The sequence below is a fragment of the Serratia sp. 2723 genome (genome assembly GCF_050434425.1).
Classification (GTDB): Bacteria; Pseudomonadota; Gammaproteobacteria; order Enterobacterales; family Enterobacteriaceae; genus Chania.
The window spans coordinates 1-57,671 of sequence record NZ_JBNDIN010000016.1 but is presented as its reverse complement, the minus strand read 5'-3'; the positions used below and the strand labels follow the sequence as shown (position 1 = coordinate 57,671).

Below are 57,671 nucleotides of genomic sequence, written 5' to 3'. Positions count from 1 at the left end.
TTTGCTTAAACGCATAGATGACAATATTGGCCCTGTGCCAAAGAAATAAGGTAGGTTGACCCCGGCCAGTGCCCTATCGGTGCTGGCCGGGTTAATCTCTGGCGAAAATAGCCGAGTTAGAGCTCACGGGTTTTAATCGGACAGGCCGTCACTCAATAATAGTTAACCGTAAACGTCACTTTGCCGTTCGCCTTGCCTGGCGTAGGGTTCGCTGCGGTTTGAATATAGCGGGCGGCCAAGGGCACCTGAATCGTCGTGCTGCCATCTTTCGGCAACGTCATAACCTGTTCTGTGGAAAAATTAAACGGTGTCGGCGTCTGGCTGCTTAATCCCCAACCAAGCTGGATACCCACACCGCTTGCTGCTCCGGATACCGTCGAATCGATAGCCATCACCCCATTGGCAGCATCAATGGCATCGCCGACTGGCGCTAATCTCACACCAATCGTGTTATTGAGTGAGGTCGTGGAGGTACTTTTTCCCGTATTGTAATCCATTAACAACGGTGCATTAGTCGAATTATAAAAGCCGTAAAATTTGGGGCAATTGGTCAAAGCAATTGAGGCATCTTTCCAGGGGGTTGTCGAATTTAGCGCCCTAAAATGCTCACCTATTTCATAGGTGCCTAAATTAACCGAGACATCGGGCGTGGTGCAGGTTTGTGCCGACACCGTGATGTTTCCTTGAAAACTGACATTCCAATAATATATCGGCAACCCACTGATTGCGGCAGCATTTGTGTGGCTGGTACCCGAATGGTCCAAACCATACTGCATAGTAGGAAAATTGGCGCCACTGATGCTGTAACTCCCCGGTGTAAGAGGGCCTGTTTTAACCAGTGCGACCGAGAAATTCTTGTCTGAACCTATCAACATATTCCGGAGCGAATAACCTGATTCAAGCAGCTTCTGATTTTCAGCCCTTCTCGGGGCGGTTGTTACAGGATTAGTGCTGATATCACTTAAAAAAATGGCCACACCGATACCGGGTATACCAGTCTGATAGACCCCATCTGTAAAAGGTCCGACAGGTAGGCTCGCGAGAGGTTGTGGAGTCGTTTTCAGGCTCGCTGATATACTGGTATACAGATATTTTCCAACATCAGAGGCCGGCCATTTTACCTCAGCGTAGCCATCTTTCATTCTTAGCGTTGCCCGATAAAACACCGTTCCTACAGGTGCGTCTACACCAGCCGAAATTACCGGCGGAGACAAAGGAACGGCTACAGTCTGAATACCGGTTGGTAAGGTAAAAGTCACAATAGCCCAACTTGTAGGGCTGAAAATGGGTAACAAGATCCCAGCCAGTAAACCTAGCACTCTATTTATTGATAACGTCACAGGTAACTCCCCTCTTTCTGGCCATCCATCCAGGTCTGGCCAGAAAGGAAAATAGTGGTCATGATGAGCGGCCAACCCGGGTTAACCGCTGATATCACGTCGTTTTTTCCAGTTTCAAACGCTGGGAACCGGCAGTTGCCGTCGCCGTGCAAGGAGAGTTGAATTGCTGTATCTGCTCCTGCTTCTGGTTCTTGGCTACAGGCATCAGCACATAGCTGACCGTGCATTGCATCTCGCTGCCCTCGCCCCATTTCACGCGCAGTTGACCTTTGTCTTGCGCCACGCGCGCATACAGCTGCCCGCCCTGGCCGACTGAGCCTACGCTGTTGCCCTTACCGTCAAAGATATCGGCGCCGAACGGTACCGGTTCCCCTTGATAGGTGGCGTTCACCAGGATAGGCGTACCCTGCTTGGCGTTGTATTTCAGCTTCACCACCGCTCCGGAGTAAGGCGCGACCTTCTGGCTGGTGTTGTCCAATTCCACGTCGGCCGCCGTCCCTTTCGGATCGATACTGATTTCATTCATCTGGTACGGGTTCAGGTAAGGCACTATCGCGTAACCCCGTGAATCGATACTCACGCCGGGATACGAGGAAACCTTGGCGCCTTCAGCCCCTTTGGCTTCTACCAGCGCAAAGGTATCCGACGTGTACGGCGTAAAGGTCACGCCCCCAGTGTGCGCAATCACCGTCCCGTTCATCCCGGCAGAGGCGCTTTGATAACCTTTGCCGGTGCTGTATGTACCGCTCAACGCCGTAGCCGGGGTACGATAGCTACCATTCAGCGATCCGCTGCTGCCCTGGCCCTGATTGGCATTCATCGCCGTCACGCCATAGCTGAACTGGCTCTCTGCCCCGGCACTGCCGGATACCGTCGCCTGCTGACCATAACGGCCACTACTGTCATGGGACAGATCCATACGTAGCTGCAGTGTATGTGTCTGGTCGTTGCTTCCCAGCGGCAGGCTGAAACTCAACAGATAGTTGGTTTGCGCCGTACCCAGGCTGGAGAAGCTGCGGTTAACGCTCAGGCCGTAAGACAGGTCCTTGTAGCGATTGTTGTAACCCATCTGGTACTGCTTCTCGCTGCCGTCTTTATTCCAGTAGTTCTGCAAGGAACCGCTGATATACAGCTGGCCCCAGTTTTCTGGCAGACCTTGCCCGGCGGTGACCGTCAGGCGATTTTTGGCACGAGAAATCGAGTCCGGCGAATAGCCTTGCGCCACCGCATCACGGGTTTGCATCGCGGTCATAAAATCCATGTAACCATTGGTGGAAAAGCGGTATGCCGCCAACGACAGGTTACTGTTGGTTTCACTGATCAATTTGCTGTAGCTCACCTGATAGCTTTGCCCGCTTAGGCTGCTGCCTGAGCGATGTCGGCCATCAATATCGGAGCTGTCGCCCAAATGAGTACGAGCCTGGGTGGCATCAAATGCCAGGGCACCGATCGGTGTGCCCACGGCGGCTCCCAGTTGCAGTGCGTAATAATCCTGGCTGGCCTGCAGGCCACCATAGCCGGTGACGGTGTTGGTCAAGCCAAGCTGATAGGTCGCCTGGTACAGCGCCGGTTTGTCACGCAGGTTATCGCTGCGCACCTCACCCGCAGTGATCGAATAACGCGATGAGCCTGGCCGTAACAGTTGGGCCACCGAGGCATAAGGCACACTGAAGGTCTGCTCGGTGCCGTCGGACTCACGCACGGTAACGTCCAGATTGCCGCCGTAGCCGGTCGGGTACAGATCGTTGATCAGGAACTCGCCCGGCGTGACGGTGGTTTCATACAGCACCTGACCGCCCTGACGCACGGTGACACGGGCGTTGGTACGAGCGATACCACGGATATCCGGCGCGTAACCGCGCTGGGACTCCGGCAGCATCCGCTCGTCGCTGGCCAGCTGTATACCGGTAAACGGCACGGTATCGAACAGTTGCCCGATGGTATTCGATTGTCCCATCAGGACACGCGCTTTCAACGCCGGGATGTCACGCTGCAAATAGGTATTAAGGTTGCTGTACTGGCTCTCGCCGTTATCCATCCGGCTATAGGAACCGTTGTGGCGCAAATACCAGGCTCCGACGTTAGCCCCGGCATTCACCCCGGTAAACAGTGAGTTATAGCTGGTGCCATGGGATTCGCTGGTATAGCCATTGACGTTATAGCCAAGCAATAATGCCGGTACGCCGCTGTCCCACAACTCCGGGCTGACTGTGCCACGGGCGGTGTTGAGCATGTAAACCTGAGGAACCATAATATCCAGGCGTTGTTCATTACTGTCATAATTCACCTGAGCTTCCGGCAAACGCTGCTGGAGATCGAAACAGACATCCCCTTTGTCCAGTGAGCTTAAAAAGTCCGCTGGTAGCTTGGCGTAATCAAACGCAATGTTTTTAATCAGTTCGCGGGTCAGGCAGGGATAAACGCTTTTATCTGCCCGCGCCTTGAATTCAATATCGGTATTACTGACCGGTTGATTATTAATATATAAAGCCGTTTTATACACCCCAGGCAAGCCAGAGGAACCATTGGCGAAGCGACTCAGATCAACCGACTTCTCATCATCCACATTCAAGAAAGAGGCATCAAACTCAAGATTTTTGGCGATGTCCTGTGGTGCAGAAACCGTGTTCTCAGCATTAACGTTAGCCGCAAAAAAAGTTGATATAATTGCTATCGCCAGTGGAGATAACTGGCCACGCAGGCCACATTGTAAAGATTTAGACATAGATATCCCTTCAAGAACTGATTCCTGAATAGCGGTCAACAAATTAATGCGAGAGTGTTTTATATAGCGAGGACGTTATTTTATCACTGCATCAAAAGTATTAACCGCGCCATAATCATTAACGAAACTCCCTGTAACCTTACTACCTGTACTGCCTGCCAAGTTCAATGTCATGCTGCTACGAGGGGCCACCATCGCATGGTCAAGTTTTTTACCATTCACCGACAGATTGACCAAAGAGACATAATAAGGCGTCGGGTTACTGGCCTGTATCCGGTTACCCTGACTGTTCCAGGTTAGCGCTTTAGCCGCTTCATTGGCGTTACCTTGCAGACCTGCTGGGCGATAGAACAGCTTGATGCGCGAGCGGAAGGCCATCTGCAAGCGGTTCTCAGTCACTTTAGCCTGGGTTTTGGCCGGAACCTCCAGCACGTTCAGCCAGAACACCGATTCTTTATCCATCGGCAGCGAACCACCGGCGTAACTGATACGCAACGTCTGGCCTTTGCCTGATTCCACACGGTTCATCGGCGGTGTCAGGACAAACGGCACCTTGATCGCCGCCGGTTTGGCGTCGATGTCACCGTTATCGATCCAGCTTTGCAACAACACCGGTGATGGACCTCCGTTGCTGATCTTTACGCTGACTTCTTTGGCATCGGAAGGATAAATCACCCGCGTACCACTAATCACCACGCTGGCCAAGCTACTGACGCTGAACAAGGCTGCGGCGGCAAAAGTACCAACTTGCAGCACTTTAGTAGAAAGAAACTTCATCATAAACTCCGGAAAGCCGACAGATGGGAGGGGAACCCCCTCCCGCAGTCCATTACTGGTACTGAATAGAATAAATAACGTTGCTGACAACAATACCCGCAGTGGTTGGTGCCTCTGCGTAGTAACGAACGATGTATGGCAGCGTGGTGCTACCACCGGTAACATCTTTATAGGTCATCGCGCCAACCTGCTCCTGGCTACCGGCTTTGATCACGGCCTGAGTCGGGCTTGAAGCGTCAAGCAATTGCAGACTGACGTTGGTAGCACCACCGGTCATGTTAATCAGGCGGCCGGTCACGGCATCAACCGAGGCACCTGCCTGGAAGAAGGCAGAGGCAGTCTCCAAGGTACCAGAACAGTTGCTCAGGGCCATCACGAAGCCGGTATCACCTGCCGTTTTAGTGGCGCTTTGCAATTGGCTGGTGCTTACTGTTGGCAGAATCACGGTCGCGTCCGCATCCTGGCCATCAACCACAACGTCACAGGTATTTGCAGTCAGTTCACCTTTAAAAGTGATGGTACCGGTAGAAGCAGCCTGAGCCAGACCAACAGTACCGAAAACAGCGATCAGTGATGCAACGATTGTTAACTTTTTCATATATATTCCTACTTACCTTGTATTATGAATACCATTTTAATATCCATTAAAATGGCCTGGTGGATACCCATGGGGATAGATATAGCTAGACTATTCCAGCATTTACATTTACAACAACTTACTTAATAAATAGCGAAGAGACTCGGTGGTTATCGACGGAATAGCCAATACCATGAATGTTCGCTATAAAGTCTTCTGGGAGATCAAGTGACGCCAATTTTTTACGTAATTCATTTATTGCATGCCATAAACGCTGACTGGATGAAGATAAATTAATCTCATCCCAAACGTTTTTCATTATGTCATTTTTATAGATGACGGCATCCCGGCTGTTCGCCAGTAAATAAATCAGCAATCGGGTCTGGATCTCGTTTAAAGAGATAACCTTGAAAAACAGGGTGCGCTCCGCAGCTCCGTCCGAATAATAAAGGAGCCTGCGATTGGCAATTTCGAACTGAATGTCATCATCAATTAGGAATCCATAAAGTCTATTTTCCATATGCATCTCAGGCTATTATTTTGGTTTAATAACAAAAATAACAAACCTCCCTTAGGTGAGACATTATAGAAGCAATTTCCACTATGGCAACCGCGCCAAGATGATCACATTGCCATTTATAAAAGCCTCACTACAGCGTTAAATTCTGACTAACTCAACTCAATCAGCACTTAACGCTAGCTGATACGAATCATCCTGGTGTTTTTTATATCTCATTACTTCACCTCGTTTGAGTAGTCATAAATGTCAAAGATTTTCATCCCACAACATTAATAACTAGCCATTAAATTTTACTCATTAGCATTCAATCTATTACCTACGAACCCAACATTAGGATTTATCTGTCACACCGGCATATAAAAGCCCCTACCGATGAAGCCATCCTTTATCTCCGTAAGATGAAGCCGCTTTTATTTCGCCCACCTTACTGATGGGGTAAATACTAGAGCATAAGTGGGATTTTTCTCACTGAAGTAGTTTTAACCTTTAAAAAAAACAAAAAATACATATAATTCAATTGGTTAATAAAAAATACTTAATCATGACAGACCATTCTAAATTGCTCTTAAATGACAGTGGTTCTCATTTGAGATTTATTATTAAAATGTTGTTTTTTAAATAAATATGAATTGTTACTGATTTTTGATGCCGCTAGAAATGGTTAAACTATACTTTAAACAAGCCGAACACTCAGACAATAAAAAGTTAACACACTGAAATGAAAAATAAAATTATTATTAATGATGCAGTACTGTACCTCCCCGAAGAGCACTGCCTGCGCCCACTGCGCGTTCGGGGCAAAGAAACCGTGTTAAACATTCCCGCCAGCCGTTGCCTGCAATTAATGCTGCAACGCCCCGGCGAGGTGATCAGCCAAAGCGACTTTTTTAATGAGGTATGGCAAAAAAATGGCCAGTATGTCACTGCCAATACTCTTTATCAGAATATCTCATTAGTAAGAAAAGGGATGCGGGAGGCCGGACTAAGCAAAAATATCATCAGAACGGTTCCCAAAATCGGGGTGGTTTTTTCCGGTAGCATTGAAATACAGCCAGAAGAGAGCGCCAACGACATTGTGCAGCAAAACAATAAACCAGAGCCTCTCCCCGTCGAAAGCCCGCTGGCCAAAATACCGCCACCAAAACGCACCGTTTTTAATCAGACAAAGCTATTGCGCTATGGCCTGCATGCGACGTTCATCATTGCTATGCTGCTGCTGTTGGCCAGCAATCAGTCGCAAAGTGCGCGCTTTTTTAACACCCACAATAGAGTTGCCAAGATCAATCAATGTTCGGTCTATATAGATAGAAACGATCTGGAAACCAATGTGGCTGGCTACAAGGAGTATTTAACCGTTAACAATGTGATCTGCCATCCAGATGAGTTTGTCTACATTACCCGAACCCCGGCGAACCACAGCACTCTGGTATTATTTTGCGATACCACAGCACAAGGCGATCTGAGATGTTCTTCTCGCTTTAAAATCGATAATAAACATAGTCCTCTTGCTGACCTACGGCCAGCAGAGAGCCAATAGCGGTTTGGCGATAAAAGTGTGCTAACAACGAACGGCGGCGGCGTGGCTGCATTCATCATGCGTGACCGGTAGATTGCAAGAGACACGACAAGCGGGTTCCCTGACGAATGATTATTATTAGGGGGCTTGCAGCCCCCTTTCCCTCTCCAGCCATGTTTTACTGCCAACTTCAGCCTCAGGCCAGTGCTTTAGCCTTAAGCTGCTGGTATTCGCTTTCGGTGATCACACCATCATCCAACAGTTTTTTGGCGTCAGAAATTTGCTCGGCTGGCGATTTGCCTGCAACCTCACGGATATACTCATTGGTGGCAGACACAGATTTCTGCACCTGCGCACGATGCCGCTCGGCCATGCCTTTGCCACGGGCAATCAGGTAGACCAGGGACGTTAACAACGGGATGAACAGCAGGAACACAATCCATACCGCCTTATAAAAGCCGCTCAGTTGGTGATCGCGGAACAGATCTGAGACGACCTGGAACAGAATAAACAGATAGGCAATAAAGAAGAAGAACGAGAACGTAGTAACCAGGATATCCCAGAGGGTAAGTAGGTGATAAGTCATTAGCGCTCCTTATGGTCTGGCACCGCCAGAATAAAACGACCTTCAATCAGAGATGCGGCTTTAGCACCATAAGTATATGTCGGACTTTCATTTTTTCCATGCTGGGCGGGAAAAATACGGGAAGGGAGGGTATCTGTATGGGTAAGGCACGGGCCCCTCACCCTAACCCTCTCCCACAGGGAGAGGGAACCGATCGAGTGGGCTGAAAATGCGGCGATGTACCTTGGATGGGGCGTTCAAGTTTACTGAGATGATTTCTTTACTTCCAAAGAGTAGGGATAACAGCTCCCTCTCCCTGTGAAAGGGGCCGATCGAGTTTGTTGAGATTATCGCTTTTCTTACAAACGAGCAGGGGCTGACAGCTCCCTCTCCCTGTGGGAGAGGGTTGGGGTGAGGGTTATGCGTTACGCCAATGGCCATGCAGGATGACATCGTCGACAATTTCCTGCACGGTCAGTTTTGCCTCAATGTCGTTAAAAAAATCACTGGTCACGATCTCAGTCTTATCATTCAGCCCAGCAATCACCGTCAGTTGGCTAGCTGGGTAGACCTCATGGACGCGAGTTTGCAGTTCGTCCAGCAATGCCTCACGGGCTTTCCCAGACAGGTTGTCGAACATATTGTTATCAACTTTTATTTGAATATTCATATTGGCAACCTCTAGCTATGGATGTGGGATTATCCTATAGGCTCGATGTACAATTTTTGGCTAGCACCGGCTCATTGCGCCACACATCAATTTTTTATTCTGAAAATCGTGAAATTCATTACACATCACACTATAAAGAAACCCAATATTCATTGTATTAGCGGAAAAAAGTCAACTTATAAACTGCATTATCAATGCTATTTAAACAGTGCATTTTCCCTCCCCCGTAAATGCTGGATATTGTCGGTCGTCACCTGTAACATCTCATTAAACATTGAATAGGAATTTTCCTACAAAATTACTTCTAAATGAATGCTTCGCAAACTTTTATTGCACTCTTTGGAGCTAAAAACGGTAGGTGAAAATTTCACTCGATTTAATCCTGACTCTGGCGTTTTTTAAGCGAAAATATAGGAGTTTTCTTTGGTACAGCGTAAATTTCTCACTCTAACAGAAGTCCGCAACCTGATGAGTGCTGCCAGAAAGACACAGACTGGTGTACGAGATAGCTGCCTGATCTTACTGGCTTTCCGCCATGGATTACGTATCAGCGAGCTGCTGCGCCTGCGCTTTCGCGATCTTGAAATGGCCGAAGGACGGATAAATATACGCCGGCTTAAAAATGGATTCTCTACCGTCCATCCTCTGATGAATGACGAATGCGAGGCAATTATGGAATGGAAACAGCTCAGGGCCCAATGGAAACCAGGTGCAGACCCGGATATTATCTTTATTTCTCAGCGAGGAACCCAGTTATCGCGTGGCCAAGCCTGGCGCATTATCCGCCAGGCTGGCGAACTGGCGGGTACGGTCATCAATACGCATCCCCATATGCTACGCCATGCCTGCGGCTATGAACTGGCGGAAAGAGGTGCCGATACCCGCCTGATCCAGGACTATCTGGGGCACCGAAATATTCGCCATACCGTCCGCTATACAGCCAGTAATGCAGCACGATTCGCTGGCATATGGGAAGCGGATAAACGAAAAAACGGCTAAATCCGCCAGAACAACCTTACTTTTAGTGCATTATGCAGCAAACCAGTCTCTACCACCGCCGGAGATCGCTGATTACAGCGATCTCCAAATCTGGCAGTCACCGATATAGGTCTATTGATTAAAACAGGCATAGAGCTCTACTTCACTCTCAATGCCAAGCTTTCCCATCATGTTGCGTTTATGTGCACTCACGGTCTTGACGCTGCGGGAAATCTTCTTCGCTATCTGCGAGATACTGAAGCCCTCCTGCAATAAGCTATAAACCTTTATTTCCGAGCGGGAAAAAGGTCTGGTATCGGCGTTGAACAGACTCATCTCCTGCTCACTACGTAGAGACGGACTGATAACAATCTTGCCAGCCAGAACCCGATCGACCTGATGAACCAGCCGACGAATATCTTCAGATAAAGCAATATAGGATGCCCCTGGCAGATAACCTGAGCAATCCAACACCTGTTTTCCTGGCACATCGGTCATAATCAGTAGCGGTTTGTCCTGCCTGACCGATTGAACAAATGACAGCAACTTCGCCCCCATAGTCATATTTTCATTCAGGCCATAGAGCTCAGTGACGATCAGATCGGCATCAGAGAGATCATCATCAAATACCAAATCATAGATAGAGTGCGCCGGTACGATCTCAGCGTCGGGCAGTTTGCGCCTGAATAACTGATACAAGCCATGCCAGGTAACAATGCAGGGATGCATAATCATTATTTTTTTCATCGCGGATCACCACTCAGTCCGTTTATCTTGGTTAAATAAACCAGCCTACCCGCCAGCAGGTAGAGCTCCTCATTGGTTGTCATCTGTAACTTTCTAATGATCGATTTCTTTTGCGTGCTGATGGTACGTACATCTTTGCCGGTCACATTGGCGATGGCCGTGGCACTGCGCCCACGCAGTAAGTCCAGCGCAATTAATCTTTCCTGCTTACCCAATAAAGCCGCATTTTTGCGCGCTTTGTCAGTCTGATCGCTGCCTAGACATTGGGTGATTTGATAAAGGTTAACCGGATCGATCAATACCGTATCCACGCCGAAAGCGTGGAGAAGTTGCACCATCCAGGCCATATCATGCTGCAACCAGATCACCGAGTTGGTTTTAAGGTGATAACTGGCAATATCTGACAAAAAGGATAATAACGACAGATAGTCAGTGCCACGAGATAATGAGCTAAACAAGATCACATCAGGTTTAAATTCATAAATTTTCTTTTTGGCATCGGTCAATTTGCTGACCCGGCAAAAACTTAACTCCGTGCTGCCCGCGTCACCCAGTAACCGTTGCAACCCGATCCAATTGATCCTGGATGGCTCAACGACCAGAATTCGTTTGCGGCCTTCCGCTGTCGCATGCTCGGATTGCCGATGATTTGCCTGCTGCATTTTTCCTCCTTAATAACCGTGTTTAATGCCGTCCCCCAAGTTTGAGGTCGCGTTCAACAGCACATTCAAGGATACAAAAAGGTCACCCCCACCACGGCTTTGACATTACCCGCCACTACCTGACCGGTAGTGCGTGCATAGTTGGCGGTCAAACCTAAACTGACTGAAGAGCTGCCGACGATACCCAGCGCGACATTCCTGTTGGTGGCAATAACGCCATTGCGGTTGGCAAGCTGAATACCAATCCCCTGAGCCACCGGCGCAGAGGCGGTGTTGGCAAAAATCGTGGATGCGGCATCCGTGGTTGGCCCGGTCAGGTAATAGGCCAGGTTTTGGTTCTTGGCGCAACGTACCGTCAACGGTATCGACACGGTTCCCGGATATTCTGGCAGATTCACCGTAACGTCGCGGGAAGAGACATCACAGCCACCGGTAGGGATCACCACGTTATTGCTGGCATAGATGTTCCAAATATACGCGTGCGATTCCCCCACGTTATTCGTTTGATGCATATTTAAAACCGCAATCAAAGAACCACTGGTTATAGCCACTCCACCTGCAGTGCTGATAGGCGTGAGATAAAGCACGGCGGGCCATGGCGTCATAGTGGTGGTTCTATAGGTAACGGTCTTGGTTTCAGCGGTAGTTGGGAATGGGTAAGAGGTGCCGTCATAAACAAAACTACCGGTGAAACTTGCCAATACGCCACCATAGGCCGAGCCTCTTTGCAGAGACACGTAGTCTATTCTGTTTTCTGGATGATCATTACGACAGGATATCTGGCGGGACAGATCAACAATCAGGTTTTGGCCTACCCCAATCTGCGGAGTCAAATCAACAAACACGTTGGCAGAGCCGCCGCCGATAGGGATGGTCGCCCCGGCCGCCGTTCGGCAAGCAAATGCATGGGCATTGGATGAATAACCAATCAATAGCGCTGCTGCACCGAGATATTTCAGAAATACGCGGATTAAGTCTTTCATATGTTCTTCATCATCAGGAATAGGTGTAAGTCACGTTGATCAGGGATTGAATCGAACCCTGTGTCGCATTGCCGCCAGGCGTGATGGCCCTCACCTGCAAAACCAGGCTGGCGGCCAGCGATGCGTCATTCACCGCCACGACTTTGGTACTGCCATTGGGCAGATTCCCCCCGCTGCTATCGGCCAGTTGCAACGCAATATTGCGGGCCGCGCCCTGATTGGCGTAATAGTTCCGGGTGCTATCGGCCATGCCGGAAAAGGTCGCGGTTACCTTTGAGGTCCCCACCGGGCAGTTGGTGAGGTTCAATGTCACCGAGTGCCATGGCGAAGTCGCACCTGCCGCCAGCAGGTTGAAAGTGTACAAATCACCCAGCTCTACCGTAGTGGACACGGTGGATACCGTGCAGGGTTTTGCCACCACCTTGCCATTGATGGTGATGTTGACATCTGCCGCATGCGCCAGGGGGAGTACCATCATCAGTAACCACCCCGCGATCGGAACCAGCTTGCTCATGTTCATAGCCCTTTTCTCCGGTTACTGAAATTCCAGGGTGAAGTTTGCCGTCGCTCTGACCTGCCCGGCAGTCACCGGGGCACGGGTCGCCATCAGACGCGCATAGAAATACAGCGTATTGGATTGACCAGCGGTGATGTTTGACCAGTGCAGCCCGCTCGAGACCTCATTGAGAGCAATAGCGTTGCCGTTGTTATCGAGGATCTGTATACCCATGCCAGCTGCCGCACCAGCCCCGCCGTCGATTTTCAGCAAAGTCAGGTTGTCGCTGTCTGCCCCGCCGGTGAACCCCGTTTTCACTGCGATCGCCGAACCACCGCATTTATCGAGCACGATGCTGAACGGCACCATCGGCGTCGTCGCCCCAACCCGATGTAACTGCTTGGCCGCATTACTCATCAGATCCACCACAAAACTTTGCGAACCCGGTGCGATGGAGCAGGCATTGTCTTTAACATAGCCGTTAATGGCGATGGTACTGTCCGCGGCCTGCGTTACCCTGGCGCTAAACAGCGCCAGCAGACACAGACTATAAAGTTGTATTCTCATTGCTCGCCTCTCCCGCCCGGCGTCATCGGCATGCTGCCGTTAGATAGCTAAGTGCCCGCTGCTGACTTTCCGGCGGCAGTTGGTAACTCGCCACACACTGCTCGCCTGCACCCTCGCCCCATTTGGCTTTCACCTCGCCACTTGGCGGCAGCCCGGTCAGATATACCTGCCCACCATCGGCAACAATGCTGCCAGAGCGGCCATTATCGAAGGACACCACCGACCCGAATGGCAACGGTTGTCCGTTATAGGTCAGCGTCATCAGGACCTTCAGCCCGATATGGGTTTTAAAATCGGCCAGCACCACCGCGCCGTGATTCGGCACCACGCTGACTACTGCGTCATCCAACTCGACGTTGTTTGCCAGCGTATTGGGGTTCAGTGCCACACGGTTTTCCCGGTAATCCATGGCAAACGGCAGTACGGCATACCCCCGCCAGTCGGTACGTATCCCGCTCTGGTTTTCCACCGACACGTTACCCGCCCCTGGCGCTTTGACCAGGATCAGGGTATCGTTCAGCGGTTGGCTCAGGGTGATGCCATTTTCATGAGCCAGCACACCGCCGCTCAGTCCGTAATACAGTTGGCTGGTACCGCTGCTGCGGCTGTAACCCACGTTGGCGTTGCCAGAAGCTCCTCGATAGTTCAGCGATGTGTTACCCATCCCGCCTGAAGTGCCCGTTCCGCCTCCGGCGTAACCGGCCTGCACGTTGTAACTCAAGTTGTTATCCTCCAGTAACGTGCCATACACCCCAGCCTGATTGGTCATCCTGCCGCTCAGATCGTCAGACATGCTGTAGCTGACGCTGGAGCGGTTGAAAGCGGACTGGCTGTCGGAACGCAGCCAATGGCTGAACGGGATGCTGATGTTGAAGGCCAGCATATTGTCACGTCCGTCCTGCCAGGCATTCTTGGTCAGGCTGTAGCTGAGGGTGTAAGTGATATCCTCCAGCGTGCCACTGTAACCAGCCTGCAGTTGTTCATCCGCCTTACCTACCCCCCAATAAGTCTGGTGGCTACCGGTCAGATAAAAGGTGCCATTGTCCCCAACCTGCTGAGTCACCGTCATTTGCAACCGCCCACGCTTGTTGTGGGCCAGATTGTAGTAATCGGTGAGTTTCGGAATGAGCTCGACAATACCTTCATCGGTTGCCGCCTTGTAGCCACTCATCTGGCGCCAGGTCGTGTCACCCAGCGCGTAATAGCCGCTGGTGGAATAGCGGTAACCGAGCAGTTGCAGGTTGGTTCCCCACTCGTTTAATGCCTTGTTATAAAGGAAACGCAGCGACTGCCCCTGATGGGTGCTGTCATCCGGCAAGGTGGCGCGGGCCTGGGTGATGTCAAACGACACCGCGCCGAAAATGCCCAGGTTTTTAGCCACCCCAAGGTTGAACGCACGATAGCGATCGGCAAGCTGAGTACCGCCAGACAGTGTCCAGCCGTCGGCCAACCCCCACATCAGGGTGCCCTGGCCAAAGGTGGGCTTTTCTTGCTGATCGTTGCCGCTGCGATACTGCCCCACCATCACCGTATATCTCACCTGCCCTTGGCGCAGCAGCCCAGGAACCGACGTATAGGGCACGGTAAAGACCTGGGCCGTGCCGTCGGCTTCCTGAATGCTGACCTGCAAATCACCACCGTTGCCAGATCCAGACAGATCGTCGATGGTAAATGGACCTGGAGGCACCGTGGTTTGGTACACCTCGAACCCATTCTGCTTGACCGTGACCCTGGCGGTGCCGCGGGCAATTCCACGGATCACGGGAGCAAACCCCCGCAGGCTGTCTGGCAACATGTTGTCATCCGTCGCCACCTGTACGCCGCGGAAGTTCACGCCGTCGAAAACGTCCCCTGAGGTATAGCCGTCACCCAACGTCAGGCGACTGCGCAGCAGCGCAATGTCCCGCTGCAAATAGGTATTGACGTGCTGCCAGCGGTTTTGATTAGCGCTCGAACCACCGCCGCTGGTGTAGCTCCAGGTAGTATTATCCCGCAGCCGCCAGGCCCCCAGATTCACGCCGCTTTGTAAGTTAAGGAAGGCGTAATTGCTGTTGCTCGACTGGCTGTTACGGACATTACTGCCGGTGAAGCTGTAATTGAGCAGCCCGGCAGTGATGCCGTTTTGCCACTGGTCAGGCGGGATATAACCACGGGCAGAGTTGCCCATGTAAGCCTGAGGAACACTGATAGACAGGCGCTGCCGCCCAACGTCAAAATCAGTGGAGGCTTCCTTGATCAGCGAGGTTAATGGTACGCAGGCTTCCGATGCCAAGATGGCCATTCCCGGGACCGCCCGGGTATTGACACCCATGGTGGCCAGTTGGCTACGAGTCAGACATGGCACCAAGGCCTTGTTATCGGCATCGGCCCGGAAAGAGACATCCCGGGTCGACATAAACCCGTCATTCATATAAATGTCGACGCGATAGATACCCGCAGGTGCCTCAAGTCCCTTTTCGAACCCAGACAGATCGGCCACCTTCGCCGGATCGTCAGCCAGAAAACGAGGGTTGAAGTAATTTTCCGCTCGAGCCGATGCATCGCCACATAGCGCCCACAGCATCACGGCCAAAGGCGTTAAAGTCAGCTTTAAGATGGGGGCACCCTGGTGGTTATCGTTTATCACTCTGCGACTTTCCGTGCCGTTTTTCAGGTATAGCATGATCCCTCCGGTTCGATACAGGTCGCCCGGCTGCCTGATTTATCTGGTTATAACTTGATGAAGTGGATAGCGGCTCTATGCCTTACTGCATCACACCCTTGAATACCGGCGTTTGGGCACCGTAATCGTTGATCGTCCGATAGGAAATCGTGCTGCCTGCATCAGCGGGGAGCGGCACATTGGCCGACCCCATAGGCGACACCATGGTGTTTGCCAACTGCCGAGTACCAGCGTTCAACTCGCTCAACGTGATGAAATAGGGGGTAGGATTGACGATCGTCAGCTCTTTGCCGCTACGTTTAAAGCGCAGTTGCTCCGGTGCCTTGTCTGGCGCAATACTGAGCCCATTGGGGCGATAAAACAGTTTGATACGGCTGGTTATAGCCAATTGCAGGGTGTTCTCATCCTGGCGTGATTTGTCCAGAGAGGGGATCGCTTTGACGTTAACCCAGAACAGGCTCTCCCGATCCTTCGGCAAGCTTTGATTTGTCGCATCAATAATGCGCAGCGTGTTCTCTTTTTTTCCCTGCATCAAATACAAGGGTGGCGTAATAATCAGCCGACCCTCTTTTTGACCATCGGCGCTTTCTACCCAGGATTGGATCAGATAGGTACTTTTCTCATCGTTATTGCTGACTCCCAGAGTCACCTGCTTTTGATCGGCAGGATAGATCACCCGGGTCGCACCCAGACCTACTCCGGCATTTGCCACGCCCACATGCCCCGCCGCCAACAGCAGCAGCACGGACATTACTTTTCCAACCATCGAAATTGTTCTCACATTTACCTCGTCCATCAGGATCTGACTTCCATAACACTGCGCGGCCAGGCATTCGCAGCGCTATTGCTTTTCATCTTGCGGCCAAAGCCTACTGATAAGTCAGTGCGAACCATGCCTGAGCGTTAGCCAAACCATTGTTCACCGGCTGTCCGGTGGCGCGGTATTTCGCTACGAAATGCAGGATCACCGGCCCCTCTTGCAACGGCACCCAGTACCGCGGCGCAGTATTGAGTGGAATAAATCGGCCTCTGTCGTCAAACAATGCTACGGCGACGCCAGAGGCGACACCCGGCCCGTCACCAACAGAAAGCACCTGCGGATTATTGCGGTCTGCCATACCATGGAACATCACTCCCACGTTACGGCTGACCGCGGTAGTACAGTTCTGCAGATGTAAATCAAAGGGGACTGGATCGGCCTCATCGCCAGGCATACGAAACCGGTCGGTGGTGATATTCCCCATCGATACCGTCAAGTTGCGATCTCCGGTTTCCACCGAACAGGTTTCAGCGATCACTTCCCCCTGAAAGCGCATCAGGCCACCGAGAGGTTGTTCCTCCCAACGATCGTCAGCAACGGCCTTCCCCGCCAACAGCAGGGTTAGCAGGAGTCCCGCTCCCATTCTCCACATCGCACGCTCCTTGCCTCCGGTAGCTGAAAATCAGGCCTCCCTGGCCTGCAATAATCATCCTTGATAAGCTAATTCAGCTTACTGATACTGCACCTTGAAGGTCGCATCAGCGTTGGCAATACCGGCAGTGGCTACGCCGGTCGCAATATAACGAGCCTGGAATGGAACAATAACGGTGCCATCAGAGAGCGTAGTAGCCGCACTGAAGGTCGCGCCATCAACCGCTAACGCAGTACCGGTGCGATCCAGGATCTGAACGCCGACGTTGGTTGCGTTACCTGCCGCAGAGCCTTGCAGGGCCAGCGCGGTAGGATAGGTAGCGTTAACCGCTGTGCCGCTGAAAGCGACAGCTGCCTGGGTAGCAACGGTAGAATCACAATCATTCAGTTGGATGTTGAACCCGGTAGCGGAGCTAACATCACCAGCGGTAGCCAGTGAAGTCGTTTTAACCTGCCCCAATTGCACTGTCTGGCCAATAGAACCGGCATCCACGGCACAAGCCGCATTAACAACTTCCCCTTTAAAGTGGATAGGGCCACCGTTGACGGTAGTAACCGTTGCCGCATTAGCGACGCCAGCCAGAGAAAGAACTGCGGCAATACCAACAACCAGTGATTTGATTTTCATACTATTTTCCTTTGAACACATTATGTTTCATAACCATGAAAAAGTGTGGAGGTCGATTCCCCTGACGGGCAACCGCACAGACTTCATTTCTACTCACGGCCGGACCTCCCTATTCCGTTCAGTTTTCGCCAGCAACATGAGACATTTGGGGCTATTTTGTCGCACCCTATAAAAAAACGGTAAATACATTAATATTGAATTAATCATCTATATTTATTTTTGAAATTGAAAAATAAGAAATTAAATGCTTTGTCATTGTCAGGGAAATGTGAATTTAGGTGATCTTGGGTTTTGCAACAGCGGGTTGGCGTAATGGCCAAAATTTAGGGGATGGAGACAGAGATTTGCGGAGGTAAAAATATAACCTTACTTTTCATAAAGATAACGACAAAATAAGGAATTTTCTAACACAAGGCATTGCAAAATCTTACCTTTCGTTTAAGAATTAGGAACAGTTTAGCCCCAATTGTTTCATCTTTCGCCTGATTGTTTACCAATAAATCCTTTATAACCAATCCATTACGATCCCACATTCCGACAAAGCGTGCCGCGTTGCTGGCGGTATAACGTACAGTATGCCTGATGTTACGATGCCCCAGATAATCCTGGATCAAGCGGGTATCGGTGCCCCTTTCCGCCAGTTCATAGCCGCAGGCATGGCGCAGCATATGGGGATGCGTATGGGTAGCGGTGCCCGCCAGTTCCCCAGCCTGACGGATAATGCGCCAGGCCTGACCGCGCGATAGCTGCGTGCCACGCTGGGAGATAAAAACAATCTGTGGATCCACGGCAGGCTTCCACTGTGCCCTGACCTGGTTCCACTCCATAATCGCCTTGCATTCATCACTCATCAGAGGATGAACGGTAGAGAATCCATTCTTAAGCCGGCGTATATTTATCCGCCCTTCAATCATTTCCAGGTCATGATAACGCAAGTTCAACAACTCGCTGATACGAAACCCGTGGCGGAAGGCAAGCAGGATCAGGCAACTGTCCCGTACCCCGGTCTGTTTATTCCGGGCAGCACTCATCAGGTTGTTAACTTCGGTGAGAGTGAGAAATTTACGTTGTGCCACAAAAAGCTCCTATTGCAATTATGCTGGATATTACTCGCTCAAGAATTAATAAAATCTGTCGCAGACAGATTGCTTAAAGCATAGCCTATTGTGATGAATGATTACCAAATAAAAATAGATTTACTCACCCAGGCTGAAAAAACTAAAAACACAACAAGACTATAGAAATGTAATGGATTATTTTCCACACACCAAAAAAATAAGATTTATCCCACCAAGAGCGCATTTTGTAAGCAAAGCCAGAGCTGGCCTACCACTGCCAGCCAAAGCGAGGTTTTCTCCTACTCACCCAGCTAGACAAAAATGAACTAAATAGAATTTTAAATTTTGTAATGAGATGAAAATACCGCCGCTCTATTTCGCTAATCAATTGTTCATCATGTTATTTTTATCCGGCCAGAATGTCACAGTAGCCCTGGAGCTAATACATTCGCTAATTACATTTACCCGGCTTATTGATTGGGAAGTTCAGAAAAGGGAAGGCAGACAGGCAGTAATAAAACCCGTTCGCTAGACGATCGTGGAACAGGCAGGAAAGGCTGAAGGCGTCAGCCCGCCAAAAGCGGGTTGATCTTTTTCATCGTGGGGCAGCGTTAAAGGATATCCATATTGATAATTGCCGAGCCATGAAATACTCCCCCCGCCAGTTCACCGTTAACCTTCAACACCGAGGAGATGGGTACAGCGACCGATAGGTTGGCAGTCATCCTTTCAAGGCTACCGACATTGGCTGGCTGGTCACGCACAAACAGATCTGCCGTCAGTGAACCATCCGTACGCAGCCTGATTCCGGTCGCGGTGGATAAGCCGCTCACCGTCACTTTGATCGTCACGTCTGCGTCACACCTCACTAACAGATTTTCGGTTTTTTTCAGTCCGGGAGCTGCATCGGCCTCAATATCACCATAGGCGATCTCAACCGGGCCACCTATCGCAGAACATTTTGGTATCACTGGCACGCTGGGTACTATCCCGGTCCCGCCAGGCCCACAGTTCTGGCGTGTCAGTGCAGTGTTACCGCCTCTGTCTGCCTCATACTTCCAGATGCAAAGCCCTTTATCGGCGGGCAAAGTCAGTAGTCTTCCGCTAAAGGAGTTCAAAGCCGCCGCATACTGGGTATCGGTCACTTGGGCACCGGTAACAATAGTGGTACCACTGCCCACTGGGGGAGAGCCCTGAGTATAGGAAGCAAAGAACAGGCGGCATTCTTTAAGGCGGGGCACCGAGCACATACCATGATTAAACGTTGCCTGCTTATAGCTCGCCTTTTCAATTAATATCTGTCCATTCTGGTTGCTCCAGACAACATCCTCATTCTCCCCCAAGGCAAAGGCGGGGTGGGACAGGAAAAGCAATAGCAGGCCGATAATCACGGCGTTTTTTTTAAGCAATTCAATCTCCATCAACTCCATCTTTGTTCCTTATTACTCTGCGCTGTTGCTGATTAGCCCCTTCACAAAGGCCAAGCGGCGTCAGCGCTTAGTCATAGGTCGATGCAAAGATCATGTTGGTACTGAAAGTGCCACGGTTAATGGTTCTTTCGGTAATCGCTTCCAGCTCACCTTGCACATAGGCCATCATGCGCAGATAGGCATCCCCTGCCGCTAACGGGTGGCGATAGGCTGGCATCCTCAGGGTAGAACGTTAAAGGATATCCATATTAATCACTGCCGAGCCATGAAATGCCCCCCCCGCCAGATTGCCGTTAACCTTCAGTACCGAAGAGATGGGTACGGCCATCGTTTGGTTGGCAGCGATCTTTTCAAGGGTGCCGACATTGGCTGGCTGGTCACGCACAAACAAATCCGCCGCCAGCGAGCCATCCGCACGTAGCCGGATACCGGTAGAAGTCGTGTAGCCACTCACCGTCACCTTGACCGTGGCGCTGGAATTGCATTTAATGTACAAGTCCGAGCTTTTTTTCAATCCTGGCACGCTATCGGCCTGAATATCCCCATAGCTGATGTCTACCGAAGTGCCAGTCAGTGAACAGGCGGGGCCTGGTGGTGGCTGAGGTTTCCAGGCGTCACCGGTTCCATTGCTAAACTCGAGAGAAACGTTCAGAGACGGACCATCAGGAGGACGTTTGCCATTTTCTCTACCCAGTCCGAAGAAATACTGATCATCGCCTTGCAAGGTATACGTGATAGGGAGTAGCGTTGCCAAAAGGTCACCACAGTAGCCACTTGCCACCCCCTTACCTGACGCAATCCAGCGTTGGTACATCCCCGTAGAAGTACCCAATATAGCGTAAAAGTTAATTGTAGTGCCGGCTTTACACGTGGTGTAGCTACCGAGCCCATCAGGCTGGGCACTAATGGTCAATTGCTTTGGCCCCGACCAGCTTACGTCTATCCCTTGGGCGTAACCGACTACGGGCATCAGCAGGCCGATAATCACGGTGGTTTTTTTAAGCAGTGCTGTCCCTATTAACTTCATCTCTGTTCCTTATTGCTCCACGCTGTTGCTGATTAGCCCCTTCACCGAGGCCAAACGGCGTCAGCCCTTAGTCATAGGTCAATGCAAAGGTCATGCTGGCACTGAAAGGGCCGCGGTTAATGGTTTTGTTGGTAATCGCATCTGGCTCGCCTTGCACATAGGCCATCATGCGCAGATAGTTGTCCCCTGCCGCTAACGGGTAACGATGAGCGCCTAACTTGTTCAATGGCAAAGGAGAGCCATTTTCTAACTCAATACCAATACCGATGCCCGATGCCTGGCTGGAGGCATCCAGCGCCAGTAATCCCGTCAATGCGGGATTTTCCACTCCGGTAAACATGACCTGCACCGAGCTGCCCAACGTCAGGTCGCAGTTGCTCAAGTGCAGTTTGAACTCCTTACTGGTGGTTTTTTCGTTGTAATACAACTGCTTGTCGATAACCGTGCCAAAGTCCAGTTGAACAGTTTCCTCACCCGGGGGGATAATGCAAGGTTCCGCCACCAGCGTGCCGTGTAAGCGCATGTTTGCCGCCTGAACGCCCTGGCTCAGAGCAAGCAGAGCGACGGTGGCGCATAGATATCTCAGTATTTGCCGCATATCAGCTCCTTATTGGTAATCCGCAAGCAGCGTCGCCGTGACTTCAAACGTGTCTTCTGTCAGCTCGGTGCCCGGTTTTTTAACCGGTACAGCTTCTAGCAACGGTGGATTGAGCGGGTCAACAGCGATAGGCGTACCGAGCTCAAACGGCTGGCCGTTCTGGTACAGCTTGATGCCCAGATTGGCAATGTTGGTCTGCAGCGTTGCTGTCTCAAAGGCAGCGACCGGGCCGTTCAGCGTCAGCACCATGCTCCAGGCAGGCCCCGCCGTACAGTCCAGCACGTAATCAACTTTCCGGCGGTGCTTCACCCCATCAACGCTATTGACGCCGATCCTGTCAAAAGGCACATCGATGTCTTTGTCGTTGTTCACCAGACAAGGGGGCGGCTCAATCAACGTACCGCTAAAGCTCATATTTTCTGCCGCTTGCGACGGGCTTATGGCCAGCAGAGCAAACGATAGCAATAGTGACATCCCTGCAACCGATCTCATTCCTTTCTCCCGTTTCACTGGTAGTCGACCACCATCGTGGCTGCCGACGTAAAGTAGCCAGCGGTGAGGGTGGTCCCTGGACGCTTCACTAAAGTGGCAAACAGCTTTGGCTGATCCGGCAACGTGAAATTTAGCCAGCTATTCACTGGCATTGCCTGGTTGTCACTCGATAAGGCAATCCCCAGATCGCCTTTCGAGGTTTGCAGAGCGCCGGCAAAACCGGCGTCCATGCCCTGGATCTGCATTTTTAACGCGTTGGTATTGCCTGCCGAGCATTCCAACGTGTAAGGCACCGGTTGGCGGTAGTTGATACCATCAACCCGGGTCGTCATCACCTCATTGGTAAAATCTACCGTGATGGTTTGATCCCCGTTAATCACGCAGGGCGGCGGCAGTAAAATATTGCCCGTGATAGTCAGGTTGGTCGTCTCAGCAACGGCTGATGACATGCCCAAAACCAGTATCAAGCCTACAAATCCCGTCGACGTTTTCCACGGCATAGTTCACCTCCGTTGCGCGTAGGCTATGAGTTACGTTTGCCAGGTTCTGCCTGACAGGTATCGCCAGCACAGCGGAAAATAAGTTCTGGGCGACCGCCGAAGTCATTCACGTAGGTCAGCACCGGCGCGCTGCCTAAAGCACTGGCGCTGGCACTTAGCGGTGCATTGGATTTAGGGGGGACCATCACCGGAACAAACCCTTTGGCACCCTGGCCACCTTTAGTGGTGCTAGCCTCAATAATGGTGATGTAATACGGCGTCGGGTTGTTCACCACATAGCGATCGCCCTGACGTGTCAGCGTCATTTGTTCCTGCCATGGCGTACTCATCTGCTCCTTGGTCGGTTCAATCGCCTGTGGGCGATAGAACAGTTTAATGCGGGTTTGCAGCGCAATTTGCAGCGTGTTCGGCTTGTCACTGCGCGGTGGGATTTCACGCAGGTTGAAATAAAACAGCGATTCACGATCCTGCGGTAATTGTTGTAAAGCGGGCAACCCCTGAACTTTCACCTGGCTTTTAGCCGCGGGCTCAATACGCTGAACCGGAGGCAGAACGATCAGCGGGCTGGTGATCTTATTACCCTGCTCATCCTCAATCCACCCCTGGGCCAGATAAGGCAGGTGCTTGTTTTCATTGCTGACGCTCATGCTGACAGACTTGCTGGAAGCGTTATAAATCACCCGGGTACGATCCAGGGCAATCGCCGCATTGGCCTGTGAGGTAAAGATGGCCAGCAGCAATGCGCCAGCGGTTAATAAATGTGTTGTCGTTAATTTCATCAGTCTTTTTCCGTTCAACTTCTGTTTTCCGTTACCGGGTTATCCCCAGCGGCGATTGGCCGGCAAGGCAGCAGTAAATTCTGTGTTCCGTTCTGTGGGATATGCATTGGCAGCGTTATTTCGCACTGGGTGATGCCATTCCAATTGGTGGTCATCCTGGCTCCAGGCTGAATACCGCTCAGGTATACGCTGCCGTCATCGTTGACAATACCAACGTCCCGTTTCTTGCTATTTTGTACCGTGGCACCGAAAGGCGGTGATGACCCATCAACCAGACGAATCACCGCCATCGCTTTTTCACCGGCAACCACTTCAAACCGGCGCAAACCAATCGCCCCTTCGGTCAATGTCGCCTGCTGCACCGAACTGATCGCTTCGGTCTTGTCGTCCAGCGCGTTCAGATCGATGCTGACCTGGCTGCGGTAGTAGCTGTTGAGATCGGACACCACTGCTTTACCAAAGCGGTTGGATAAGGTGGTGGCACCATAGCCACGCACGGGAACGCCTGCGACCCCGTCGGTATCCAATAAAATGCGCGTTCCGCCAGGCATGCCAATCCTATGCATGGCCACACCCTCCCCTGTCGCCGTCACCCCACCTTGCAGCATCAGGCCCAGAGAACTGGAGCGCCCAGATTGATAACCCGCGTTGGCACTCACCTGCGCGTCGTTGCCCAAGTGGGTGTAGTAACCGCTGGCAACCGCGCCTTGGCGAGCACTGCCTGCACTGATCTGATAGGAGTCGGCGTCATTCACACGGCCGAAATAGCCCACCTGGTGGGTATTATCATTGCGATCCCATGACCCGCTGTAAGTGAGGGAACTGGAGTAACCCCAGGGAATGGTGAGCGCCAGATACACGCCGTCGTCGTTGGTGCCGTTAAATTTGTTACGATAGGCCGTCAACGAGAGGTTAAGATCCTTGAACTTGCCCAGATCGAAGTATCTCGCCAGCGACAGGTTATAATGATCGTTGGCACTGTCATTCCAATAGGTCTGGTGGCTGTAATTGAGAAAAGTGCTCAGGCCCAGATCGACAAATTGCTTATTGAACGTAACGGTATACATCTCCTTGCTGCTCTGGGTGCGGGTACCGCTAGTCCGAGCGTCCAAAAATTCGCTCATGTTCATGAAGTTGCGTTCAGAGAAGCGGTAGCCGGCAAAAGTCACCTGGCTGTCATAATCGTCAAACCGTTTGGAATAACTGAGGCGGTAAGAATTACCAAACAGCGATCCCTCCTGCGGCAAATTAGCACGGGACTGCGTGACATCGAACGACAGTGCACCCAGCATCATCAGATCGCGGCCAACCCCCAGCGCCAACGCGTTATAGTCGTCGCTCCCCACGCCACCACCGTACAGTGACCAGCCGTTACTGACCCCCCAGGAGAATTCGCCGGTGGAGAACAGTTGCCCGGTGACGTTGTGCTTCAAATCGGTCGGACGCCCTGCCGCGAGCTTATAGCGCAACGAACCTGGACGGGTCAGATAAGGGATGCTGGCGGTGTTCACAGAGAACTCCTGCACGCTGCCATCCTGCTCCTCAACGCGAACCTGCAGTTGGCCGGAAACCGCGTCATTCAAATCCTGAATACGGTACGGGCCTGGAGCGACCTGAGTTTCATACAACACGCGGCCCTGTTGGCTAATGGTCACCTTGGCATTGCTTTTGGCGACGCCAGTCACTTCCGGGGCATAGCCGCGTAAGTTAGGTGGCAGCATGTTGTCATCGGTATTCAGCGTAACGCCGGTGAAACGGAAACTGTCGAAAATATCGGAATCGAGAAAATTCTCCCCCAAAGTCAGGCGGGCAAGTAGCTTGGGTAAGGCGCGATAAGCGTAATACCGGCTCCAATCCAGGCTATTTTCGCTGTTGCTGCCAGACTGATTCTTCATCTGCAACTGCCAATCGGCGCGCAGACGCCAAGGGCCAAAGTTGGCCCCGGTGGTCCCATTACCACTCAGGCTATAGGCCTGACCCTGGTGCTTCTGGCGCGTGGTCAGGAAATTCAGGTTATAGTCAAACAACGCACCAGCAATGCCGTTATCCCAACGGGAAGGCGGATCCCAATCCTCGGAGCTGTATTCAAGATAGGCTTGTGGCACGGTAAGTTGCAGGGACGAAGTCGCCAAATCGCCCTGTACCGTCAATCCTGGGATGCTTTGCAGATCGAGACATTGCCGATCGTCTTCCCAGACAATATCCTTGAGCACGCTGTCTCTCAGGCCAAACAGCTCGATCAGTTCAGGCGTCAGGCAAGGTACACTGCTTTTAGGGTCTGCTTTAGATGGCGCGAAGGTGATTGAATGCTCCGCTATTTGCTGCCGGTTGAGAAACACCGCCATAGTGTAAGCCCCTGGCATGATATAACCGCCACGGGAGAAATGACTGAGATCGAGATTTTCCCGATCTTTAATATCCAATACATCGGTATTGAACTGGATATCATCTGCGGCATGAGTAAGATAAACCGGGCTTCCCAGCGATAAAGCAATACAGACCCACAATCCGCGCAGCCGGAAAGTAGAGTTCGCAACAGGTTTGGCCATCGATAAAATTCCGTTTATCAGTAATAATCCATCTTGAAACGCACGGTGGAACGATACTCACCGGCTCGCAGTATCTGGTGATTCGGCAACAGATTTATGGTGTATTGCAGCAGCTTATCTCCTGAGCTTAACTCTGCCAGGGGCATAGCGACGCCAGGTATTACGATGTTGCCTGATTGGTCTTTGATCTGTAGCCCAATGCCTTGGGCCTCGCCTTCAATACCCAGTAAAGCGCCATCCTTCAAACCATCAAAGGTAACGCGGAATGCCTGCCAATCGGGCATGGAGGGATCGAAGCGTGGCAGGGTGCAGTTAATTAAACGGATGACAAAAGGTCTAGCGATACCCTGCCCATCCTGAGCAATCTGTGACGCAGGAACGGTGATCATCTCAATAATTTGCTGACGGCTGTTCATCTCAATGGCGCAGGCAGTTTCAATAATGCTGCCCTCCATGACGACACGGCCCCGTCCCATAAACGTATCCGCTGTTGCGGTTACGCAAAACAGAGCGCTGAGCAGGCAGCTCGCCACGATATATTCCATTTTGTTCACGCCGTTAATTCCCTTCGACACCATGACATTAAGAATAAACATGCGGGTTTCCCCGCATGTGTGACCGCTTGACCGGTTAAAACTTACTGATAAGCCAGGGTAAAGGTAGTGGTGGTGCTGAAGTCACCTGGGACGATTTCTGCAGGAGTTTTACCGTCTACACCCATGTCGCCCTGCAGGTAAGCAGAGAAGTTCAGGATGTTGGTTTGATCCTGGATGAGCTGTGGAGCAGTTGGTTGACCCGCTTTGATCAGCGTGCCGCTACCGTCGGTGATAGCCAGGCTAGCGCCTTTAGCAGTACCGGTGATACCAAACAGCTCAGCGTTACCCGCAGAACCTGGACCAGTGAAGGTAGCTGTTACCTTGGTAAGGGCAGTTGCATCACAGTTTTCCAGGTGGATGTAGAAGTTTTCAGGGATAGATGTATTACCCCCTTCCAGTGTAGATTTAGAGATCTCACCCATTGGGATACGCTGGTTGTCATCGCCTGGGGCGATAGAGCAAGGTGCATCAATGATGGAACCGTAGAATTCGATTGTGCCATGGCCCGCGTCCGTCGATACCGCATTGGCAGCAGAAACAAAACCCAAAGCGATTGCGGCAACCATGAATTTGTTCAGTTTCATATTTCTATTCCTTTATTAAATAAATTGATATAAACAACTAATAACCATCCATGTCAAACATGGTCTGGGCACTGCAAAACATGAAGCGCTCGCCCATTATCCAATGGGGACGAGCTTCATTTTTATACTTCGGTCACTCAAGGTAAGTTATAACGGTCAGCCTTCTACACTGGTGCCGTAATAGACCCGCAAGGTCTTATATAAACCTATCTTATTGGTGCAACCAATTTTCTTCATAACGGACACGCGATGACTGCTGACCGTTTTAATATTAATCCCTAAAATCGCACCGATCATTTTTGGCGTATAACCGCGAAAAAGATAATAACAAATCCGTTTTTCTCTGTTGCTTAACGCAGCCAGTGTCCCTTTCGGGATAAACCTGTCGCGCTTTGCCCATGTCGTATTCGGCGAATCGGCAATCTGTGCCAATAGTGCATTAGAGCACTCATTGGTCGCGATAAAAACAACCCGATCTCTGTAGCGTTGCTCAATGCTTAGCGACAATATATTCAATAACGCAGTACTGGCGATCACCACCATCAACGTTCGGCTTTTCTTTTCACGCATCATCTCACTAATCAGTAATGCACTGCGAGCCGAACCATCCGATATCGTATGCTCGAAGGCAATATGACCGTGTTGCTGCTGTAAGTTAAGCAAGCTACATCTGATACCCTGTAAAAAGTAGCTATTGTTGCTGGAGATATGGAACGAGATTTCACTAATATCATCAGTATGATAATCAAAATCATATCCGCTCACACTGTGCCCGTCATCCATAACACGACTAAACTTATCGCCAAATCCATATCGGCTATCGTACATCTGCTTCCCGCCACTATCGCTGAAAAGTTGGATGCATGTTAGCGACAGACTCCCCAATACCATAATCAATTTATATCAATCCATGAAATTTCATTTAAGTCATATAAAAAAATCAATAAAATCATTGGATTGCAAAAAATTTAGCTTAAGATCAATAAACCTTAAGAAGATACCTAGAGCGGTATATTTGAACATTAATCGACATTAATCAATTTACTAATCAGAAAATTCTTGGTAAGTTTTATAGCACAGGATTAGGAACAGGCTGGATCCTAGCGGTTAAACGGTGGCGCTTTAACAACCAACAAGAAAAATCTTATTTAATAAATTGAATGCCAACCGTTAATATTTGTTTTAATAACGCTCGTGATTTTTAACAAGGAAGTAAAAGGAATGTCTAGTAACTGTAACGGTTATTATTATCTCATCGGTGACAGCGTTGAGTTTTGGCCAGAGGAAAACTTGCTTTACTCTCGAGTCAACGGTGAGAAAATCACGCTATTTATCGCAGCCTCACGCTGCTTTCAACTGTTATTAAGCCAACAAGGTGAACTGGTTCCGCAGCGGGATCTGTTTGAAGCCGGATGGCAAAAAAATGGTTTAGAGGTATCTAACAATACCTTTTACCAAAACATCCTTATGTTACGTAAAGGGTTAAAGCTTGCTGGATATGAACAAGCAGTGATAAAAACAGTACCCCGCCAGGGTCTTACCGTTCCTTCAATGGTTCCGGTAGAAAAAATAACACCGCATATGATGAGTACAGACTCAACCGAAGAAATCCCTGTTGAGGAAGAAAACCAACTGCCAATAGCTGGCGAAGTGGATAAAAAAGTATCCTCTCGATCTCGCCATGTATGGGCAATGTTGCTTAGCCTCTCTTTTTGTATCGGTATTGCCCTGTTTGTTGCATGGCATAACTCAGAGGAAAAGAATTTCTTCTCTAATTTTAACTTCGTAGGGAATATAGAGCAGTGTTCGGTCTATCTCCACGAGAGCCAGACATCGTTGCAGTCCTACATGCAATTTATTGCGCAGCACAACTTCACCTGCGAAAAGCAGGAAGTTGTCTATTTTACCGCCAACCCACTGGTTCCACGCGCCTCAGTCATTCGCTGCGAGTGGCCATTTTCTTCAGGTGTTAAGAATATCTGTATTTCTGAATATTATCTGGAGTGGCAGCATAATGAATAAGCCCCGACTGTTCGGCGTATTTACACTACTCTCTTTGCTGTTCCTGCTGCTCGCGCTGGGGGCATGCCACTTCTATAGCCAATATCAGCAAACACATTATAGCTGCGAAGCCATGCTACTGGTTCACAAAGATGATGTAGAACTGGCCCTCGCGGTCAACTTTATCTTCCAAGGTAATAAAGGTATTGCCACTCTGAAGGGAACCCTTAAGCAGGGCAACAAGACCACAAGCATCAGCAGGAAGAATTATTTTAATTTCAATAACATAAAACACATTTATCACCTAAAATCAATCTCGGCGGTGACCACACCGGCTGACAACAGTAACACCGAAGATATCGCCCGTTACCTCCCGCTCTTTTACCTGCAGCAGGGGCTGAAATTCGACTTCTCCGCTTACCCGGCATCTAAAGAAGGGTATGTTTTTTCTACCGGTCAGGTGCCATCATTTTACTGTGCGCGTAGCTGAAATGTTGCGATACGGAGATAGGTAACCAGCAAAGGGCAGTTTGACGTTAACGGGTTTCGCTTTGTTGAGGCCACACTTTAACGCTGGGCTCGCCCTCTCCCAAAAAATGAGGGAGCTAGACCGGTGCTGAAGCCAGGCATAGGAGTCAATCTGTGACATGCCATGCCCCCATCCATCAGGATGGGGGCATGGCGTTCGCCCTCAAAAACCATCAAACATAAAGTCCTGCGCGGCCTTGATGATCCCACGTAGCTTATCCAGACGACACACTTCCTCACCCAATAGTGACCTGCCAGCGTCAGAGTGACGTTCTGTTTGCGAGTTTTTGCTGCTACAGATTTTTGATGTTGAATTGATTGAGATGCAGGGTGAGCGAGCCTTGATTGACTATAGCCTTGTTGTAGGCTACCCAGTTGCTGATTTTAACTTTTTGTTTTGCTGCGGGATACCGCTACAAGTTCAGGAATGTGGTGATCTGATCCTGATTGCAAGCTGAATTTCGCTTTATTCAACAAAGCCATGGTAAATGTAAAACCCCTGTATTTCATTCCATGAGCGTAATAGTGACATAATTACTCTTCAATCTGCCTCCCCGCAACATAATTAAATCGGTACACACCCACTTAATTCAGATAATTTCCATAATTTTTTATTATATTATAGCCTGCAAACGCTCCCACCCCCACCGCCACCTAAAAAAATACAAAAATAAAGAATAAAAAACAAAAACAACACATAAAAACAGAATAAAAACCCATTAAAACAAAAATTAATAAAATTAAAAACTAATATTTTTACAACAAAAAGCCAAAAATTAAATAATTATAGAAACAAATCAATCGCTTAAAATAAAACCATGCGCAATATCAACATTTTGACAACCATCGCATATTTTGAAATTATTGAAAACGAACGTAAGGGTGAGTCACCTTCTGAAGTAAATAGCCTCTAGTGAGCGCTAAAGTAAATAAGCTCGACCCCATCAATCGATATACATCCAGTTATTTCTGAGCAGAAATAACTGTAAGTATGTCAAGCATTAACTCGTTTTTAATAAGCCACATCATATCTAAAGGAATAGCACTCATGCGTAAATCAATCTTCACCCTGGCTCCGGCTGCATTGGTTTTACTGGCCGTAGCTGGCAATACCCAAGCGTCAACTAACAGCCAATTAACCGTAACGGCCAACGTGGTTGCTGCCACCTGTGACATTTCACTGTCTACCAACAGCCTGGATCTGGGTAACTTTTCACCAAAGCAATTTACCGGAGTATTGACCCCTATCGCTTCCAGCCAGAAACAATTCACCGTGGGCCTGAACAACTGTGAAGCCCCTGTTGCGGCTGCCGATACTGCCAACCTGGTCGTTACCGGCCAAACGCTGGCTGCCAACCCAAATGTCTTCAACTCCACCGGTACCAATACCGGCATCATGCTGAGCGAAGTTAGCAAGCCAAACGTCTATATCAAGAGCGGTGAAAAGCTCCTGGTCGCTACCGCAGGCGCAACGCCAGCTGCTGGCGATTTTAATGCCAAAACGCTGAGCATGCAGGTGGGCCTGGCCTCCACCAGCGCGGACAAAACCAACATTGGCGCCGTCAAGGCACCGATCCTGTTTGCTTTCTCCTATAACTGATTTACCTCAGGGCAGGTGGCTGCGGCCGCCTGCCATTTTTTTATACCAAGGGGCAATAAATGACGCGCCTAACACTATTTTTTCCCGTCCTAATGGCGCTGCTGTGTAGTTCATCCGCCGTATTGGCGGATGGATTTGGCATTAATGCCACCCGGCTTATCTACCCGCAGGGAGCAGGTAGCATTGCCGTCACGCTTCGTAATACCCAGCCCGCCTTGCCTTATCTGGTACAGACTGCGGTAAGCCTGAACCCAAATAGTCGTGATGCCGCCCCATTTACGGTAACACCACCGGTTTTTCGGCTGGAAGCCAAGAGCGAGAATCAGGTCCGCATTACCGGTAATGACGCATCATTGCCCAAAGATCGCGAGTCGGTATTCTATTTCCAGGCCATGGCGATCCCGGCCGCAGCCGAACCGACCGCCAGCCAACAGAGCGCCAACGTGAGTGCCACCGCCCAATTTGGCGTCGGCAACATCATCAAGCTGTTTTATCGCCCTGCAGAGCTACCATCAGATTCGGGTTCAGCACAAAAAAACCTGCGCTTCACCCGTGTCAATAACGGGCTTCAGGTCAGTAACCCATCCCCTTATTTTGTCAGCCTGGCCAGCCTGACCTTTGCCGGGCAACGGCTTAAGTTGGATACGCCAGCCGCGCTGATGATTGCGCCATTCGGTTCCCATATCTATCCCACCACGGCTAAAAGTGGGGCCATTGACTGGCAAACCATTAACGATCAGGGAGGCGTTGATGCGTTTAAACAGGCTCTGCCTTAAGCAGGTATCCCTCGTCTCACTCGCTATGGTTGCCGGGTTAACCAGCAGAACGGCCCCCGCCGTAACACTGAACTTTTCCGCAACGATCATGGCAGGCACCTGTTCCCTAAGCCTGGATAAAAGCGTACTGCCGCTGGACGAGATGTCCCAGGCACGTTTGCGTAGCGGCGTGCTGCTCAACTCACAGCCTTTTACCCTCAAGGCTGGCAACTGTGACGGTGTCGCAACTGCGGGCCTACAGCCGATGATTACGGTCAGCGGTGAGGGCATGACCCAGGATGGTAAATGGCTGTTTCGCAGCAGCGACTCCAGTGCCGGTGGGAGCGGAGTGATGTTGGTACAAGGTGCCAACATGCCAAGTTACAACAGTACCGAGGTCAAACCTGCCGACACTTACCCCTTGGCGGCCGTGGGGCAGATACCGGTCAATCAAGACCTGCCGTTTTTTGCTGGCATCAGTTGTGGTGGCAGTACCGGTTGCGCAACGGTGAAACCGGGCAAGGTTATCGCCCGTATCACCTTTACATTTGCCTACCGCTGAGGTTGCCATGTCATCTGCCTGCTATTCCTGTCTCGCACTACTGCTATTTACCTTTATCGGGCCAATGGCGATAGCCGACGGCGGCATCAGTTTAAACCAGACCCGGGTGGTGTTTTCCGCTGCGGATAAGGCGCAAGCCGTCACGGTTAAAAATAGCGGCACACAAAATTTTCTGATCCAAAGCCGTATCCAACGCGCGCTCGACGACCAGGCACCAACGCCGTTTATCGTCACGCCGCCGCTGTTTCAGCTCGGCTCTGAGCGCAAGCAATTACTGCGCATCCTCAAGCAGGATCAGGCATTGCCCACGGATCGGGAATCGCTGTTTTACCTTTCGGTATTAGCGATCCCCGCACAGAAACAGGCAGCACTGGCAGAGGCGCACTTATCGATGGGGTTTCGCTTTGCCATCAAACTGTTTTACCGCCCTGAGGGCCTCAAAATCGCACCGCAGGACGCGAGTTGCCGGTTGCGATTGACGCCTACGGCAGCAGGGGTGCGCATTGACAACCCGACCCCCTATTTTCTCACGTTTGCTTCACTGAAGTTCGATGGCCAGCTTATCGATCTGGATACCCAGCCGACGATGATTGCCCCAATGAGCGCACAGGCGTATCCAGTCAGTCCGTCGACCAGGCAAGCCGTTTGGCAAACCATTACCGATTTTGGCGGCTTATCTGCGCCATGCCAGCAGACCCTGTCATCACCAGAGGACCTCCCCGCATGAAATACCTTGCCCAAGCGATATTGCTGCTGTGCAACCTGTCGTTTTTGACCGCTCCCCAAGCGGCAGCGCCCGACGCCACAGGGATCTCATTTTATGTTCTGCGGGTGATTTACCCAGAAAGCGCCAAGCAAGGCGTCAGTTTGGTGGTAGACAACAAAAGCGCAGCCGCCTATCTGATGCAGTCCCGGGTGCGCCCGGTCGATAGCCAGACCGGTGATGTCGATTTGAGCGAGGGCGAACAGGCGAAAATGCCGTTTATTGTCACGCCACCGCTGGCGCGTTTAGAGGCCAAGAGTGAACTGACACTGCGTATCCGCCGGAACGGTGAACCTTTGCCGACCGATCGCGAGTCGGTGTTCTTTATCTCAATGAAAGCGATCCCCGCACAGGCGCAAAACGATCAACCGCAACCGGTAGGTCAGATGGCGGTGACGGTAGTCAGCAATATGAAGTTGTTCTACCGCCCTGCGGGATTGGCCAAACGCGCCGTGGCCGACGTGGCCTGCCAACTGCGTTTTCACCGCGCGGGCAAAGTATTGACTGCCGAAAACCCTACCCCCTATTGGCTCACCTTTTCACGATTGAAAATGGACAACGTCGCGCTGGAAAAACCCGCGTTACGTTTGATGGTGCCGCCGAAAGGACAACAACGCTATACCGTACCTACCGGGACCGGCGGCCATGTCGAGTGGCAACTTATTGATGAGGATGGTTGGAATACTCCCGTTTGTCAGCAGGATTTGCCCACATTGGATGTTTAAGGACGTGCTAAAAATCATGGATAGAGCATCAATAAAAAACAGGCCCGCTACACGAGGTCTTTCACCTTCCCTGGCCGGTGCCTTGCTGCTGGCCGGTGCCGTACCCGCCTGGGGCCGAGACTACTTCGATCCCGGCCTGTTGGCGCTGGGGGGCAACCAATTGGCCACTACCGATCTAACCGTGTTTGAATCCTCCGGCCAGACCCCTGAAGGGCGCTATCTGGTGACACTGTGGGTGAATCGGTCGGAACAGGGGCAACACAGCCTGGTATTCAAAAAAGATGCACAAGGCCAGGTGCTCCCGCAGCTTACCCCCGCATTCCTCCACAAGCTTGGCGTAAATACTCAGGCACTGCCCAGCTTTGATGGCTTACCGCCTGAGGCTCCCATCGCCAGCCTGGTGAAGCTCATTCCTGAATCGCAGTTACGCTTCGATTTGGCCCAATTGCGTCTGGACATCAGTATTCCGCAGGTCGCCATGCAGCAACATGCCCGGGACTACGTCGATCCTGAACAATGGGACGAGGGTGTCCCTGCACTGTTGCTGAATTATAGCCTGAACGGCAGCCGTAACTGGCAACGCGCGCAGTCCGGCATGGACAAAAGCGAGCAGAGCAATCTGTTCGCCAACCTGCTTGGCGGGATCAACTACCAAGGGTGGCGCCTGCGCAGCACCATGACCTATACCCAAAATGAAAGCCGTAGGGGAAGTTCCTCAAGCCGTTATCAGAGCAGTCAATTCTCCGATACCTATTTACAACACGATATCCGAGCGTGGCGCGCCGAGATCCTGGCGGGTGAAAGCAGCAGCGGAAATGACGTGTTCGACAGCATTCCCTTCCGGGGCATCAAACTGAATTCCAGCGAAGATATGCTGCCCAATAGCCTGCGCGGCTTTGCTCCCGTGATTACCGGCATTGCCCAAAGCAACGCACGGGTGACGGTCAGCCAGAACGGCAATATTGTGTATCAAACTTATGTGGCTCCGGGCCCGTTTCGTATCAACGATCTGTATCAGAGCAGCCAAGGGGGCGACCTGACGGTCACTATCACCGAGGCAGACGGCTCAGTACGCAGCCAAACCCTGGCCTTTTCGTCATTGCCGGTGATGCAGCGCCCTGGCGCTCTCAAGTATGAACTCACCAGCGGACGTTATAACGGCGGTATCAGCAAGAGCTCTCGTGAGGCGGCCTTCGGGTTGGGCACATTCATGTATGGGCTACCGTATAACGTCACTCTGTATGGCGGCGCGCTGGTTGCCACAGATTATCACTCTCTGGTAGCAGGCTCTGGCCTGTCATTGGGTGACTTCGGTGCCATATCGGCGGACATCACCACCTCGGATGCTCAGTTAGCTGGGCAAAACGAACGCCAAAGAGGCGCTTCGTATCGGTTACGGTATGCCAAAAGCCTGCTAAGCACCGGGACCTCGGTAGACCTCGCGGCCTACCGCTACTCCACTCGCAACTATTACACCTTCTCCGACTTTAACAGCCTGGGTTTTGAACTCAACGCAGGGCAGGTTCCCTGGGCTTTGACACGCCAACGCTCCAATTTCCAGCTGCGTATCAGCCAACAGTTGGACTCTTGGGGAGCCCTTTACCTATCGGCCTCACGCAACGATTACTGGGGGAACAGCCAAGTGAACAACACCGTTTCCGTTGGTTACAACGGCAGTTATCGCGGTGTGAGCTACGGCATGGCCTACAGCATTGACCGCATCAAGGGTGACGGCAGTTGGCCGGAAAACCGCCAGCTATCAATGACAGTGCAGATCCCCGTCAGTCTATTTAGCAGTGCGGTTGCCAATAACCAAAGCTATGCCAGCTACCAGGTCACCCATAACAATCAAGGCCAGGTTCAACAACAGGCCGGGATCGGTGGTAACGCCATGGATGACCGCCTTTCCTACAACCTGATGCAGGGCTTGTCGAACCATAATGGTAATGATAACAGCACGTTGAACATGGGTTATCGAGGTAGTAAAGGCCAGGCCAATGTGGGTTACAGTTACAGCAACCAGTTCCGTTCACTCAACCTTAGCGGCAACGGTAGCCTGCTGCTGCACCCGGAAGGCGTGACGCTGGGGCCCATGCTCGGCAATTCGGTGGCGGTGGTCAGCGCGCCTGGCGCCGGCGGCGTTGAGGTACTCAACGGCAACATCCGCACCGACAGCCGCGGTTACGCGCTGGTGCCGTATCTGGCGAACTACCAGAACAACAGCATCAGTCTGAACCCCACTACCCTGCCGGAGGATGTGGATATGGCGCAATCAAGCCTTAACGTCTACCCAACCAAAGGTGCCGTCATCATGGCGAAGTTTGACACTCGAGTGGGTTACCAGGCGCTGGTGACGCTGCTACGCGGGGATACCAGCCTGCCATTCGGCACGGTGATTACGGTGGCGGATACCCCGGCAGGAAAAAACAATACCGGTATCGTTGGTGATGCGGGCCAGGTGTATCTGAGTGGACTACCGGAACAGGGCACACTGACAGCGAAATGGGGGCACGCTAACCATCAGCAGTGCCGTGCCAGCTTCAATCTGAGCGGCATTGCCGCCCCTTCGGCCAGCAACCCCATCCGCCAACTGACGGCACGCTGTGAAACAGGCAGATAACGATGCGCAAACCAATCTGTAGGAACAAGATAAAGTGAAAAAAGCAGTCAATACGCCAGCGTATACCACATGTCACCGTAGCCGCGCTCTGTGCATACTACTGTTAGCCAACCTGGGCCAAACAACCGCACAGGCGGAAACCATTACCATTGGCAAAGGTACCGGTATTCTGTGGGAAGGCCTGCCGTTTAATGTCACCTTAAGTGGCGCTATGGTCCACAAAAGCCTTACTATCAAATACGGGCTATTGTCTATCTCTTCAAGCAAGATAAGCTGCCAAGAGACTGGAGCTCTGACGGTCATTGCGGGTTTTCCGGCAGTAGAACTAGCACCAGGCGTGGGGCTAGTCCCCAGAGCCAGCGGTCAGGCAACCTTTTACACCTACTACGGCAGCAAGTTCGTTTCACTATCCGGTACACTGGGGCTACCAGAAACCAAAGGGGTAAGCAGCGACGGAAATCAATTGACCTCACCTGATACTTATAGCTGGTGCCTGCCGCCAGCAATGAAAGGCGAGACTTTTTTCTATGACGATGACATGGAACGTACAGCCACCATATCAGGCACCTGGGTACTGGTTGCCGATGGCCAACAGAAGGCTGCTGAAATAACAGTCCCGGTGATGTATGCCGCCAGTTTCTCAGAGGTAGCGTCTGGGGATCGAACTGCCTCAATCCTCCCGTCCAATATCAAGCTGCGCATATCTACGCTTGAGTGTACGGTCAATACCCCCACTTCAATCACCTTTGGTGGCGTGCTGGAAAACCGGCAGGCCGGGGCCGAACTGGGCGTGCAATCCTACCCACTGATCACCAGTTGCGGGCAATCCTCAGACTTTATCGATGCCAATATCAACCTGCAGTTCCGGCCATTGACCGGCCTGTATCAATCAGCCCCGACCCGTTTAGCCCTGCGCCAGGGCGGTGGCTATATCACCGGCGAGATTGATAACGGCGTGACCGGCAGTGGGAACTGCGCCACCACCAGCGGGCTGCCGTTCGATAATAGCCTGCTAAAAATTGGCAACATCACCAAAGCGCAAACCAGCCACAGTATCAACAATCAGGTGACCTGGCGCTTGTGTTCCGGGGGCAAAGATCTGCCGTTCGGCGACGTTAGCGCCGCCGCCGAAATGCTGGTGACGTTTAATTAGCCTGGACAGGACAATGTAAAGTGAAAAAAGCAGTCAATACGCCAGCGTACCGTAGCTGCGCTCTGTGCATACTGCTGTTAGCCAACCTGGGCCAAACAACCGCACAGGCGGAAACCATTACTATTGGCAAAGGTACCGGTATTCTGTGGGAAGGCCTGCCGTTTAAAGCCAGCTTAAGTGGCCCTATGGACCACTCACGCCTTAATATCAGATACGGGCTATTGTCTATCTCTTCAAGCAAGACAACCTGCCAAGAGACTGGAGCTCTGACGGTCATTGCGGGTTTTCCGGCAGTAGAACTAGCACCAGGCGTGGGGCTAGTCCCCAGAGCCAGCGGTCAGGCAGCCTTTTACACCCGCGGCAACAATTTCGTTTCACTATCCGGTACACTGGGGCTACCAGAAACCAAAGGGGTAAGCAGCAACGGAAATCAATTGACCTCACCTGATACTTATAGCTGGTGCCTGCCGCCAGCAATGAATAGCGAGGAATATTACTATTCCGTTTCCAAGGAACGTGTAGCCACCATATCAGGCACCTGGGTACTGGTTGCCGATGGCCAACAGAAGGCTGCTGAAATAACAGTCCCGGTGATGTATGCCGCCAGTTTCTCAGAGGTAGCGTCTGGGGATCGAAGTGCCTCAATCCTCCCGTCCAATATCAAGCTGCGCATATCTACGCTTGAGTGTACGGTCAATACCCCCACTTCAATCACCTTTGGCAACGTAATGAAAAATCCGCAGGCCGGTACCGAACTGGGCGTGCAATCCTACCCACTCATCACCAGTTGCGGGCAATCCTCAGACTTTATCGATGCCAACATCAACCTGCAGTTCCGGCCATTGACCGGCCTGTATCAATCAGCCCCGACCCGTTTAGCCCTGCGCCAGGGCGGTGGCTATATCACCGGCGAGATTGATAACGGCGTGACCGGCAGTGGGAACTGCGCCACCACCAGCGGGCTGCCGTTCGATGATAGCCTGCTAAAAATTGGCAACATCACCAAAGCGCAAACCAGCCACAGTATCAACAATCAGGTGACCTGGCGGCTGTGTTCTGGGGGCAAAGATCTGCCGCTCGGCGACGTTAGCGCCGCCGCCGAAATGCGGGTGACGTTTAATTAACCTGGTCAGGAGAAATGAAAGTGATGCACACCGTCAGTACGCCAGAACATCGCTCATATCACCGCAACTGCGTCCTGGGCATACTGCTGTTAGCCAACCTGGGCCAAACAACCGCACAGGCGGAAACCATTACTATTGGCAAAGGTTCCGGCATTGTGTGGGAAGGCCTGCCGTTTAATGTCACCTTCAGTGGCCCTCTGAAAAGCGGATATCTTTATACCGAGTATGGGATATTGTCTATTACTTCAAATACGGAAGCCTGCCAAAAAACGAATTCTCTGACGACCATTGCTGGCTATCAGGTAATAAAGCTAACCTCAAACGTGGGGCTCATCCCCAGAGCCTCCGGTAATGCAAACTATTACCGCTATCCCTACAAGGCTTCTTCACTATCCGGCACGCTGGGACTGCCAGAAACCAAAGGGATGAACAGCGACGGGGATCAAGTGACTTCATCTGGTAATGTTAGTTGGTGCCTATCGCCAGCAATGACTAACAGTACCGACTACTACTATAAATCCGAACCGCGTACAGCCACGATATCAGGCACCTGGGTACTGGTTGCTGATGGTCAGCAGAAGGCTGCTGAAATAACCGTCCCGGTAATGTATGCCGTCAGTTTCTCAGGGGTGAAAGCTGGGGACCTATCGGCCTCTATCCTCCCGTCCAATATCAAGCTGCGCATATCTACGCTTGAGTGTACGGTCAATACCCCCACTTCAATCACCTTTGGTGGCGTACTGGAAAACCTGCAGGCCGGGGCCGAACTGGGCGTGCAATCCTACCCACTGATCACCAACTGTGGGCAAAGTTCAGACCTGATCGATGCCAATATCAACCTGCAGTTCCGGCCATTGACCGGCCTGTATCAATCAGCCCCGACCCGTTTAGCCCTGCGCCAGGGCGGTGGCTATATCACCGGCGAGATTGATAACGGCGTGACCGGCAGTGGGAACTGCGCCACCACCAGCGGGCTGCCGTTCGATAATAGCCTGCTAAAAATTGGCAACATCACCAAAGCGCAAACCAGCCTGACTATCACAAATCAGGTCACCTGGCGCCTGTGTTCCGGGGGCAAAGATCTGCCGCTCGGCGACGTTAGCGCCGCCGCCGAAATGCGGGTGACGTTTAATTAACCTGGTCAGGAGAAATGAAAGTGAAGCACACCGTCAGTACGCCAGAACATCGCTCATATCACCGCAACTGCGTCCTGGGCATACTGCTGTTAGCCAACCTGGGCCAAACAACCGCACAGGCGGAAACCATTACTATTGGCAAAGGTTCCGGCATTGTGTGGGAAGGCCTGCCGTTTAATGTCACCTTAAGTGGCAAGGTGGGTGTAACAGATAATGATCCCAAGGCAGGGTTATTGGCTATCTCTACCTACACCGATATATGTCAACCCACGAATAAATTGTCGTCCATCGCTGGCTATGAAGCACTAAAAATAGCGCCAGGCGTGGGGCTCATTCCCAAGGCCTCCGCTATTGCAAACTTTTACTGGTATACCTCCGAACCTGCTACGCTATCCGGTACGCTGGGGCTGCCAGAAACCAAAGGGGTGACCAACACTGGAGTTCAAGTAACCTCACCTACTACTTATAGCTGGTGCCTGTCGCCATCGATGGAAAAGGAACATAGCTACTATTCCGAGGGACGTATGCGTACAGCCACGATATCAGGCACCTGGGTACTGGTTGCCGATGGTCAGCAGAAGGCTGCTGAAATAACCATGCTGTCGACGATATATGCCGCCAGTCTCTCAAGGAAGTCAACTTGGAGTCTATCGTCCCCGATCTTCCCGATCAAGATCAAGCTGCGCATATCTACGCTTGAGTGTACGGTCAATACCCCCACTTCAATCACCTTTGGCAACGTAATGAAAAATCCGCAGGCCGGTACCGAACTGGGCGTGCAATCCTACCCACTCATCACCAGTTGCGGGCAATCCTCAGACTTTATCGATGCCAACATCAACCTGCAGTTCCGGCCATTGACCGGCCTGTATCAATCAGCCCCGACCCGTTTAGCCCTGCGCCAGGGCGGTGGCTATATCACCGGCGAGATTGATAACGGCGTGACCGGCAGTGGGAACTGCGCCACCACCAGCGGGCTGCCGTTCGATGATAGCCTGCTAAAAATTGGCAACATCACCAAAGCGCAAACCAGCCACAGTATCAACAATCAGGTGACCTGGCGGCTGTGTTCCGGGGGCAAAGATCTGCCGCTCGGCGACGTTAGCGCCGCCGCCGAAATGCTGGTGACGTTTAATTAGCCTGGACAGGACAATGTAAAGTGAAAAAAGCAGTCAATACGCCAGCGTATACCACATGTCACCGTAGCCGCGCTCTGTGCATACTGCTGTTAGCCAACCTGGGCCAAACAACCGCACAGGCGGAAACCATTACCATTAAAAAAGGTAAAGGCATTTTGTGGGAAGGACAAACGTTTAGTCAGAACTGGAACGCAGCCCCGATATTAAGTAGTGCGTCGTGGTACCACGAGGGGCTAATAGCTATCTCTTCTTCCGCTAAAGAGTGTCAGTTGGATAAGGACCTGAAAAACATTGGGGGTTATCGGGCGTATGAAATAGCACCAGGCGTAGGATTAATTCCCAGAGCCTCTGGCACTGCGAAATATGATTTGTACTCTGGCAAAACGGCTCAACTATCAGGTACCCTCGGGCTACCAGAGACCAAGGGCGTGCTCAACGATGGCACCTCGTTGAAACCGCAATCCCAGTTTACCTGGTGTCTATCACCAACAAACAGCAAGGTGGACGATTACTATTATAAAGCAAACGGTTACCGTACCATCAACCTATCTGGCACTTGGGTACTGGTGGCTGACGGTACCCAAAAGACAGCAGAAATTAACTTACCGGCGATGTATGCCGCCAGTTATGTAAGCAATAATCCCGGTATACTTACCGCCAGGATCCTCCCATCTGACATCAAACTACGAGTCTCCACGCTCGAATGCACGGTGAATACTCCGACCTCGATTTCCTTTGGCAAGGTCGGAAGAGATCGGCGGGTCGGGGCCGAACTGGGTGCGCAATCCTATCCACTGATAACCACCTGTGGGCAGCCCTCTGAATTTATTGATGCCAATATCTATCTGCAATTCAAATCGTTAACCGGCCTGTATCAATCAGCTCCTACCCGTTTAGCCCTGCGCCAGGGCGGTGGCTATATCACCGGCGAGATTGATAACGGCGTGACCGGCAGCGGAAGCTGCGCCACCACCAGCGGGCTGCCGTTCGATGATAGCCTGCTAAAAGTCGGTCAAATCACCCAGACGCAAGACAGCCTGAGTATCAACAATCAGGTGACCTGGCGCTTGTGTTCGGGGGGCAAAGACCTGCCGATTGGCGACGTGAGCGCCGCCGCTGAAATGATGGTGACGTTTAATTGAGGACGGCTGCCTGCATCTCTGATTTACTTGCGCTGTGGCAATCTTAATCGTCATTAAATATCTGGTTTGCGTAGTGCTTCCAATTTTTAGCTGTGACAGCCTATTGCCCGCTGGGCTAGTATAACGACTGTAATAGATCCTGATACCTGCGGCCCCCAAACCTCGGATCTTGCTGGGTTCAGCCTGGTTTTTTCGTCATTGTGCCGGCTTTGAGTGACAAAGGTTTGCCAGCCTGTTTGCCTGTCATATATGCTCGATCCCTTGACCAACCGATTGATTTATTTGAGCAGCGCTTGCTGCTGTTCATCCTGAAGGTTTTGGCGGTTTTTTAATGAGGCGACGTGATACCCAATGACGACAATGAATATCACAATCAACTTTGAATTCAATGGATTGGAACGGTAACGTTATGACTAGCACCGAAAAACTCAATTCGCACACCCCCATGATGCAGCAGTATTGAAAAATACAACATATCCAACTGATTATATTGAAAATTAAAAATAGTCATATAACCATAGGTTACACATAAGCTACTTTTTGGGATTTCAGGCAAGAAATTAAAAAGTTATTAACACCATCACATTATTCACATCTTAATAATTAGCATTGAAAGGTGATGTTTTTGGTTCTTTGTGCATGTCAATGGCTTGTCTTTGTGGCAGAATCATAAAGCTATGCAATCATTGCATTGTTATTAACACAGCATATTTTTATAAACTTTTAACACCTTACCTCAAAAAGGATAACAAAGTGGACAGAAGTGCAGTTGATACAATTCGTGGGTATTGTTATCAGGTTGATAAAACGATTATTGAGATTTTTTCGTTACCACAAATGGATGACTCGATTGATATAGAGTGCATTGAAGATATTGATGTCTACAACGATGGGCATTTAACTGCGATACAATGCAAATATTATGAAAGTACCGATTATAACCACTCCGTTATATCAAAGCCCATAAGATTAATGTTGTCACATTTTAAGGGCAATAAAGAAAAAGGGGCTAATTATTATCTTTTTGGGCATTATAAATCCGGTCAAGAAAAATTAACACTCCCATTAAAAGTTGACTTTTTCAAATCTAATTTCCTCACCTACACTGAAAAAAAATCAAACATGAATACCATATAGAAAATGGGCTTACCGAAGAGGACCTACAAGCCTTTTTGGATCGGTTAGTTATAAATATCAATGCAAAATCATTTGATGATCAAAAAAAGCAAACTATACAAATAATAAAAAACCATTTCCAATGTGAAGATTATGAGGCAGAGCATTATCTTTATTCTAATGCTTTCAGAAAAACATATGATATCTCTTGTAATAAAAAAGATAGAAGGATAAAAAAATCTGATTTTGTTGAAAGTATCAACAAATCAAAAGTCTTATTTAACATATGGTTTTATCAATATGAAGGAAGAAAAGAATATTTAAGAAAATTAAAAGAATCTTTCATACGCAGAAGTGTAAACACCTCACCTTATGCTCGTTTTTTCATCTTAGAATTTCAAGACAAAACTGATATAAAAACAGTTAAAGACTGTATATATAAAATACAATTAAATTGGTCTAATTTATCTAAAAGAACAGATCGACCATATTCTCCTTTTTTACTTGTTCATGGCATCAGCGATGATAAGTTATACGAATTAAAGAATCAATTATTCAATGAAGATCTAATTTTCACTGATGGGTACCCTTTTAAAGGAAGTGTATTTACTCCCAAAATGTTAGTCGAAGGCTTTTCAAATAAAGAAATCCACTTCCAATTTATCAACGACATAGATGATTTCAATGAAATACTGAACAGTATTAATATAAGAAAAGAAGTTTACCAGTTTTATACGGAAAACTGCCTTGACATCCCATCCCAACTACCCCAGGTAAACATACAAGTTAAAGACTTTGCCGACATAAAGGAGATAGTGTAATGAGCAGGAATAATGATATTAATGCAGAAGTAGTATCGGTATCGCCAAATAAATTAAAAATTTCCGTAGACGATCTTGAAGAATTTAAGATAGCAGAAGAAAAATTAGGTGTAGGATCTTATTTAAGGGTTTCAGATAATCAAGATGTTGCTCTTCTGGCGATCATAGATAATTTTTCTATTGAAGTTAAAGAAAGCCAAAAGCAGAAATACATGATAGAAGCAAGTCCAATAGGTCTTGTTAAAAATGGAAAATTCTATCGCGGTGGAGATTCACTTGCACTTCCTCCTAAAAAAGTGGAACCAGCGAAATTAGACGAAATAATATCCATATACTCAGATAGTATAGATATAAATGACCGTTTTACTTTTTCAAGTTTATCGCTTAATACCAAAGTATCCGTACCTGTGAATGGGAATAGATTTTTCAATAAACATATCGCTATCGTAGGTTCAACGGGTTCAGGTAAATCACACACTGTTGCCAAAATACTTCAAAAAGCCGTAGATGAAAAGCAAGAAGGTTATAAGGGATTAAACAATTCTCATATAATTATTTTTGATATACATTCTGAATATGAAAATGCATTCCCTAATTCAAATGTATTAAATGTGGATACATTAACCCTTCCATATTGGCTATTAAATGGTGACGAGCTAGAAGAGCTTTTTCTTGACACAGAAGCAAATGATCACAATCAGAGAAATGTGTTCCGTCAGGCAATAACATTAAATAAAAAGAGACATTTTCAAGGAGATCCAGCCACAAAGGAAATAATAAGCTTTCACTCGCCATATTATTTCGACATTAATGAAGTCATCAGTTATATTAACAATAGAAATAATGAAAGAAAAAATAAAGATAATGAACATATTTGGTCAGATGAGGAAGGAAATTTCAAGTTTGACAATGAAAATGCTCATAGGTTATTCAAAGAGAATGTAACTCCTGATGGAAGTTCAGCCGGTGCTTTAAATGGAAAACTTCTCAATTTTGTTGATCGATTACAAAGTAAAATATTCGATAAGAGATTAGATTTTATTCTGGGTGAAGGTAGCAAATCCGTAACATTTAAAGAAACATTAGAAACTTTAATAAGCTATGGAAAAGATAAATCGAACATAACAATACTTGATGTAAGTGGTGTTCCTTTTGAAGTACTTAGCATATGTGTATCATTGATATCTCGATTAATTTTTGAATTTGGCTATCATTCAAAAAAAATAAAAAGAAAATCTAATGAGAACCAAGATATCCCAATATTAATTGTTTACGAAGAAGCACATAAATATGCTCCCAAAAGTGATCTGAGCAAATACAGGACATCCAAAGAAGCAATTGAGAGGATTGCAAAAGAGGGTAGAAAATACGGAGTAACCCTTCTCCTTGCAAGTCAGAGACCTTCTGAAATTTCAGAAACAATATTTTCTCAGTGCAATACTTTTATTTCAATGCGGTTAACGAACCCAGACGATCAAAATTATGTTAAGCGATTACTCCCGGATACAGTAGGTGATATTACAAACCTCCTACCATCACTTAAAGAAGGTGAAGCATTAATAATGGGAGATTCGATATCAATTCCTTCCATTGTAAAAATAGAAAAATGCACAATGCCACCATCCTCAATTGACATCAAATACCTTGATGAATGGAGAAAAGAGTGGGTAGAATCGGAGTTTGATAAGATAATTGAACAATGGAGTAAAAGTTAATCTCAGAAGTGGATTCACTCTTGGTTAAGAGTGAATCCATTGATATCAATTGCTTTGTTGCAAATTTATATAATTTATCCTGTCATCATTAACCAATGAGTCAATAGATTCTTTTATGTCCCCTATTGTTTTAAGAACCTCTTTCATAATATCATCATACGAAATTATTATTTCTGTCTTTGTTTTTACAAAAAATATTTTGTCGATCATGAACTCTGAGTAGTTAACACGGTCTGTAACTTTCAAAAACTCAAAGCCGAATATATTCGTTTCATTAAATAGCGGTATATCCTTATATGCAATACCGTTATTTTCTTTCCTTAGAGACTCTGAATCTTTGAATACTGACAAATCCAGTCCTAATATTTTTTTAAGTAACCCATCATTTAAATAAGGAACACTGTCGATTTTTAAATTGATATATAATCCTTTGTAAGGTTTAGGGGATATTATATCAGGGATAAAATTATGTTTAACTAAGTTATTTAATTCTTTTAATATAGCAGGAGTATATGATTGATGGACCATCGCTGGATGGAGTCGTTGAGTGTAACCAAAAAGTACATCGCAAATTTCGTCAATAACATTTTTTCTTTTGGATAAAATTCTGAAATGTTTGTGTTTGAAGTAGGCTGCGAAAATCTCCCTCATCAAATCAATATCATATGGCATACCTTCTGGATGTTCGCTATGTTCCTCCCTATATTTAGCTATCTTTATGTTTAATTCATTAAGTTCAAGTTCTTCAAATGCTTTTGTTTTCTTACCTTCACGCCCTAATTGTTCAAGAAAAGATATAACCTCTTTATCATACATTAGGCTGAATACCTGGCCATTTATATCATCTTGGGTAAAACCAACTTTTGTTAATAATAAATTATAGAAATAATCTAAAACACTTGCATGAGCATTTAATATTGAACCAAGACTGAATTTAAGGTACCGCGAAACTTTCTCATCTGTATCTGATGAAAGATGCTTCCTACCTTTTATTTTTTGACTTTCATCACCTATCAATTCACTTGCATATTCCTTTAAGTTATAAACCTGACTCTCAACCCCCTGATAATAGCTGCAAATACTTTCAATGTATTGATCTTCAATCTTCATGTTTAATTCCCTTTTAAATAACTTTTACCGAAGAGTAATTATTATAATTAAATATCAGGTGGTTATGCATGGTATGACTAAGAGAAGCTCCGCATCTCTTGTCCCTTGCTTTTTTTCGCCGTTCCGTTGAAAAAGAAGTCTATAAGAATACATTAATTAATTTTTGAGCTACTGCTTTTTTTTCTTCAGGAAGAATAGATAACCATTTATCAAAAGCTTCATAGATTGAGTCATTATGGTTAATCTCCCATTTATTCCAATAGGTCATTAACTCCCATAAAGTTGGTTCTCTCTCGAATAGAGATAAAAGTTGATTTGCTACAATTCCATTTTTATCTCTATCGTATCTTTCAAGTTCTAAATACTCGATATTTTCATCAAGCCATTTTTTTAATAGTTGTTGTTTGGAAAGGTTTTTCTTTGGGTTATTTATAACTTTTTGTATATATTTTTCTATGTCATAGCCGTAATTACTTTTGGCATTTGGTAAAACCTTTGCTTTTTTCCAAACAGATGCCATTTTTCTAACTCCGAACATAGAAGCTAATTCACATAAAGACTCTTCAAACCAACTATATTTAGTATCTATAGTCAAATAGTTAGTTCTGATATGGCAATACTCATGAAAAAACTGATAATAGAATTGAGAATAATAACATCCTTGAGTGGTCAAATTCATATAATATTGCCCTGATAATCCTCTGTTGTGATATACCATTGGAGAATTAATATTCGGACTGTTACTAATTTCGATATTATAATGAATTGGCTTACCATAAAACGAGTCCATTAAATCTATTGCGGAATTAATTAGACAATGGATATCACTTGTTGAGATATCCCCCCAGTCACTATCTAAAATTATAATGCTCATGATAATCTCCTTTTGTTTTCAAGCGATTATATTATAAAAAATAAACAATGCAAACATTGACATAAATAACATTTAGTTTATAAATATAGAAGGTGAGCAAAGGAATTGCTCACTAAATAGCGAAACCATACACATATGAAAAGGAGTTTCTATGACTAATACTGGAGTGACCATATCCCAGTAGACAGTTTCTGTCCTCACGGCGAGGCCTTTTCGAAGGCCTCCGGACTTACGCCACCGAGATGACAGTGGCGCCGGGTACGGTTGTAGAACACTTCAATATAATCGAAGATATCCGCCCGGGCCATGTCCCGGGTTTTATATATTCGCTTTCTGACACGTTCTTTTTTTAGCGAACTGAAGAACGATTCTGCCACAGCATTATCCCAGCAGTTGCCACGCCGATTCATACTCGGGGCTAGGTTATTGGCCCGGCAGAACCGTTGCCAGTCATCACTACCATACTGACTGCCCTGATCGCTGTGCACAATGACGCTTTCCGCGGGTTTACGCCGCCAGACGGCCATCAGCAGTGCATCCAGTGCAAGTTCACGCGACAGCGTCGGTTTCATTGACCAACCCACCACATTACGTGCAAAGAGATCGATGACCACGGCCAGGTAGAGCCAGCCCTGCCAAGTGCGTATATAGGTAATATCCGTTACCCAGACCTGGTTAGGTTTCACAACCGTGAACTCCCGCTGTACACGGTTAGGGGCTATCAGTGACGGCCGTCCTCTGGTTCCACGAGGTATCTTGTAACCATGTACGGCACGTATCCTGTTTTGTTTCATGATCTTGGCTACCCGGTTTCTGCTACACGCCTCACCGACTTCGCGCAGATCGCAGTGAACCCTGCGATAACCGTAAACACCGCCGCTCAGTGCATAAGAGTTTCGGATTAATTCCAATAATCGCTGGTTATCCTTTTCTCCAGCAGAGACAGGGCAATGAAGCCAGACGTAAAATCCGGCACGGGCAACTTTCAGAACCCGACACATAGCTGCGATCGACCAGACATCACAGTGATCGTTGATGAAGCGGTACTTTAGTCGGGCTCCCTTGCAAAGTACCGCGCTGCCTTTTTCAGAATATCTCGTTCTTCCTCAGTACGTTTAAGCTGCGCTTTCAGCTTGAGGATCTCCGTTCTGGCCTCCAGTAAATCCTGGGCCTGATGTCCGCTGTTATCAGGTTTTACTGAACGCAGCCATTTATAAAGACTGTGTGCCGACACGCCAAGGCGTTCTGAAACGTCGGCAACGGAATAGCCCCGCTCAGTGATCTGGCGGACAGCTTCTTCCTTAAATTCAGGGGTAAATCGTGGTGCGCCCATAGACTCCTCCTATGCTCAATATATAGGCCAGATTTGTCTACGGGTTCGGGGTCACTCCAGTCGTTGTTGTGTCTGTGCATTACCAGCTTCGATTTCAATCGCATGTTTGACCGCAACATTCGCCCATCGGAAGGTCTGTTCAGCGGCTGTCCTGGCTCGACTGGCAATCTCGTCAAACTTACGAAGGATTTCATTACCAGTAAGATCCTTGATTCGAAGGTTTTGCCACTCTTTCAACCGATTTTCAGCTTTGTCCAATACATTTAAGGTGTTTGGTTTAGCGGGTTTGGTTCTTCCAAGTAAGTGACTCCTGTATTGGGCAAAAGCTTCACTTACGGTCAATTCAGCAAGATCGAGTTCCCTCTTAATCTTGTTAGGATTTCTCTTTGTTGCGATCATTGTCTGAACTAACTGTCGAGCGACCTCACGGGCTTGATCGATACTTGGAAAATCAGACACATTTCCAACCTTTACTTTCAAGACTGAGCTTGGTTTCTTACCCTCACTGACATTACGATCTGACGAGGCTACTCTTCGCTGGATCACATAGGTTTTTTTCGTCAAACTGACCTTCACACCGAAGCCAACAGGTGAATCACGGTGATCGTCAAAAACTATGTAAGGTTTTTGCTCCGGGTTTGCTTCGAAAACGACTTTTCCAGCATGGTTAAGGGTAGGCTTCACACAAATGCTTAACTTATTGATAATAAAAGCCTGATTGAGAGTAGTTTTCAAAGTATCACCACCATTTGTAGCCCAGATAAGAAGCCAAACTAATCTATCACGCATTGGGCTACAATTGAGCTACAAATTTATGAGTTTATGTGAGTTTAAAATAGTTTCATTTGGGGCCACATGAGCACTTGAAAGAATAGAAAAACGAGTAAAATCAATATGAATAAAGAAATTGACAAGGACTTCTCAAGCCATACTCCGATGATGCAGCAATACCTGCGCCTTAAGGCGCAGCATCCGGAGATCTTGCTGTTCTATCGGATGGGGGATTTCTACGAGCTGTTCTATGACGATGCCAAACGAGCCTCTCAGTTGCTAGATATCTCGCTGACCAAACGAGGTGCCTCTGCGGGTGAACCCATCCCAATGGCGGGCGTTCCTCACCATGCGGTGGAGAATTATCTCGCCAAGCTGGTACAGCTTGGGGAATCGGCCGCAATCTGTGAGCAGATTGGCGACCCTGCCACCAGCAAAGGCCCGGTAGAGCGTAAAGTGGTGCGCATCGTTACCCCTGGCACCATCACCGACGAAGCCCTGCTGCAAGAGCGCCAGGACAACCTGCTGGCCGCCATCTGGCAAGATGGCCGCGGCTTTGGCTATGCCACATTGGATCTCAGCTCCGGCCGCTTCCGCGTTGCCCAGCCAGAAGATCTTGAAACCATGGCAGCCGAGCTGCAACGTACCAATCCGGCTGAGCTGCTGTACCCGGAAAACTTCGAGCAAATGGCGCTGATCGAACAGCGCCACGGCCTGCGCCGCCGCCCGCTGTGGGAATTTGAACTGGACACCGCACGTCAGCAGTTGAACCTGCAGTTCGGCACCCGCGATCTGACTGGCTTTGGCGTCGAGCAGGCCCATCAGGCGCTGCGCGCGGCGGGCTGCCTGCTGCAATATGTCAAAGATACCCAGCGCACCTCGCTGCCGCATATCCGTGGCCTCACCATGGAGCGTCAGCAGGACGGCATCATTATGGATGCGGCCACTCGCCGTAACCTGGAAATCACCCAAAGCCTGTCCGGCGGCAGTGAAAATACCCTGGCGGCGATCCTCGATCGTACCGTCACCCCAATGGGTAGCCGCATGCTTAAACGCTGGTTGCATATGCCCACGCGCGACGTCCAGGTGCTGAACAACCGCCAACAGGCCATCGCCGCATTGCAACCATTGAGCAGCGAGTTGCAGCAGCCCCTGCGTCAGGTTGGCGATCTGGAACGTATTCTTGCCCGCTTGGCACTGCGCACGGCTCGCCCTCGGGATCTGGCCCGTATGCGCCACGCCTTCCAACAGTTGCCGGATATCCGCGCCCTGCTGGAAAATGCTGATGCACCACAGATGCAAAAGCTGTTGTCACAGGTCGGCCAGTTTGACGAATTGCAGGCACTGCTGGAGCGCGCCATTGTGGAAGCCCCGCCGGTGCTGGTTCGTGATGGCGGCGTGATTGCTCCGGGTTATAACGAAGAGCTGGATGAATGGCGAGCGCTGGCCGACGGTGCTACCGACTATCTGGATCGCCTGGAGATCCGCGAGCGCGAGAAGCTGGGCCTGGATACGCTGAAGGTTGGTTTCAACGGCGTACATGGTTACTACATTCAGGTCAGCCGTGGCCAAAGCCACCTGGTGCCGATCCACTATGTGCGCCGCCAAACGCTGAAGAATGCGGAACGATACATCATTCCCGAGCTGAAAGAGTATGAAGACAAGGTGCTGACCTCAAAAGGGAAAGCCTTGGCGATCGAAAAAGGGCTGTATGACGAGCTGTTCGATCTGCTGCTGCCGCATCTGGAGCAACTGCAACAGAGCGCCGCAGCATTGGCCGAGCTGGATGTGTTAGCCAACCTGGCGGAACGTGCCGAAACGCTGAACTACGCCTGTCCAGCCATCAGTGAGCAACCCGGCATTCGCATAATCGATGGCCGCCACCCGGTGGTGGAACAGGTGTTGAAAGAACCCTTTATTGCCAACCCGGTTTCCCTTTCACCGCAGCGCCGCATGCTGATCATTACTGGCCCGAATATGGGCGGTAAAAGTACCTATATGCGGCAAACGGCACTGATTGTATTGCTGGCGCATATCGGCAGCTATGTACCAGCAGCGAAAGCCACTATCGGGCCGGTGGATCGTATCTTTACCCGCGTGGGCGCAGCAGACGATCTGGCCTCCGGCCGCTCAACCTTTATGGTGGAAATGACCGAGACCGCCAATATCCTGCATAACGCCACGGAAAACAGCCTGGTGCTGATGGATGAGATTGGCCGTGGCACCTCCACCTACGACGGGCTTTCCTTAGCCTGGGCCTGTGCCGAAAACCTGGCCAGCCGCATCAAGGCTATGACGCTGTTTGCCACCCATTACTTTGAGCTGACTACCTTGCCGGAGAAAATGGAGGGCGTGGTTAACGTGCATCTGGATGCGCTGGAGCACGGTGATACCATTGCCTTTATGCATAGCGTACAAGATGGCGCTGCCAGTAAGAGCTACGGCTTGGCGGTAGCGGCGTTGGCTGGCGTACCGCGTGATGTGATCAAACGTGCGCGCCAGAAGCTGCGTGAGTTGGAGAGCCTCTCCAGCCAGACGGCGGCGGGTACGGTAGATGCCACCCAGATGACGTTGTTGAACGAAGAGGTGTCACCGGCGGTAGAAGCGTTGGAGACGTTGGATCCGGATTCTCTTTCGCCACGCCAGGCGTTGGAGTGGATCTACCGGTTGAAAAGCCTGGTCTGAGGCGGTTTAATTCCCTCAAGCACGTGTCCCCTCACCCTAACCCTCTCCCAAAGGGAGAGGGGACCGCCCGAGTTCGTTATCAATTACAGACACTGACCTGACCACGTTACTCGTCATCTTTCTTTTACGGAAAAACAGAATGATCACCGTACCTGATGACAACACCGTAACAGCCCCCTCTCCTTGTGGGAGAGGGTTGGGGTGAGGGGGTAACTAGCTAACCAAACAATCAGTAAGATCCCCACCCCAAACAGAAGCCAAATAACAGACATAAAAAAACGGTGAGCGTCATCAACGCTCACCGTTCTTATTTTATGACTATAACGCGTTTATTCGCGGAACAGTGCCTCAATACTCAGGCCCTGCATTTGCAGAATTTCACGCAGGCGGCGTAAGCCTTCAACCTGGATCTGACGAACACGCTCACGTGTCAGGCCAATCTCACGGCCAACATCTTCCAGCGTAGCCGCTTCATACCCTAACAGGCCGAAACGGCGAGCCAACACTTCACGCTGTTTGGCGTTCAATTCGAACAGCCATTTGACGATGCTCTGTTTCATATCATCGTCTTGCGTGGTGTCTTCAGGCCCGTTGTCTTTCTCGTCGGTCAGAATGTCCAACAGGGCTTTCTCTGAATCCCCACCCAACGGCGTATCGACAGAGGTGATACGTTCGTTCAGGCGCAGCATACGGCTGACGTCATCAACCGGTTTGTCGAGTTGCTCCGCAATCTCTTCAGCGCTGGGTTCATGATCCAGTTTATGAGAAAGCTCGCGCGCGGTGCGCAAGTAAACATTCAGTTCTTTGACGATATGGATCGGCAAACGGATAGTCCGGGTTTGATTCATGATCGCCCGTTCAATCGTCTGGCGGATCCACCAGGTCGCATAGGTGGAAAAACGGAAACCGCGCTCTGGGTCAAACTTTTCCACCGCACGGATCAGGCCAAGGTTACCCTCTTCGATCAGATCCAGCAGCGCCAGGCCGCGATTGCTATAACGACGGGCAATTTTCACTACCAGCCTCAGGTTACTTTCTATCATGCGGCGGCGGGACGGCACGTCTCCGCGCAGTGCACGCCGCGCAAAATAAACTTCTTCCTCTGCGGTCAACAGAGGGGAGTAACCGATTTCGCCCAGATAGAGCTGCGTGGCATCCAATACGCGTTGGGTAACACCTTGAGACAACAGTTCGTCTTCCGCCAAGTCATTCTCGCTGGTCTCTTCTTCTACCTGCGCTTTTTCATCGAATGACTCAGCCTCCATGGCGTTTTCATCGAAATCTGCATCGTCATGTAACTCGTTAACTTTCAGCGTATTTTGGCTCATAAAGCGGCTCCTACCCGTGATACCGCGAGCAGAATACAGCGCATTCTGCCCAATCTATCGCTGCGGAAGGTAACGCAGCGGGTTTACGGATTTCCCCTTGTAACGAATCTCGAAATGCAAACGTACTGAACTGGTTCCGGTGCTTCCCATCGTTGCTATTTTCTGCCCCGCCTTAACTTCTTGTTGTTCCCGGACCAGCATGGTGTCGTTATGGGCGTAGGCACTCAAGTAATCATCGTTGTGTTTGATGATGATTAGATTACCGTAACCCCGCAAAGCGTTGCCTGCGTACACTACACGGCCATCGGCGGTAGCAACAATAGGCTGCCCACGGGAACCAGAGATATCGATACCTTTATTCCCACCTTCCGATGAGGAGAAGTTATCGATGATCTTACCGTCAGTTGGCCATTTCCAGGTGCTAACTGGGGCGCTGTTGCTAACGGTGCTCGCCGGTGGCGTAGCAGCTGGTGCGGTAACAGGAGCTGCGGCTGAGCCTGCCACAACGGCTCCTGATGCAGGTAACATTTTACCTACATTCTGTTTACTCGAGTTATCAGAATACGCGTTCGTTGATGGAGAATCAACCGTTGCAGTTTGTATCTGGCTGGTAGAAGGCGGTTTTGACACCGTACCAGTACCACCAGCTAACATCCCACCGCCGCCGTTGGCAGAACCACTCCCCAATTGCAGGGTTTGGCCGACTTCCAGGCTGTACGGCTGTGGAATATTATTGCGTTGGGCCAGATCGCGGAAATCGTTGCCGGTGATCCAGGCAATATAGAACAGCGTATCGCCACGCTTGACGGTATAGGTACTACCACCGCTGTAGCTCCCTTTGGGGATCGAGTTATAACTACGGTTGTAAACAATACGCCCCTGTGATGCATTACCGCCACCGGCGTTGGCCGATGCGGCGGCTCCACCACCACCGACGCTGCTGATAGGTGCCGAGGTAGAATTTTTATCCGAACAGCCAACTAACCACACACTTAACATCGTACACACCGCAACTCGGCGTAAAGAACTCATTGGGCTTCCCGTGCTCATGCTTCCCCCATAACAGCAATATCAAAAAATACCCTATACATCGTAGCCGAGCTTTGGCTTTCTCTCAGTTTCACAACGCAAGGTTTCCCCGGCCGATCCCTGAAAACCAGGAGATCACCCACCAAGGAGCTAAAAAATCGTGGCGCCAATGCTAGCCACATTGGCACGATCACGCCATAAGACAACTACATACTGGAACAATTCTATTGAAAATTAATATTATTCAGCTTGATGACCATGGTAGACGGGCGCAACATGCAGCGCCCCTACAAGTCTGTTATCCACCTTTATGACCGACCGGCTAAGCCAGTTCGCCCTTCACCAAGGGAACGAATCGCACCGCTTCAACGGTATCGATGGAAAATTCACCACCCCGCCGCTGAATGCATTGCAGTACCTGAGCCTGTTCGCCCACCGGCAACACCAAAATGCCACCTTCGTCCAACTGCTGCATCAACGCCTGCGGGATCTCCGGCGGCGCGGCCGTCACGATGATCGCATCAAATGGTCCACGCGAACCCCAACCTTGCCAACCGTCGCCATGGCGGGTTGAGACATTGTGCAGATCAAGCTGCTTAAGGCGACGCTTGGCCTGCCACTGTAGCCCTTTGATGCGTTCAACGGAGCAGACGTGCTGCACCATATGCGCCAGGATCGCGGTCTGATAACCCGAACCGGTGCCAATCTCCAGCACACGCGAGCTCGGTTGCAGATTCAGCAGCTCGGTCATGCGCGCTACCATATAAGGCTGAGAAATCGTCTGCCCCGAGCCAATCGGCAGGGCCGTGTTCTCATAGGCTTTATGGGCTAACGCTTCATCTACAAAACGCTCACGCGGTACGTTCTCGATTGCCTTGAGCAGCCGTTCGTCCCTGATCCCTTGCTGGCGCAGCTGTGCCAGCAGCGTTTGTATGCGTTTGTTCACCATTCCCCGCTAACCTCTGCTTTGGTTAACCATGTTGTCAGCACATCTTGCGCCCCGTAGGCGGTCAAATCCACCTGCAAAGGCGTGATCGACACGTAGCCCTGCTCCACGGCGGCAAAATCCGTGTCTGGGCCCGCATCGCATTTATCACCCGGCGGCCCGATCCAATACAGCATCTGGCCACGCGGATCCGCTTGGCTAAACACCTTATCGGCGGGATGCCGGCTGCCACAGCGGGTCACACATATCCCTTTAATTTCCGCCAACGGTAAATCAGGGACATTAATATTCAGGATTTTACCGGTACGCAGCGGTTCTTGTTGTAACGCGCGCAATATACGGCAGGTCACTACCGCCGCCGTCTCATAATGCTGATGACCGTTGAGCGACACCGCCAACGCGGGCAGCCCCAAGTGGCGGCCTTCCATCGCAGCAGCCACAGTGCCGGAATAGATAACGTCATCGCCGAGGTTTGGCCCGGCGTTGATACCGGACACCACGATCTCCGGTGCTGGCAGCATCAGTTCGTTAACGCCAAGGTAGACACAGTCCGTCGGGGTGCCCTGCTGCACGGCGATATCGCCGTTGGGCAACGTCAGCGTACGCAGCGGCGACTCCAACGTCAGCGCATTGGAAGAACCACTGCGGTTACGATCGGGGGCCACCACCTGCACTTCAGCAAACTCGCGCAACGCCGCCGCCAGAATCTGGATACCCGGGGCGCTAACGCCGTCGTCGTTGCTCAGGAGTATTCTCATATTGCAGTTAAACAGCTTTCTTGATAAAAGCGATAAAACGAGGATTTTGCCCTATTTTTTTACATCTATCTGTTTTTAATAAAATTTTCAATAGTAAGCCCAACCTGCCGTTTTACCTATTGTGACTTGCGTGGTACAGCAAGGCTTGCTCGCTGTTGTTGATAGTATTGGCCAAAACGGCCACCTATGCGATCTACTATACAATTCAACGGTCATCAGTGGCAAACGGGGCAGGATAGCCCCCTAGGCAAAGGGGCCAGGTTGAATACCTGAGGTAGGGTGAGGGCCGACGAGTTCGCCCCTCCAGACTATTGGGTCGTGGGCATATAAACAACACGCAGCTTGCCGGTGTAATCCCCCGCCGTTTTATCCGCCATTGAGAAGGCTGGCGTCGTCAGGGTCAGCGGGGCCGGTACGCAAAGTACCGGGGCACCACCGCCAGGTAGCACCACCATCCGCTGGATATTACGGCGGTTAGTATCGCTCCAGACGATTTCTGT

Annotated in this window: 56 protein-coding genes and 1 pseudogene (1 of these 57 running past the window's edge); 20 read left to right on the top strand and 37 right to left on the bottom strand. The window is 49.8% G+C overall.

Annotation, left to right across the window (positions count from 1 at the left end; genetic code table 11):
* Nucleotides 1–49: the 3' portion of an alpha/beta hydrolase gene (locus ABIE29_RS20250; RefSeq protein ID WP_429620730.1), read on the top strand. 1,406 nt of this gene lie to the left of the window's left edge; the window shows 49 of its 1,455 coding nt (coding positions 1,407–1,455); the start codon falls outside the window, past its left edge; it ends in the stop codon at nt 47–49.
* Nucleotides 50–152: 103 nt separating this feature from the next.
* Here the strand turns inward: ABIE29_RS20250 and ABIE29_RS20245 are convergent, their stop codons facing one another.
* The 5 genes from ABIE29_RS20245 to ABIE29_RS20225 form a co-directional block, all read right to left on the bottom strand.
* Nucleotides 153–1,340, bottom strand: coding sequence for a fimbrial protein (locus ABIE29_RS20245; RefSeq protein ID WP_429620728.1), 1,188 nt, complete (start codon nt 1,338–1,340; stop codon nt 153–155).
* Between the two features lie 94 nt (nt 1,341–1,434).
* A complete protein-coding gene (locus ABIE29_RS20240) occupies nt 1,435–4,065 on the bottom strand; it encodes a fimbria/pilus outer membrane usher protein (RefSeq protein WP_429620726.1) in 2,631 nt (876 codons plus the stop codon).
* Between the two features lie 75 nt (nt 4,066–4,140).
* The gene (locus ABIE29_RS20235; protein ID WP_429620724.1) at nt 4,141–4,845 is read right to left on the bottom strand and encodes a fimbria/pilus periplasmic chaperone; all 705 of its coding nucleotides are present in this window, start codon (nt 4,843–4,845) and stop codon (nt 4,141–4,143) included.
* A 49-nt stretch (nt 4,846–4,894) separates the two neighbouring features.
* Nucleotides 4,895–5,440, bottom strand: a complete 546-nt coding sequence (locus ABIE29_RS20230) for a fimbrial protein (RefSeq protein ID WP_429620722.1) — start codon at nt 5,438–5,440, stop codon at nt 4,895–4,897.
* A gap of 118 nt (nt 5,441–5,558) precedes the next feature.
* A complete protein-coding gene (locus ABIE29_RS20225; RefSeq protein ID WP_429620720.1) occupies nt 5,559–5,939 on the bottom strand; it encodes a winged helix-turn-helix domain-containing protein in 381 nt (126 codons plus the stop codon).
* Between the two features lie 718 nt (nt 5,940–6,657).
* Between ABIE29_RS20225 and ABIE29_RS20220 the strand changes: the two genes are divergently transcribed.
* Nucleotides 6,658–7,476: a winged helix-turn-helix domain-containing protein gene (locus ABIE29_RS20220; RefSeq protein WP_429620718.1), complete on the top strand. Its 819-nt coding sequence runs from the start codon at nt 6,658–6,660 to the stop codon at nt 7,474–7,476.
* Between the two features lie 175 nt (nt 7,477–7,651).
* Here ABIE29_RS20220 and ABIE29_RS20215 read toward each other — a convergent pair whose 3' ends face one another.
* Both ABIE29_RS20215 and ABIE29_RS20210 read right to left on the bottom strand, forming a co-directional pair.
* Nucleotides 7,652–8,041 (bottom strand): SHOCT domain-containing protein, encoded by a 390-nt coding sequence (locus ABIE29_RS20215; RefSeq protein ID WP_024484143.1) that lies wholly within the window; start codon nt 8,039–8,041, stop codon nt 7,652–7,654.
* A gap of 397 nt (nt 8,042–8,438) precedes the next feature.
* Entirely contained in the window at nt 8,439–8,690 is a 252-nt protein-coding gene (locus ABIE29_RS20210; protein WP_429620716.1) for a hypothetical protein, read from the bottom strand.
* A 423-nt stretch (nt 8,691–9,113) separates the two neighbouring features.
* Between ABIE29_RS20210 and ABIE29_RS20205 the strand changes: the two genes are divergently transcribed.
* Complete coding sequence (locus ABIE29_RS20205; protein WP_429620714.1) at nt 9,114–9,689, top strand: tyrosine-type DNA invertase; 576 nt, start codon at nt 9,114–9,116, stop codon at nt 9,687–9,689.
* Between the two features lie 111 nt (nt 9,690–9,800).
* On the opposite strand, the gene ABIE29_RS20200 is transcribed toward ABIE29_RS20205, so the two are convergent.
* The 21 genes from ABIE29_RS20200 to ABIE29_RS20100 all read right to left on the bottom strand — a co-directional run bounded on the left by ABIE29_RS20200 (nt 9,801) and on the right by ABIE29_RS20100 (nt 28,265).
* Nucleotides 9,801–10,415 carry a helix-turn-helix domain-containing protein gene (locus ABIE29_RS20200; RefSeq protein WP_429620712.1) on the bottom strand — a complete coding sequence of 205 codons (615 nt, stop codon included), beginning with the start codon at nt 10,413–10,415 and terminating at the stop codon, nt 9,801–9,803.
* The gene (locus tag ABIE29_RS20195; RefSeq protein WP_429620710.1) at nt 10,412–11,077 is read right to left on the bottom strand and encodes a hypothetical protein; all 666 of its coding nucleotides are present in this window, start codon (nt 11,075–11,077) and stop codon (nt 10,412–10,414) included. The genes ABIE29_RS20200 and ABIE29_RS20195 overlap by 4 nt, the downstream gene beginning before the upstream one ends.
* Before the next feature lie 65 nt (nt 11,078–11,142).
* Nucleotides 11,143–12,060, bottom strand: coding sequence for a fimbrial protein (locus ABIE29_RS20190; protein WP_429620708.1), 918 nt, complete (start codon nt 12,058–12,060; stop codon nt 11,143–11,145).
* 13 nt (nt 12,061–12,073) lie between these two features.
* Complete coding sequence (locus ABIE29_RS20185; protein WP_429620706.1) at nt 12,074–12,580, bottom strand: fimbrial protein; 507 nt, start codon at nt 12,578–12,580, stop codon at nt 12,074–12,076.
* Between the two features lie 15 nt (nt 12,581–12,595).
* Entirely contained in the window at nt 12,596–13,123 is a 528-nt protein-coding gene (locus tag ABIE29_RS20180) for a fimbrial protein (RefSeq protein ID WP_429620704.1), read from the bottom strand.
* 22 nt (nt 13,124–13,145) lie between these two features.
* A complete protein-coding gene (locus ABIE29_RS20175; protein ID WP_429620702.1) occupies nt 13,146–15,785 on the bottom strand; it encodes a fimbrial biogenesis usher protein in 2,640 nt (879 codons plus the stop codon).
* Nucleotides 15,786–15,867: 82 nt separating this feature from the next.
* Nucleotides 15,868–16,536: a fimbria/pilus periplasmic chaperone gene (locus ABIE29_RS20170; RefSeq protein ID WP_429620700.1), complete on the bottom strand. Its 669-nt coding sequence runs from the start codon at nt 16,534–16,536 to the stop codon at nt 15,868–15,870.
* Between the two features lie 118 nt (nt 16,537–16,654).
* A complete protein-coding gene (locus tag ABIE29_RS20165) occupies nt 16,655–17,197 on the bottom strand; it encodes a fimbrial protein (RefSeq protein ID WP_429620698.1) in 543 nt (180 codons plus the stop codon).
* A 78-nt stretch (nt 17,198–17,275) separates the two neighbouring features.
* The gene (gene fimA, locus ABIE29_RS20160) at nt 17,276–17,824 is read right to left on the bottom strand and encodes a type 1 fimbrial major subunit FimA (protein ID WP_429620696.1); all 549 of its coding nucleotides are present in this window, start codon (nt 17,822–17,824) and stop codon (nt 17,276–17,278) included.
* A 404-nt stretch (nt 17,825–18,228) separates the two neighbouring features.
* Entirely contained in the window at nt 18,229–18,900 is a 672-nt protein-coding gene (locus tag ABIE29_RS20155; RefSeq protein WP_429620694.1) for a tyrosine-type DNA invertase, read from the bottom strand.
* Nucleotides 18,901–19,493: 593 nt separating this feature from the next.
* A complete protein-coding gene (locus tag ABIE29_RS20150; protein ID WP_429620692.1) occupies nt 19,494–20,312 on the bottom strand; it encodes a hypothetical protein in 819 nt (272 codons plus the stop codon).
* Nucleotides 20,313–20,379: 67 nt separating this feature from the next.
* The gene (locus tag ABIE29_RS20145) at nt 20,380–20,529 is read right to left on the bottom strand and encodes a hypothetical protein (protein WP_429620690.1); all 150 of its coding nucleotides are present in this window, start codon (nt 20,527–20,529) and stop codon (nt 20,380–20,382) included.
* Nucleotides 20,530–20,544: 15 nt separating this feature from the next.
* A complete protein-coding gene (locus tag ABIE29_RS20140) occupies nt 20,545–21,339 on the bottom strand; it encodes a hypothetical protein (protein WP_429620688.1) in 795 nt (264 codons plus the stop codon).
* Between the two features lie 67 nt (nt 21,340–21,406).
* A complete protein-coding gene (locus ABIE29_RS20135) occupies nt 21,407–21,937 on the bottom strand; it encodes a fimbrial protein (RefSeq protein ID WP_429620686.1) in 531 nt (176 codons plus the stop codon).
* 9 nt (nt 21,938–21,946) lie between these two features.
* A complete protein-coding gene (locus tag ABIE29_RS20130) occupies nt 21,947–22,429 on the bottom strand; it encodes a fimbrial protein (RefSeq protein WP_429620684.1) in 483 nt (160 codons plus the stop codon).
* Nucleotides 22,430–22,443: 14 nt separating this feature from the next.
* The gene (locus tag ABIE29_RS20125) at nt 22,444–22,878 is read right to left on the bottom strand and encodes a fimbrial protein (RefSeq protein ID WP_429620682.1); all 435 of its coding nucleotides are present in this window, start codon (nt 22,876–22,878) and stop codon (nt 22,444–22,446) included.
* A 74-nt stretch (nt 22,879–22,952) separates the two neighbouring features.
* Nucleotides 22,953–23,708, bottom strand: coding sequence for a fimbria/pilus periplasmic chaperone (locus ABIE29_RS20120; RefSeq protein WP_429620680.1), 756 nt, complete (start codon nt 23,706–23,708; stop codon nt 22,953–22,955).
* A gap of 14 nt (nt 23,709–23,722) precedes the next feature.
* Nucleotides 23,723–26,257: an outer membrane usher protein gene (locus ABIE29_RS20115; protein WP_429620678.1), complete on the bottom strand. Its 2,535-nt coding sequence runs from the start codon at nt 26,255–26,257 to the stop codon at nt 23,723–23,725.
* A 17-nt stretch (nt 26,258–26,274) separates the two neighbouring features.
* Nucleotides 26,275–26,853, bottom strand: coding sequence for a fimbrial protein (locus ABIE29_RS20110; RefSeq protein ID WP_429620676.1), 579 nt, complete (start codon nt 26,851–26,853; stop codon nt 26,275–26,277).
* A gap of 41 nt (nt 26,854–26,894) precedes the next feature.
* Nucleotides 26,895–27,437, bottom strand: a complete 543-nt coding sequence (locus tag ABIE29_RS20105; protein ID WP_429620674.1) for a fimbrial protein — start codon at nt 27,435–27,437, stop codon at nt 26,895–26,897.
* Between the two features lie 156 nt (nt 27,438–27,593).
* Nucleotides 27,594–28,265 carry a helix-turn-helix transcriptional regulator gene (locus ABIE29_RS20100; protein WP_429620672.1) on the bottom strand — a complete coding sequence of 224 codons (672 nt, stop codon included), beginning with the start codon at nt 28,263–28,265 and terminating at the stop codon, nt 27,594–27,596.
* A 393-nt stretch (nt 28,266–28,658) separates the two neighbouring features.
* Here ABIE29_RS20100 and ABIE29_RS20095 point away from each other — a divergent pair, with 393 nt between their 5' ends.
* The 16 genes from ABIE29_RS20095 to herA all read left to right on the top strand — a co-directional run bounded on the left by ABIE29_RS20095 (nt 28,659) and on the right by herA (nt 46,337).
* The gene (locus ABIE29_RS20095) at nt 28,659–29,459 is read left to right on the top strand and encodes a winged helix-turn-helix domain-containing protein (protein WP_429620670.1); all 801 of its coding nucleotides are present in this window, start codon (nt 28,659–28,661) and stop codon (nt 29,457–29,459) included.
* Nucleotides 29,452–29,928: a hypothetical protein gene (locus tag ABIE29_RS20090; protein ID WP_429620668.1), complete on the top strand. Its 477-nt coding sequence runs from the start codon at nt 29,452–29,454 to the stop codon at nt 29,926–29,928. The genes ABIE29_RS20095 and ABIE29_RS20090 overlap by 8 nt, the downstream gene beginning before the upstream one ends.
* 1,086 nt (nt 29,929–31,014) lie before the next feature.
* A complete protein-coding gene (locus ABIE29_RS20085; RefSeq protein ID WP_429620666.1) occupies nt 31,015–31,566 on the top strand; it encodes a fimbrial protein in 552 nt (183 codons plus the stop codon).
* A gap of 59 nt (nt 31,567–31,625) precedes the next feature.
* Nucleotides 31,626–32,342, top strand: a complete 717-nt coding sequence (locus ABIE29_RS20080) for a fimbrial biogenesis chaperone (protein ID WP_429620664.1) — start codon at nt 31,626–31,628, stop codon at nt 32,340–32,342.
* Nucleotides 32,317–32,883, top strand: a complete 567-nt coding sequence (locus ABIE29_RS20075; RefSeq protein WP_429620662.1) for a fimbrial protein — start codon at nt 32,317–32,319, stop codon at nt 32,881–32,883. Before ABIE29_RS20080 ends, ABIE29_RS20075 begins: the two co-directional genes overlap by 26 nt.
* A 7-nt stretch (nt 32,884–32,890) precedes the next feature.
* Complete coding sequence (locus ABIE29_RS20070; RefSeq protein ID WP_429620660.1) at nt 32,891–33,610, top strand: fimbrial biogenesis chaperone; 720 nt, start codon at nt 32,891–32,893, stop codon at nt 33,608–33,610.
* Nucleotides 33,607–34,371 (top strand): fimbrial biogenesis chaperone, encoded by a 765-nt coding sequence (locus ABIE29_RS20065; RefSeq protein ID WP_429620658.1) that lies wholly within the window; start codon nt 33,607–33,609, stop codon nt 34,369–34,371. Before ABIE29_RS20070 ends, ABIE29_RS20065 begins: the two co-directional genes overlap by 4 nt.
* A gap of 16 nt (nt 34,372–34,387) precedes the next feature.
* Entirely contained in the window at nt 34,388–36,991 is a 2,604-nt protein-coding gene (locus ABIE29_RS20060; protein WP_429620656.1) for a fimbria/pilus outer membrane usher protein, read from the top strand.
* Nucleotides 36,992–37,025: 34 nt separating this feature from the next.
* Nucleotides 37,026–38,144 (top strand): hypothetical protein, encoded by a 1,119-nt coding sequence (locus ABIE29_RS20055; RefSeq protein ID WP_429620654.1) that lies wholly within the window; start codon nt 37,026–37,028, stop codon nt 38,142–38,144.
* 20 nt (nt 38,145–38,164) lie between these two features.
* Nucleotides 38,165–39,268 (top strand): hypothetical protein, encoded by a 1,104-nt coding sequence (locus tag ABIE29_RS20050; protein WP_429620652.1) that lies wholly within the window; start codon nt 38,165–38,167, stop codon nt 39,266–39,268.
* 23 nt (nt 39,269–39,291) lie between these two features.
* Nucleotides 39,292–40,404 carry a hypothetical protein gene (locus ABIE29_RS20045; RefSeq protein ID WP_429620814.1) on the top strand — a complete coding sequence of 371 codons (1,113 nt, stop codon included), beginning with the start codon at nt 39,292–39,294 and terminating at the stop codon, nt 40,402–40,404.
* Nucleotides 40,405–40,424: 20 nt separating this feature from the next.
* On the top strand, nt 40,425–41,543 hold the full coding sequence (locus ABIE29_RS20040) for a hypothetical protein (protein WP_429620650.1): 1,119 nt from the start codon (nt 40,425–40,427) through the stop codon (nt 41,541–41,543).
* Nucleotides 41,544–41,563: 20 nt separating this feature from the next.
* The gene (locus ABIE29_RS20035) at nt 41,564–42,685 is read left to right on the top strand and encodes a hypothetical protein (protein WP_429620648.1); all 1,122 of its coding nucleotides are present in this window, start codon (nt 41,564–41,566) and stop codon (nt 42,683–42,685) included.
* Between the two features lie 753 nt (nt 42,686–43,438).
* Nucleotides 43,439–43,822 carry a hypothetical protein gene (locus ABIE29_RS20030; RefSeq protein WP_429620646.1) on the top strand — a complete coding sequence of 128 codons (384 nt, stop codon included), beginning with the start codon at nt 43,439–43,441 and terminating at the stop codon, nt 43,820–43,822.
* Nucleotides 43,823–43,857: 35 nt separating this feature from the next.
* Complete coding sequence (locus tag ABIE29_RS20025; RefSeq protein WP_429620644.1) at nt 43,858–44,622, top strand: hypothetical protein; 765 nt, start codon at nt 43,858–43,860, stop codon at nt 44,620–44,622.
* Nucleotides 44,622–46,337, top strand: a complete 1,716-nt coding sequence (herA, locus tag ABIE29_RS20020; protein ID WP_429620642.1) for an anti-phage-associated helicase HerA — start codon at nt 44,622–44,624, stop codon at nt 46,335–46,337. The genes ABIE29_RS20025 and herA overlap by 1 nt, the downstream gene beginning before the upstream one ends.
* 45 nt (nt 46,338–46,382) lie before the next feature.
* Here herA and ABIE29_RS20015 read toward each other — a convergent pair whose 3' ends face one another.
* From ABIE29_RS20015 to ABIE29_RS20000, 4 genes and pseudogenes are all read right to left on the bottom strand, one after another.
* Nucleotides 46,383–47,447: a hypothetical protein gene (locus tag ABIE29_RS20015; protein ID WP_429620640.1), complete on the bottom strand. Its 1,065-nt coding sequence runs from the start codon at nt 47,445–47,447 to the stop codon at nt 46,383–46,385.
* A gap of 139 nt (nt 47,448–47,586) precedes the next feature.
* Entirely contained in the window at nt 47,587–48,321 is a 735-nt protein-coding gene (locus ABIE29_RS20010) for a hypothetical protein (protein WP_429620638.1), read from the bottom strand.
* Between the two features lie 197 nt (nt 48,322–48,518).
* A protein-coding gene (locus ABIE29_RS20005) for an IS3 family transposase (RefSeq protein ID WP_429620636.1) occupies nt 48,519–49,654 on the bottom strand; the annotation gives its coding sequence in 2 pieces (ribosomal slippage) (nt 48,519–49,408 and nt 49,408–49,654; 1,137 coding nt in all).
* A gap of 60 nt (nt 49,655–49,714) precedes the next feature.
* A pseudogene (locus ABIE29_RS20000) lies at nt 49,715–50,389 on the bottom strand (integrase); the annotation flags it as partial.
* A gap of 159 nt (nt 50,390–50,548) precedes the next feature.
* On the opposite strand from ABIE29_RS20000, the gene mutS reads away from it, so the two are divergent.
* Nucleotides 50,549–53,110, top strand: coding sequence for a DNA mismatch repair protein MutS (gene mutS / locus ABIE29_RS19995; protein ID WP_429620634.1), 2,562 nt, complete (start codon nt 50,549–50,551; stop codon nt 53,108–53,110).
* A 329-nt stretch (nt 53,111–53,439) separates the two neighbouring features.
* Here the strand turns inward: mutS and rpoS are convergent, their stop codons facing one another.
* The 5 genes from rpoS to ABIE29_RS19970 all read right to left on the bottom strand — a co-directional run.
* Complete coding sequence (rpoS, locus tag ABIE29_RS19990) at nt 53,440–54,438, bottom strand: RNA polymerase sigma factor RpoS (protein WP_024484093.1); 999 nt, start codon at nt 54,436–54,438, stop codon at nt 53,440–53,442.
* A gap of 54 nt (nt 54,439–54,492) precedes the next feature.
* Nucleotides 54,493–55,470: a murein hydrolase activator NlpD gene (gene nlpD, locus ABIE29_RS19985; RefSeq protein ID WP_429620632.1), complete on the bottom strand. Its 978-nt coding sequence runs from the start codon at nt 55,468–55,470 to the stop codon at nt 54,493–54,495.
* Nucleotides 55,471–55,789: 319 nt separating this feature from the next.
* On the bottom strand, nt 55,790–56,416 hold the full coding sequence (locus ABIE29_RS19980) for a protein-L-isoaspartate(D-aspartate) O-methyltransferase (protein WP_429620630.1): 627 nt from the start codon (nt 56,414–56,416) through the stop codon (nt 55,790–55,792).
* Complete coding sequence (gene surE / locus ABIE29_RS19975) at nt 56,410–57,171, bottom strand: 5'/3'-nucleotidase SurE (RefSeq protein ID WP_429620628.1); 762 nt, start codon at nt 57,169–57,171, stop codon at nt 56,410–56,412. Before surE ends, ABIE29_RS19980 begins: the two co-directional genes overlap by 7 nt.
* Before the next feature lie 308 nt (nt 57,172–57,479).
* The coding region (locus ABIE29_RS19970) for a CfaE/CblD family pilus tip adhesin (protein WP_429620626.1) at nt 57,480–57,671 on the bottom strand (192 nt) is incomplete at its 5' end.

Coding starts and splice junctions, on each gene's coding strand:
- ABIE29_RS20210 (WP_429620716.1), bottom strand. CDS start 8,690: ATGAATATTCAAATAAAAGTTGATAACAATATGTTCGACAACCTGTCT.
- ABIE29_RS20145 (WP_429620690.1), bottom strand. CDS start 20,529: ATGCCAGCCTATCGCCACCCGTTAGCGGCAGGGGATGCCTATCTGCGC.
- ABIE29_RS20095 (WP_429620670.1), top strand. CDS start 28,659: ATGTCTAGTAACTGTAACGGTTATTATTATCTCATCGGTGACAGCGTT.
- ABIE29_RS20190 (WP_429620708.1), bottom strand. CDS start 12,060: ATGAAAGACTTAATCCGCGTATTTCTGAAATATCTCGGTGCAGCAGCG.
- rpoS (WP_024484093.1), bottom strand. CDS start 54,438: ATGAGCCAAAATACGCTGAAAGTTAACGAGTTACATGACGATGCAGAT.
- ABIE29_RS20120 (WP_429620680.1), bottom strand. CDS start 23,708: ATGAAATTAACGACAACACATTTATTAACCGCTGGCGCATTGCTGCTG.
- ABIE29_RS20060 (WP_429620656.1), top strand. CDS start 34,388: ATGGATAGAGCATCAATAAAAAACAGGCCCGCTACACGAGGTCTTTCA.
- ABIE29_RS20070 (WP_429620660.1), top strand. CDS start 32,891: ATGTCATCTGCCTGCTATTCCTGTCTCGCACTACTGCTATTTACCTTT.
- ABIE29_RS20240 (WP_429620726.1), bottom strand. CDS start 4,065: ATGTCTAAATCTTTACAATGTGGCCTGCGTGGCCAGTTATCTCCACTG.
- ABIE29_RS20135 (WP_429620686.1), bottom strand. CDS start 21,937: ATGCGGCAAATACTGAGATATCTATGCGCCACCGTCGCTCTGCTTGCT.
- ABIE29_RS20115 (WP_429620678.1), bottom strand. CDS start 26,257: ATGGCCAAACCTGTTGCGAACTCTACTTTCCGGCTGCGCGGATTGTGG.
- ABIE29_RS20075 (WP_429620662.1), top strand. CDS start 32,317: ATGCGTTTAAACAGGCTCTGCCTTAAGCAGGTATCCCTCGTCTCACTC.
- ABIE29_RS20195 (WP_429620710.1), bottom strand. CDS start 11,077: ATGCAGCAGGCAAATCATCGGCAATCCGAGCATGCGACAGCGGAAGGC.
- ABIE29_RS20010 (WP_429620638.1), bottom strand. CDS start 48,321: ATGAGCATTATAATTTTAGATAGTGACTGGGGGGATATCTCAACAAGT.
- ABIE29_RS20220 (WP_429620718.1), top strand. CDS start 6,658: ATGAAAAATAAAATTATTATTAATGATGCAGTACTGTACCTCCCCGAA.
- ABIE29_RS20185 (WP_429620706.1), bottom strand. CDS start 12,580: ATGAACATGAGCAAGCTGGTTCCGATCGCGGGGTGGTTACTGATGATG.
- nlpD (WP_429620632.1), bottom strand. CDS start 55,470: ATGAGTTCTTTACGCCGAGTTGCGGTGTGTACGATGTTAAGTGTGTGG.
- fimA (WP_429620696.1), bottom strand. CDS start 17,824: ATGAAAATCAAATCACTGGTTGTTGGTATTGCCGCAGTTCTTTCTCTG.
- ABIE29_RS20215 (WP_024484143.1), bottom strand. CDS start 8,041: ATGACTTATCACCTACTTACCCTCTGGGATATCCTGGTTACTACGTTC.
- ABIE29_RS20150 (WP_429620692.1), bottom strand. CDS start 20,312: ATGGAGTTGATGGAGATTGAATTGCTTAAAAAAAACGCCGTGATTATC.
- ABIE29_RS20045 (WP_429620814.1), top strand. CDS start 39,292: ATGCACACCGTCAGTACGCCAGAACATCGCTCATATCACCGCAACTGC.
- ABIE29_RS20235 (WP_429620724.1), bottom strand. CDS start 4,845: ATGATGAAGTTTCTTTCTACTAAAGTGCTGCAAGTTGGTACTTTTGCC.
- ABIE29_RS20175 (WP_429620702.1), bottom strand. CDS start 15,785: ATGCTATACCTGAAAAACGGCACGGAAAGTCGCAGAGTGATAAACGAT.
- ABIE29_RS20110 (WP_429620676.1), bottom strand. CDS start 26,853: ATGTTTATTCTTAATGTCATGGTGTCGAAGGGAATTAACGGCGTGAAC.
- ABIE29_RS20100 (WP_429620672.1), bottom strand. CDS start 28,265: ATGTACGATAGCCGATATGGATTTGGCGATAAGTTTAGTCGTGTTATG.
- surE (WP_429620628.1), bottom strand. CDS start 57,171: ATGAGAATACTCCTGAGCAACGACGACGGCGTTAGCGCCCCGGGTATC.
- ABIE29_RS20090 (WP_429620668.1), top strand. CDS start 29,452: ATGAATAAGCCCCGACTGTTCGGCGTATTTACACTACTCTCTTTGCTG.
- ABIE29_RS20180 (WP_429620704.1), bottom strand. CDS start 13,123: ATGAGAATACAACTTTATAGTCTGTGTCTGCTGGCGCTGTTTAGCGCC.
- ABIE29_RS20130 (WP_429620684.1), bottom strand. CDS start 22,429: ATGAGATCGGTTGCAGGGATGTCACTATTGCTATCGTTTGCTCTGCTG.
- ABIE29_RS20080 (WP_429620664.1), top strand. CDS start 31,626: ATGACGCGCCTAACACTATTTTTTCCCGTCCTAATGGCGCTGCTGTGT.
- herA (WP_429620642.1), top strand. CDS start 44,622: ATGAGCAGGAATAATGATATTAATGCAGAAGTAGTATCGGTATCGCCA.
- ABIE29_RS20165 (WP_429620698.1), bottom strand. CDS start 17,197: ATGTGGAGAATGGGAGCGGGACTCCTGCTAACCCTGCTGTTGGCGGGG.
- ABIE29_RS20065 (WP_429620658.1), top strand. CDS start 33,607: ATGAAATACCTTGCCCAAGCGATATTGCTGCTGTGCAACCTGTCGTTT.
- ABIE29_RS20225 (WP_429620720.1), bottom strand. CDS start 5,939: ATGGAAAATAGACTTTATGGATTCCTAATTGATGATGACATTCAGTTC.
- mutS (WP_429620634.1), top strand. CDS start 50,549: ATGAATAAAGAAATTGACAAGGACTTCTCAAGCCATACTCCGATGATG.
- ABIE29_RS20015 (WP_429620640.1), bottom strand. CDS start 47,447: ATGAAGATTGAAGATCAATACATTGAAAGTATTTGCAGCTATTATCAG.
- ABIE29_RS19980 (WP_429620630.1), bottom strand. CDS start 56,416: ATGGTGAACAAACGCATACAAACGCTGCTGGCACAGCTGCGCCAGCAA.
- ABIE29_RS20125 (WP_429620682.1), bottom strand. CDS start 22,878: ATGTCATCAGCCGTTGCTGAGACGACCAACCTGACTATCACGGGCAAT.
- ABIE29_RS20140 (WP_429620688.1), bottom strand. CDS start 21,339: ATGAAGTTAATAGGGACAGCACTGCTTAAAAAAACCACCGTGATTATC.
- ABIE29_RS20200 (WP_429620712.1), bottom strand. CDS start 10,415: ATGAAAAAAATAATGATTATGCATCCCTGCATTGTTACCTGGCATGGC.
- ABIE29_RS20170 (WP_429620700.1), bottom strand. CDS start 16,536: ATGTCCGTGCTGCTGCTGTTGGCGGCGGGGCATGTGGGCGTGGCAAAT.
- ABIE29_RS20085 (WP_429620666.1), top strand. CDS start 31,015: ATGCGTAAATCAATCTTCACCCTGGCTCCGGCTGCATTGGTTTTACTG.
- ABIE29_RS20230 (WP_429620722.1), bottom strand. CDS start 5,440: ATGAAAAAGTTAACAATCGTTGCATCACTGATCGCTGTTTTCGGTACT.
- ABIE29_RS20105 (WP_429620674.1), bottom strand. CDS start 27,437: ATGAAACTGAACAAATTCATGGTTGCCGCAATCGCTTTGGGTTTTGTT.